This window comes from Halomonas sp. CSM-2, assembly GCF_002119345.1.
Classification (GTDB): Bacteria; Pseudomonadota; Gammaproteobacteria; order Pseudomonadales; family Halomonadaceae; genus Vreelandella; species Vreelandella janggokensis.
Genome location: NZ_NBYR01000001.1, coordinates 57,028 through 114,698, shown reverse-complemented (window position 1 = coordinate 114,698; position 57,671 = coordinate 57,028). Strand labels below are relative to the sequence as shown.

General features: G+C 58.7%; 45 protein-coding genes, 2 tRNA genes and 1 pseudogene (2 of these 48 only partly in view). 18 read left to right on the top strand and 30 right to left on the bottom strand.

Annotation, left to right across the window (positions count from 1 at the left end):
* Nucleotides 1-695, top strand: the 3' portion of a protein-coding gene (gene fnr / locus B7L15_RS00520; RefSeq protein ID WP_085917104.1) for a fumarate/nitrate reduction transcriptional regulator Fnr. The gene continues 43 nt to the left of window position 1, outside the view; only the last 695 of its 738 coding nucleotides appear in the window; its start codon lies off the left edge, out of view; it ends in the stop codon at nt 693-695.
* On the opposite strand, the gene ttcA is transcribed toward fnr, so the two are convergent.
* From ttcA to B7L15_RS00505, 3 genes are all read right to left on the bottom strand, one after another.
* Nucleotides 692-1,615, bottom strand: coding sequence for a tRNA 2-thiocytidine(32) synthetase TtcA (gene ttcA, locus B7L15_RS00515; RefSeq protein ID WP_085917103.1), 924 nt, complete (start codon nt 1,613-1,615; stop codon nt 692-694). The two genes, fnr and ttcA, sit on opposite strands and share 4 nt — an antisense overlap.
* 77 nt (nt 1,616-1,692) lie before the next feature.
* Nucleotides 1,693-2,334 (bottom strand): DNA polymerase III subunit epsilon, encoded by a 642-nt coding sequence (locus B7L15_RS00510; protein ID WP_233337279.1) that lies wholly within the window; start codon nt 2,332-2,334, stop codon nt 1,693-1,695.
* Nucleotides 2,331-4,160 (bottom strand): putative nucleotidyltransferase substrate binding domain-containing protein, encoded by a 1,830-nt coding sequence (locus tag B7L15_RS00505; RefSeq protein ID WP_085917102.1) that lies wholly within the window; start codon nt 4,158-4,160, stop codon nt 2,331-2,333. The genes B7L15_RS00510 and B7L15_RS00505 overlap by 4 nt, the downstream gene beginning before the upstream one ends.
* Before the next feature lie 593 nt (nt 4,161-4,753).
* Between B7L15_RS00505 and B7L15_RS00500 the strand changes: the two genes are divergently transcribed.
* The 4 genes from B7L15_RS00500 (at nt 4,754) to B7L15_RS00485 (ending at nt 11,486) form a co-directional block, all read left to right on the top strand.
* Nucleotides 4,754-5,014 carry a DUF4212 domain-containing protein gene (locus tag B7L15_RS00500; protein WP_066318397.1) on the top strand — a complete coding sequence of 87 codons (261 nt, stop codon included), beginning with the start codon at nt 4,754-4,756 and terminating at the stop codon, nt 5,012-5,014.
* Nucleotides 5,015-5,020: 6 nt separating this feature from the next.
* Nucleotides 5,021-6,817 carry a sodium:solute symporter family protein gene (locus tag B7L15_RS00495; protein WP_085917101.1) on the top strand — a complete coding sequence of 599 codons (1,797 nt, stop codon included), beginning with the start codon at nt 5,021-5,023 and terminating at the stop codon, nt 6,815-6,817.
* Between the two features lie 105 nt (nt 6,818-6,922).
* Nucleotides 6,923-7,438, top strand: a complete 516-nt coding sequence (locus tag B7L15_RS00490; protein WP_085917100.1) for a hypothetical protein — start codon at nt 6,923-6,925, stop codon at nt 7,436-7,438.
* 106 nt (nt 7,439-7,544) lie between these two features.
* Complete coding sequence (locus tag B7L15_RS00485; protein WP_085917099.1) at nt 7,545-11,486, top strand: hybrid sensor histidine kinase/response regulator; 3,942 nt, start codon at nt 7,545-7,547, stop codon at nt 11,484-11,486.
* Between the two features lie 93 nt (nt 11,487-11,579).
* Here B7L15_RS00485 and B7L15_RS00480 read toward each other — a convergent pair whose 3' ends face one another.
* The 3 genes from B7L15_RS00480 to B7L15_RS00465 all read right to left on the bottom strand — a co-directional run bounded on the left by B7L15_RS00480 (nt 11,580) and on the right by B7L15_RS00465 (nt 15,176).
* Nucleotides 11,580-12,242: a LuxR C-terminal-related transcriptional regulator gene (locus tag B7L15_RS00480; protein WP_066318388.1), complete on the bottom strand. Its 663-nt coding sequence runs from the start codon at nt 12,240-12,242 to the stop codon at nt 11,580-11,582.
* A 263-nt stretch (nt 12,243-12,505) separates the two neighbouring features.
* A complete protein-coding gene (gene acs, locus B7L15_RS00470; RefSeq protein WP_085917097.1) occupies nt 12,506-14,455 on the bottom strand; it encodes an acetate--CoA ligase in 1,950 nt (649 codons plus the stop codon).
* A gap of 181 nt (nt 14,456-14,636) precedes the next feature.
* Nucleotides 14,637-15,176, bottom strand: coding sequence for a SprT family zinc-dependent metalloprotease (locus tag B7L15_RS00465; RefSeq protein ID WP_085917278.1), 540 nt, complete (start codon nt 15,174-15,176; stop codon nt 14,637-14,639).
* 69 nt (nt 15,177-15,245) lie between these two features.
* Between B7L15_RS00465 and B7L15_RS00460 the strand changes: the two genes are divergently transcribed.
* On the top strand, nt 15,246-15,908 hold the full coding sequence (locus B7L15_RS00460) for a YecA/YgfB family protein (RefSeq protein WP_176243601.1): 663 nt from the start codon (nt 15,246-15,248) through the stop codon (nt 15,906-15,908).
* Between the two features lies 1 nt (nt 15,909).
* On the opposite strand, the gene B7L15_RS00455 is transcribed toward B7L15_RS00460, so the two are convergent.
* From B7L15_RS00455 to ampD, 7 genes are all read right to left on the bottom strand, one after another.
* Nucleotides 15,910-17,031, bottom strand: a complete 1,122-nt coding sequence (locus tag B7L15_RS00455; protein ID WP_085917095.1) for a phospholipase D-like domain-containing protein — start codon at nt 17,029-17,031, stop codon at nt 15,910-15,912.
* A 20-nt stretch (nt 17,032-17,051) separates the two neighbouring features.
* Complete coding sequence (locus tag B7L15_RS00450; RefSeq protein ID WP_085917094.1) at nt 17,052-17,759, bottom strand: class I SAM-dependent methyltransferase; 708 nt, start codon at nt 17,757-17,759, stop codon at nt 17,052-17,054.
* Nucleotides 17,756-18,454 (bottom strand): tRNA (adenosine(37)-N6)-threonylcarbamoyltransferase complex dimerization subunit type 1 TsaB, encoded by a 699-nt coding sequence (tsaB, locus tag B7L15_RS00445; RefSeq protein ID WP_085917093.1) that lies wholly within the window; start codon nt 18,452-18,454, stop codon nt 17,756-17,758. Before tsaB ends, B7L15_RS00450 begins: the two co-directional genes overlap by 4 nt.
* A 114-nt stretch (nt 18,455-18,568) precedes the next feature.
* On the bottom strand, nt 18,569-19,222 hold the full coding sequence (gene adk / locus B7L15_RS00440; RefSeq protein WP_085917092.1) for an adenylate kinase: 654 nt from the start codon (nt 19,220-19,222) through the stop codon (nt 18,569-18,571).
* A gap of 236 nt (nt 19,223-19,458) precedes the next feature.
* Nucleotides 19,459-21,489: a dihydrolipoyllysine-residue acetyltransferase gene (gene aceF, locus B7L15_RS00435; RefSeq protein WP_085917091.1), complete on the bottom strand. Its 2,031-nt coding sequence runs from the start codon at nt 21,487-21,489 to the stop codon at nt 19,459-19,461.
* A 58-nt stretch (nt 21,490-21,547) separates the two neighbouring features.
* A complete protein-coding gene (aceE, locus tag B7L15_RS00430; protein ID WP_085917090.1) occupies nt 21,548-24,220 on the bottom strand; it encodes a pyruvate dehydrogenase (acetyl-transferring), homodimeric type in 2,673 nt (890 codons plus the stop codon).
* A gap of 348 nt (nt 24,221-24,568) precedes the next feature.
* On the bottom strand, nt 24,569-25,171 hold the full coding sequence (ampD, locus tag B7L15_RS00425) for a 1,6-anhydro-N-acetylmuramyl-L-alanine amidase AmpD (RefSeq protein ID WP_233337433.1): 603 nt from the start codon (nt 25,169-25,171) through the stop codon (nt 24,569-24,571).
* 81 nt (nt 25,172-25,252) lie between these two features.
* Between ampD and nadC the strand changes: the two genes are divergently transcribed.
* Nucleotides 25,253-26,107, top strand: a complete 855-nt coding sequence (nadC, locus tag B7L15_RS00420; RefSeq protein ID WP_085917088.1) for a carboxylating nicotinate-nucleotide diphosphorylase — start codon at nt 25,253-25,255, stop codon at nt 26,105-26,107.
* A 10-nt stretch (nt 26,108-26,117) separates the two neighbouring features.
* On the opposite strand, the gene B7L15_RS00415 is transcribed toward nadC, so the two are convergent.
* Nucleotides 26,118-26,639: a GNAT family N-acetyltransferase gene (locus B7L15_RS00415; protein WP_085917087.1), complete on the bottom strand. Its 522-nt coding sequence runs from the start codon at nt 26,637-26,639 to the stop codon at nt 26,118-26,120.
* Between the two features lie 117 nt (nt 26,640-26,756).
* Between B7L15_RS00415 and tsaA the strand changes: the two genes are divergently transcribed.
* A complete protein-coding gene (gene tsaA / locus B7L15_RS00410) occupies nt 26,757-27,485 on the top strand; it encodes a tRNA (N6-threonylcarbamoyladenosine(37)-N6)-methyltransferase TrmO (protein ID WP_085917086.1) in 729 nt (242 codons plus the stop codon).
* A 3-nt stretch (nt 27,486-27,488) separates the two neighbouring features.
* Here tsaA and purC read toward each other — a convergent pair whose 3' ends face one another.
* The 3 genes from purC to dapA form a co-directional block, all read right to left on the bottom strand.
* Nucleotides 27,489-28,205 (bottom strand): phosphoribosylaminoimidazolesuccinocarboxamide synthase, encoded by a 717-nt coding sequence (purC, locus tag B7L15_RS00405; protein WP_085917085.1) that lies wholly within the window; start codon nt 28,203-28,205, stop codon nt 27,489-27,491.
* A gap of 32 nt (nt 28,206-28,237) precedes the next feature.
* The gene (locus B7L15_RS00400) at nt 28,238-29,233 is read right to left on the bottom strand and encodes an outer membrane protein assembly factor BamC (RefSeq protein ID WP_085917084.1); all 996 of its coding nucleotides are present in this window, start codon (nt 29,231-29,233) and stop codon (nt 28,238-28,240) included.
* A gap of 80 nt (nt 29,234-29,313) precedes the next feature.
* Nucleotides 29,314-30,198: a 4-hydroxy-tetrahydrodipicolinate synthase gene (gene dapA / locus B7L15_RS00395; protein WP_085917083.1), complete on the bottom strand. Its 885-nt coding sequence runs from the start codon at nt 30,196-30,198 to the stop codon at nt 29,314-29,316.
* Nucleotides 30,199-30,449: 251 nt separating this feature from the next.
* Here dapA and B7L15_RS00390 point away from each other — a divergent pair, with 251 nt between their 5' ends.
* On the top strand, nt 30,450-30,923 hold the full coding sequence (locus B7L15_RS00390) for a peroxiredoxin (RefSeq protein ID WP_085917082.1): 474 nt from the start codon (nt 30,450-30,452) through the stop codon (nt 30,921-30,923).
* Nucleotides 30,924-30,986: 63 nt separating this feature from the next.
* Here the strand turns inward: B7L15_RS00390 and B7L15_RS00385 are convergent, their stop codons facing one another.
* Together B7L15_RS00385 and B7L15_RS00380 are read right to left on the bottom strand one after the other, a co-directional pair.
* The gene (locus tag B7L15_RS00385) at nt 30,987-32,090 is read right to left on the bottom strand and encodes an AI-2E family transporter (RefSeq protein WP_085917081.1); all 1,104 of its coding nucleotides are present in this window, start codon (nt 32,088-32,090) and stop codon (nt 30,987-30,989) included.
* Entirely contained in the window at nt 32,087-32,350 is a 264-nt protein-coding gene (locus B7L15_RS00380) for a sulfurtransferase TusA family protein (protein WP_085917080.1), read from the bottom strand. The genes B7L15_RS00385 and B7L15_RS00380 overlap by 4 nt, the downstream gene beginning before the upstream one ends.
* 149 nt (nt 32,351-32,499) lie before the next feature.
* On the opposite strand from B7L15_RS00380, the gene B7L15_RS00375 reads away from it, so the two are divergent.
* Nucleotides 32,500-33,960 carry a M48 family metalloprotease gene (locus B7L15_RS00375; protein WP_085917079.1) on the top strand — a complete coding sequence of 487 codons (1,461 nt, stop codon included), beginning with the start codon at nt 32,500-32,502 and terminating at the stop codon, nt 33,958-33,960.
* Nucleotides 33,961-34,016: 56 nt separating this feature from the next.
* Here B7L15_RS00375 and nadA read toward each other — a convergent pair whose 3' ends face one another.
* The 8 genes from nadA to purL form a co-directional block, all read right to left on the bottom strand.
* On the bottom strand, nt 34,017-35,045 hold the full coding sequence (nadA, locus tag B7L15_RS00370) for a quinolinate synthase NadA (RefSeq protein WP_085917078.1): 1,029 nt from the start codon (nt 35,043-35,045) through the stop codon (nt 34,017-34,019).
* 246 nt (nt 35,046-35,291) lie between these two features.
* Nucleotides 35,292-35,367 (bottom strand) — tRNA-Lys (locus B7L15_RS00365).
* 40 nt (nt 35,368-35,407) lie between these two features.
* Nucleotides 35,408-35,483, bottom strand: a tRNA-Lys gene (locus B7L15_RS00360).
* A 103-nt stretch (nt 35,484-35,586) separates the two neighbouring features.
* The gene (gene rluB / locus B7L15_RS00355; protein ID WP_085917077.1) at nt 35,587-36,450 is read right to left on the bottom strand and encodes a 23S rRNA pseudouridine(2605) synthase RluB; all 864 of its coding nucleotides are present in this window, start codon (nt 36,448-36,450) and stop codon (nt 35,587-35,589) included.
* Nucleotides 36,437-37,264: an SMC-Scp complex subunit ScpB gene (scpB, locus tag B7L15_RS00350; RefSeq protein WP_085917076.1), complete on the bottom strand. Its 828-nt coding sequence runs from the start codon at nt 37,262-37,264 to the stop codon at nt 36,437-36,439. Before scpB ends, rluB begins: the two co-directional genes overlap by 14 nt.
* Complete coding sequence (locus B7L15_RS00345) at nt 37,261-38,223, bottom strand: segregation and condensation protein A (protein WP_085917075.1); 963 nt, start codon at nt 38,221-38,223, stop codon at nt 37,261-37,263. The genes scpB and B7L15_RS00345 overlap by 4 nt, the downstream gene beginning before the upstream one ends.
* A gap of 105 nt (nt 38,224-38,328) precedes the next feature.
* A complete protein-coding gene (locus B7L15_RS00340) occupies nt 38,329-40,137 on the bottom strand; it encodes a DEAD/DEAH box helicase (protein ID WP_441316937.1) in 1,809 nt (602 codons plus the stop codon).
* 21 nt (nt 40,138-40,158) lie between these two features.
* Nucleotides 40,159-44,100 carry a phosphoribosylformylglycinamidine synthase gene (gene purL, locus B7L15_RS00335; RefSeq protein ID WP_085917074.1) on the bottom strand — a complete coding sequence of 1,314 codons (3,942 nt, stop codon included), beginning with the start codon at nt 44,098-44,100 and terminating at the stop codon, nt 40,159-40,161.
* Nucleotides 44,101-44,284: 184 nt separating this feature from the next.
* On the opposite strand from purL, the gene mltF reads away from it, so the two are divergent.
* The gene (gene mltF / locus B7L15_RS00330) at nt 44,285-45,748 is read left to right on the top strand and encodes a membrane-bound lytic murein transglycosylase MltF (protein WP_085917073.1); all 1,464 of its coding nucleotides are present in this window, start codon (nt 44,285-44,287) and stop codon (nt 45,746-45,748) included.
* A 12-nt stretch (nt 45,749-45,760) separates the two neighbouring features.
* Nucleotides 45,761-47,722 (top strand): GGDEF domain-containing protein, encoded by a 1,962-nt coding sequence (locus tag B7L15_RS00325; RefSeq protein ID WP_085917072.1) that lies wholly within the window; start codon nt 45,761-45,763, stop codon nt 47,720-47,722.
* 1 nt (nt 47,723) lies between these two features.
* Here the strand turns inward: B7L15_RS00325 and tadA are convergent, their stop codons facing one another.
* Nucleotides 47,724-48,191, bottom strand: coding sequence for a tRNA adenosine(34) deaminase TadA (tadA, locus tag B7L15_RS00320; RefSeq protein ID WP_217807966.1), 468 nt, complete (start codon nt 48,189-48,191; stop codon nt 47,724-47,726).
* Nucleotides 48,192-48,277: 86 nt separating this feature from the next.
* Here tadA and B7L15_RS00315 point away from each other — a divergent pair, with 86 nt between their 5' ends.
* Nucleotides 48,278-49,099, top strand: coding sequence for an acyl-CoA thioesterase (locus tag B7L15_RS00315; RefSeq protein ID WP_085917071.1), 822 nt, complete (start codon nt 48,278-48,280; stop codon nt 49,097-49,099).
* A gap of 59 nt (nt 49,100-49,158) precedes the next feature.
* Here the strand turns inward: B7L15_RS00315 and B7L15_RS00310 are convergent.
* Nucleotides 49,159-50,429 (bottom strand): annotated as a pseudogene (locus B7L15_RS00310) (malic enzyme-like NAD(P)-binding protein).
* Nucleotides 50,430-50,776: 347 nt separating this feature from the next.
* Nucleotides 50,777-50,992, bottom strand: coding sequence for a 50S ribosomal protein L31 (gene rpmE, locus B7L15_RS00305; RefSeq protein ID WP_044630499.1), 216 nt, complete (start codon nt 50,990-50,992; stop codon nt 50,777-50,779).
* A gap of 19 nt (nt 50,993-51,011) precedes the next feature.
* Here rpmE and B7L15_RS00300 point away from each other — a divergent pair, with 19 nt between their 5' ends.
* The 5 genes from B7L15_RS00300 to hslU form a co-directional block, all read left to right on the top strand.
* Nucleotides 51,012-53,360 carry a primosomal protein N' gene (locus B7L15_RS00300; protein ID WP_085917275.1) on the top strand — a complete coding sequence of 783 codons (2,349 nt, stop codon included), beginning with the start codon at nt 51,012-51,014 and terminating at the stop codon, nt 53,358-53,360.
* Nucleotides 53,361-53,477: 117 nt separating this feature from the next.
* Nucleotides 53,478-55,163 (top strand): arginine--tRNA ligase, encoded by a 1,686-nt coding sequence (gene argS, locus B7L15_RS00295; protein ID WP_085917070.1) that lies wholly within the window; start codon nt 53,478-53,480, stop codon nt 55,161-55,163.
* A 3-nt stretch (nt 55,164-55,166) separates the two neighbouring features.
* Complete coding sequence (locus tag B7L15_RS00290) at nt 55,167-55,889, top strand: SPOR domain-containing protein (RefSeq protein WP_085917069.1); 723 nt, start codon at nt 55,167-55,169, stop codon at nt 55,887-55,889.
* A gap of 136 nt (nt 55,890-56,025) precedes the next feature.
* Nucleotides 56,026-56,559, top strand: a complete 534-nt coding sequence (gene hslV, locus B7L15_RS00285) for an ATP-dependent protease subunit HslV (protein ID WP_066318308.1) — start codon at nt 56,026-56,028, stop codon at nt 56,557-56,559.
* Between the two features lie 8 nt (nt 56,560-56,567).
* Nucleotides 56,568-57,671: the 5' portion of an ATP-dependent protease ATPase subunit HslU gene (gene hslU, locus B7L15_RS00280; RefSeq protein ID WP_085917068.1), read on the top strand. Its footprint extends 219 nt past the window's final position; only the first 1,104 of its 1,323 coding nucleotides appear in the window; the start codon lies at nt 56,568-56,570; its stop codon lies beyond the right edge, outside the window.

Here is a 57,671-nt window from a genome sequence, read left to right as displayed (position 1 = left end):
CACGCTGCCAGACCTGCAGCTTGAGTTCGCTGTGCCTGCCGCTGGCACTGGAGCTTGAGGATATCGATCAATTTGACGCGATCATTCGGCGACGCGCCCCCCTCAAGAAAGGAGAGCATCTGTTTTATCAGGGGGATGCCTTCAACAGTGTCTATGCGGTGCGCTCTGGTAGCCTCAAGCAGGTCACCAGCGAAGGTGGCGGGCATGACCAACTGACCAACTTTTACCTGCCCAGTGAATTGGTGGGGCTTGATGCTATCGATGAGCCGCACTACCCCGGCAGCGTAATCGCCTTGGAAACCACCACTGTGTGTGAGATTCCCTTTGACCGCCTTGACCAACTGTCTGAGAAACTGCCCGAGTTACGCGGCCAGATATATCGCAGTATGAGCAAAGAACTGCGCAATGACCGGCGAATGATGCGTCTGCTATCGGGCAAGACCGCTGATCAGCGATTGGCAACCTTCCTGGTCACGCTTTCCGATCGCTTCCGTCGCCGGGGTTACTCGCCCTATAGCTTCCGTCTTTCCATGCCCAGGGCTGATATCGGCAACTACCTGGGCCTTGCCGTTGAGACCGTCAGCCGGATTGTCAGTCGCTTCCAGTCCCAGGACGTGGTCGCCATTTCCGGTCGTGAGGTAAACATTCTCGACATGGCGAAGCTTCAACGACTCGCCGAAGAAGAGCCCGCTTAACCGACGTTGAGCGCCTGAATACGCCCCGCCCTCAATTCCGCCTGCTTGGCCTCCAGCCCGGCAAAGTCGAACAGGTCGCGGTCGGCCAGCTGTGAAGGCGCGACGTTGGTGACGGCCTTGAACATGCTTTCCAGGCGGCCAGGGTGTTTCTTGTTCCATTCGGCCAACATTTCCTTGACCACCTGGCGCTGCATATTGGGCTGGGAGCCGCACAGGTTGCAGGGGATAATGGGAAACGCCATCAAACGCGCGTACTCGGCAATATCCGCTTCTTTGCAGTAGGCCAGCGGCCGGATGACGATATTCTTGCCATCGTCGGAGAGCAGCTTGGGCGGCATTGATTTCAAACTGCCACCGAAAAACATGTTCAAAAACAGCGTTTCCAGGATATCTTCCCGGTGATGCCCCAGGGCAATCTTGGTCGCACCGATTTCCTCGGCAAAGCCATACAGCGACCCGCGCCGCAAGCGCGAACACAGCGCGCAGGTGGTTTTGCCTTCGGGGGTTTTCTCCTTCACCACCGAATAGGTATCACGTTCCAGAATGTGGTAGTCCACACCGCGTTGCTCGAGATAGGTCGGCAGCACATGCTCGGGAAACCCCGGCTGTTTCTGGTCCATGTTGACGGCTATCAGCGAGAAGTTGACCGGTGCGTTGCGCTGCAGGCTGAGCAGCATTTCCAGCATGGTATAGCTATCCTTGCCACCGCTCAGGCACACCATGACGCGGTCACCTTCGTCGATCATGCGATAGTCGATAATCGCATTGCCCGCTTCACGGCGGAGCCGCTTTTGCAGCTTATTGAACTCGCGTTTTTGTCTGACATCTTGGGACTCCGAAGTGTCAGCCGCTTCGGATAAGCTGGATGTCGCGTCGGCAGTCGCCAACGCTGGGTCAAAATGAACAGGATCATGTTGCATGGTAATAGCACTGCCGATGGTAAGAGAAGCAGCCGTTATTCTAGCAACTCACAGCGCAATGACCCAATCGCAGGCCGCTATGAAACAGTATCTACCTCGTTACGCTGCAGACGAAGGTACAAGAGCGCGCTGGCTGTGGCGTCTTCCAGTGCCCGCTGAGGCGTCTTACTGGGCACTTGCCAGCAGTCAAGCGCACGTGCCAGCTCGGCCGCGTGTTCCGCCTGGGGATGTAGACGACGCAGATGGCGCTGATGCAGCTTGGTAACATCCACCCGGGCATTGGGCAGGCCAAACCCCAAATGATGGCGAAGCGCCTGCTCAAGCGGGGCGAGACGCTGGTCGAGTTGCCAGCCAATGATTGGCCGATTACCGATAAACTCAACCAGCGAGCGCAGGCTTTCAATGTTCAACGGTTTGGTCGCCTCGACGCTATACAGCAGTTGATGGCGCCGCTCGGCGGCATCACTTCCGCACGCGTCTTCAATGAGCGCTGCCACCCAGGCACGACTGGTCAGCACCTGATGCTGGCGCAGTGTGACCGCTGCTACGCTCATGACGCCATGGTGAGCAAAGCATGCCAATGCCACCAGCTCATTGCCCAGGTAGGGCTGGAAGAGCCATGCGTAGGGAGAAGCTGCATAACGGCGGCGCTCGCTTCCTCTGCGCAGCATGCCGCCAAGCCAAGCGAAAGGGGCGTCCAGATAGTGTCGACTGATCACGAATACTCCAAATGGTAACGATGCGAGAGACGCTGCTTGAAATCCTTGACGATATGCAGCGCTTCGCGCAGTAAATCGCGCTCCAACGACGATAATTCCTGCACCACGACGCGGTTGGATCGCTCCTGTTGGTCACCGGAGCCGTCGTTGGTAATGTCGTCCAGTTGCTGTTTGAGCCGCAACTCGCTAAACAGCGCCAGGGCTTCGCCAAGGTCATCGGCAAAACGACGGTTGAGTCGCCCGTCCTCTGCCAGTGCATCCAGACGCTCAAATGTCGAGGTGGCATGAATACGCCGTTCAAGCGCCAGTGTGCGAACACCATGGACAATGGGAAAAATGCCGCCTTTCTTGATATCGATACCGTGCTGGGGCTTCTTTAGCGAACCGAACAGCGTCAGCGGCGTGGAAAAGCGCAGCGCGGTGCGGGCGAAGTAAGACAGCAGCAACTCATCCCGCGAGCAGCGCTCGAACAGCTCTTCGCGCACGCTTTCCAGCAGGCTCGGATTGCCCGCCACGCCGTGGGAGTCAAGCATGATGGCAAGTTTCATCAGACTGTCACCGTCCCGCGCGCTGGCCCAGCGCGCAATGCGCCCTTTCCATTCACTCACCGTGGCGACCCAGTCCGGGTTCGACACCATGATATTACCCGGGCACGGCGGATAACCCAGCTCGATCAGGGTCGAGGTAAGCCGTTGCATGTCGTCGTGCACCGCGGTCCAGTCTGCATCATCGGCCAGAATCAGCCCATTATCCTGATCGGTCTTGAGAATTTGTTCGCCGCGCCCCTCACTGCCCATGACCATCATGCAGCTGTCTTGGTGTTGCGCCGCATCAATCGTGAACTCCCAGGCCTTGCTCATGATGCGACCGTTCAGTGCCGCCAGCAGATCCATCGCAAAACGCAGCTTCACACCCTGGGCCATCAGCGCGCTGACCAATTCGGGCGTGCGGTGGCTGGCAGTTGCCAACTCGGTCAAGTCATGGGCCTGCTCAACCTGGAGACTGACCACATAACTGCGACTGGAGAAATAACTCAGCACATCGGTCAACTCGACGACGCCGACGACCTGTTTATCGTCTACCACCACGACACGCGTTACCTTGTGACGCGTCATGCTGACCAGCGCTTCAAACAAGTATTGATCGGACTTCACCGTCACCAGGGTATATTGGGCGATATCGGCAAGCGCCGTGGTCACCGGGCGCTGCGACAGCACAATGGCATTGAGCAGGTCGGTCTTGGTCACCATACCCGTCTGGCTGGAGGCATCGACCAGCAAACTGTCGGCATGGCTGTCGCTGAGCGTGCGCACGGCCTTGTCGATATCCGCGTTGGCAGGCAGAAGAAGCGGTGCGCGCATGCATTCGCTGACGCGGGCCAGCATGAAGCCCGCCATCGTCACGCCGCCTTCGGCGCGCTTTTCGGTCAACAGGCGAGCTTTATGGGCCAGTGACTGGCGGAAGAACTGGCTAAACTCGGGGTACTTCTGACACAGCGTCTTGAATAACGCTTTGGGCATCAGGTAACAAAGGCATTCCTGCTCCGCTTGAAAGCGGTAGCGGCTTTTACCGTTCAATATACTGATTGCGCCAAATAAGTCGCCTGCCGTGTAGTGCCCGATACGTGACATGGACGATGGCAAGGTAGGGTCCAGTTCAGCGACCTCCCCCCTGTGGATCAAATAGACGTACTCGCCAGCCTGGCCTGTCTCGACAATAATATCGTGGCGTTCAAAATAGGCGAGGTCCATGCCACGACGCACGTGATCCTTGCCCTCGTCATCCAGCAGTGAAAACGGGGGCTGGGAAAGGTCTACATCTACCATGGGCATGACCTCATTAGAATAATGCGGAGTCAGATAACCTGACGGTCTCAACTACATCTCACAACCACTCTTCTCAACCAGTCTCTCAACTACTACTTTGGGTTATTGCGCTAATGTCTAATGCGCTTTATTTACGTTGTCGGCATGTCACTGACAAAACAAATCGTCCCTTTTAGACTTATTAAAAAAGCGGGCTTTCCATCTTCTGAACATAGCAAACATCGCCCTATACTCCCCACCTAGACCATCGTCCCATGCAGCTAATAAAACTTTGCACGATAGCGTCAAAAACCCACAAAAAGGCTCATTTTCAACTGATTGGATACCTTTTGTTCACCACCAAAGTTTATTGATACCAAAGTCTGGGATTTAATTTTTGCATTTATTGCCCAGTATTGTCAGTGAGTCATGCAGGGTAATCGCACGTCGTTGCACCACTCAAAGTCCTTCTTAGCCAAGTGACGTGTTAACGAACAGCTGATTCATGACATCACAAAAAGCGAGTGGATCTAAAACGTGCGATTGACCTGATGGGTCAACCGCTATTCCGAGTGAACTTTCCAACCTAAAAAACACTAGTGGAGAGCAACACAATGGCAGACGACAAATCCAATGCTGCTGAATACTGGAAAGCCAACGTCCGTACCATTATTGGATGCTTGGCTGTCTGGGCATTCGTCTCATACGGCTGCGCTATTCTCTTTCGCCCGCTACTGGCCTCAATCCCTGTCGGTGGGACCGACCTGGGCTTCTGGTTTGCTCAGCAAGGGTCAATTCTCACCTTCATCGCCTTGATCTTTTTCTATGCCTGGAAAATGAACAAGCTCGACGAAAAATTTGGCCTAGGGGAGTAAGCCGGTATGAGCCAATTTGCAATCAACCTGCTCTTCGTAGGTGCCTCCTTTGCCTTGTATATAGGCATTGCGATCTGGGCACGTGCGGGATCGACAAAAGACTTCTATGTCGCTGGCGGCGGCGTCCACCCGATCACCAACGGGATGGCAACCGCCGCGGACTGGATGTCAGCGGCATCTTTCATTTCAATGGCGGGTCTTCTGGCCTCTGGTGGCTACGCCAACTCTACCTTCCTGATGGGCTGGACTGGCGGCTACGTCATTCTCGCCATGCTGCTTGCGCCCTACCTGCGTAAGTTCGGCAAGTTTACCGTTCCCGACTTTATCGGTGACCGCTTCTACAGCAACACGGCCCGTCTGGTAGCGGTTATCTGTTTGATCGTGGCTTCGGTGACTTACGTTATCGGTCAGATGACCGGTGCGGGTGTGGCGTTCTCTCGCTTCCTCGAAGTGCCCAACACCGCCGGCATCTGGATTGCGGCAGCGATCGTATTCCTGTACGCCGTTTTCGGTGGCATGAAGGGCATCACCTATACCCAGGTCGCGCAGTATGTCGTCCTGATCATTGCCTATACCATCCCGGCGGTATTCATTGCCATGCAGCTGACAGGCAACCCCATCCCGATGTTTGGCATGTTCAGCACGCATACTGAATCGGGTCTTCCGCTGCTGGAGAAACTCGATGACGTAGTGAACGCGCTGGGTTTCCGGGACTACACGGCTGACGTCGACAACAAGCTCAACATGGTGCTGTTTACCCTGTCGCTGATGGTCGGTACCGCGGGCCTGCCCCACGTCATCATTCGCTTCTTCACCGTACCGAAGGTCGCTGACGCACGCTGGTCAGCCGGCTGGGCGTTGGTGTTCATCGCGCTACTTTACCTCACCGCACCGGCGGTTGGTTCCATGGCGCGCTTGAACCTCGCCACGACGATCTACCCGGAAATGGCAGGGCAAGTAGAAGACTATGACGCCGCTGCGGAACAGGCACTTGTCTACGAGGATCGCCCTGGCTGGATCCGCACCTGGGAAGAAACCGGCCTCATCAACTTTGACGACAAGAACAATGATGGTCGCATTCAGGTCTACAACGACAGCAATGAAGAATATGCCGAAATTGCTGAGTCACGTGGCTGGGAAGGGAGCGAGCTGACCGTCAATAACGATATTCTTGTACTCGCCAACCCCGAAATTGCCAACCTGCCCGGCTGGGTCATTGGCTTGATTGCAGCAGGCGGTATCGCCGCGGCGCTGTCCACGGCAGCCGGTCTTCTGCTTGCGATCTCGTCGGCCATCAGCCACGATTTGATCAAGACCATGATCAATCCCAAAATCACCGAGAAAGGTGAAATGTTGGCCGCCCGTATTTCCATGGCGGGTGCCATCCTGGTAGCAACGTACCTTGGCCTTAACCCACCCGGGTTTGCCGCGCAAACAGTGGCTCTGGCCTTCGGTATCGCGGGTGCCTCGCTGTTCCCCGCGTTGATGATGGGTATCTTCTCCAAGAAGATGAACAACTCAGGCGCCGTTGCCGGTATGCTGGCTGGTCTGGGCTGTACCCTGCTGTACATCTTCACCTACCTGGGCTGGCTGTTCATCCCCGACACCAACATGCTGGCCAACACCCAGGAAAACTGGCTGTTCGGCATTTCGCCGCTGTCCTTCGGTGCGGTCGGCGCAATGATCAACTTCGCCGTGGCCTTCCTGGTCTGCAAGGTGACCAACGAGCCTCCGCAGGAGATTCAGGACCTGGTCGAAAGCGTTCGCTACCCGAAAGGCGCTGGCGTTGCCGTTGACCATTAAGTCATAATCATCCCTTACCTGCCGACCCAAGGGTCGCAGGCTGTGGAATCGACCCGCCATCGGGCTTCCTCCGGGAGGCCCGATGGCTTTTTAGAAGGACGTATTATGATTTGGCATCTGATTGCCGCCATATTTGCAGGCTTGGCAGCGGCAGGGGTTGGCTTATTACTGCGCACGCTCAGCGGTAAGCGATTACCCAAATGGATTGTGCCCGTTTGCGGGGGGCTGGGTATGATCAGCTACCAGATCCATATGGAATATTCGTGGTTTGAGCATAAGCAGCAGCAGCTTCCCGACACCGCTGAGGTGATTTCCAGCGATACAAGTCAACAGGTCTGGCGGCCGTGGACGTTCATCTTTCCAGTGACGACCAAGTTCAGCGTCGTCGACAGCGAGAACATTCAACTGGGTACCAGCGACGATGCGCGAGTGGCACAATTTATTCTTTATCAGTTCGAACGCCACTACACCGATGTGATTACCCACCATCCGTATGTACTCAATTGCGATAGCCGTGAACTGATTCCTCTCGAACCGGAAACCCGGGAGCCGCAAATCGATCGGATGCGTACGCTGCGCGATACTTCCCCGCTACTGAACAATGTATGCGATAACGCATAGTCATCCCTATCCCACGCCTGACGACAAATCTTATTTCGCCTAGAATGGTTCGCCTGACGAGTAGGTTCCAATGGCTTGAACGATAGGCATAAGGCGGGAGACAGCTATGTTTCATGGCGGACTGTTAGTCGCGGTATCACTTGTGTATATCGCGGTGCTATTCGCTATTGCCTGGTACGGCGACCGCCGCGCTCGCATGGTCGGATCAAGCCGCCGTCGCCCCATTATCTACAGCCTGGCACTGGCGATTTACTGCACCTCCTGGACCTTCTATGGGGCCGTGGGCCAGGCAGCGACCGCCGGATGGTCGTTTGCCAGTATTTTCGTGGGGCCCGTACTGACCTTTTTACTGTTCTGGCCCGTGCTTGCGAAAATGATTCGCGTGGCCAAGCATCAGAACGTCACCTCCATCGCCGATTTTATTGCCTCGCGCTACGGTAAAACGCAATCGCTGGCGGCGTTCGCAAGCCTTGTCGCCCTGGTCGGCACACTGCCCTACATAGCGCTGCAATTAAAGGCCGTCTCGACGACCTTCAGCGTGCTGACCGCCGAAGGCGACATGACCAACACGCCGCTGTTTGGCGATACCGCTTTTTATGTCGCCGTGGTGATGGCAATTTTTGCCATTCTGTTCGGGACGCGACATACCGACGCCACCGAGCACCACGAAGGCCTGATCCACGCTGTCGCCTTCGAGTCGATGGTTAAACTGCTCGCCTTCGTGGTACTTGGCGTGTTTGTCACCTGGGGCATGTTCGACGGATTGGGCGAGTTGATGGGCTACGCGGAGACCCAACTGGAACTTCAACGCCAACTGGCCAATCAGGATTTCGGTCAAAGCTTCTGGGCTCAGACACTGCTGGCGATGCTGGCAATACTCTGCCTACCCCGTCAGTTTCACGTTGCAGTGGTTGAAAACACCCATTCCGATGATGCGACAAAAGCACGCTGGCTGTTTCCGCTTTACCTGATCGTGATCGCGTTTTTTGTCGTACCGCTGGCGGCCGCTGGCTTGATGATGTTTTCCGGCTCATCGGTTGAGCCCGACACCTATGTGCTGGCGCTGTCCATGGCCTCCGGCCATGAGTGGCTCACCCTGCTGACGTTCATCGGTGGCTTTTCTGCCGCCACGGGTATGGTCATCGTTGCGGCCGTCGCCGTGTCGATCATGATCTCCAACGAGATCGTGATTCCGGCACTGTTCCGGTTGCGCTGGTTCGACACCAAGGCCCGCGATTATGGTCGGCTGGTGCTGCGTGCCCGGCGGCTGACCATCGTCGCCGTCTTGGCGATGGCTTACGGCTTCTATCAGATGATCGCCGAGTTCACATCGTTGGCGTCGATTGGCATGCTGTCCTTTGCGGCGGCAGCCCAGTTTGCCCCTGCGCTGATCGGCGGCCTGTACTGGAAGCGCGGTAACCGGCTGGGCGTCATCGTGGGCATGAATGCCGGCTTTGCCATTTGGGTCTACAGCCTGCTCATGCCCGCCATGATCAGTGCTGATGTGCTGCCGGCCGACTGGCTTGACGGTGGGCCCCTGGGGCTTGCATGGCTGTCGCCTACGGCGCTGTTTGGCCTGAACCTGGGCGACAGCTTCACCCATGGGGTGATGCTTTCCCTGGGGGTTAACCTGTTCAGCTATATATTCATCTCCCAGGTCACGTCCCAGCGCGTGGTCGAGCGTATTCAGGCGTCGCTATTCGTCGATAGTGTTGAAACCCGCCAAACCTCGATTAACCGCCCCTGGACCGGAGCGACCACGGTGGGCGACTTGAAGGTGCTCTGTGAACGTTTCCTGGGTGCTGACCAAGTGGACCGCGCTTTTGAAGACTACGCGCGACGCACGGGGAAACCGCTGGATGACAGTACTCGAGCCTCTATCGATGTTATCCAGTTCACGGAGCGCTTCCTGGCCTCAGTGCTTGGGGCGTCATCAGCGCGGATCGTGGTCAACTCCGCGCTGCAAGGCCGCGGCATCGGTATTTCCGACGTCATCTCGATTGTCGATGAAGCCTCCCAGGTGCTCGAATTCAACCGCGCGCTGTTGCAGGCCACCATCGAGAACATCAACCAGGGCATCAGCGTTGTCGATCAGAACCTGCGGCTAGTGGTATGGAATCAGCGCTACCTCGAGCTGTTTCGTTTCCCTGATCACCTCATCCGTGTAGGTGCGCCGATGGACCGCATTTTCCGCTATAACGCCCACAACGGCGAATACGGCCCCGGCGACCCTGAGGAACACGTCCAGCTGCTGCTCGACAACATCCGCGACGGTCAGCCCCACCGCTACGTCCGCTACCGCCAGGATGGCAGTGTGCTCGAAGTCCAGGGCAACCCGATGCCCGGCGGCGGTTTCGTCTATACCTATCAGGATATCACCCAGCAGAAACGCATCGAGGAAGCGCTGATCCGATCCGAGAACAATATCCGGATTTACACCGATAACGTTCCTGCCCTGATCGCCTATTTCGATAAAGAAGGACGTTACCTGTTCACCAACCGTGCTTATGAACAGGCCTTTGGTATTGATCGTAATGCCGTGATAGGCAAACGCTACGAAGACGTGCTGCCCACACGCCAGGCCCAGGAAAGAGCCCCCTGGGTGGCCCTTACCCTGGGCGGTGAACGAGTCAGCTTTGAAGTCGCCATGCAGATGAGCGACTCCATGCGCCACATGCTGGTGACCTATACCCCGCACTTCGGTGACAGCCAGTCCATCCTGGGCTTTTTCGCCCTTTACCAGGACATTACCGAACGCCGTCAGGCGGAAATCGCGCTCAAGGAAACCAACGAAACCCTGGAAGAGCGTGTCCGCGAACGCACCCAGGCGCTTTCCGAGGCCAATGCGGCGCTGCGACAGGAAAACCGCGTACGTGCCGAAGCCGAGCAGGCGCTACGCCAGGCAAAGCAGCTGGCCGAGGATGCCAACGCCTCGAAGACACGCTTCCTGGCCGCGGCCAGTCACGATCTGCTCCAGCCGCTGAATGCCGCGCGCCTGTTCACCTCGGCGCTGATGCAAAACGTCAGCGTGCCGGATACCCAGCGCACCATTGGCCATATCGATAATTCACTTCAAGCGGCGGAAGAACTTCTCAGCACACTCCTGGATATCTCCAAGCTTGACGCCGGGGCTCTGACACCGCGCCGCAGTCACTTTGCGCTGGCCGACATTTTTCGACCGTTGCGCGCCGAGTTTGAAGTGATGGCCGATGAGCGAGGGCTGGACCTGGTCGTGGTACCTACCCAGCAATGGGTCGACTCGGATCCGCAGATGCTGCGACGTATTGTGCAAAACTTCCTGTCCAACGCGATTCGCTATACCCAGGAAGGCCGTGTCTTGCTCGGCTGTCGCCGTCAGGGCGAGCGACTGGTGATTGAAGTCTGGGACAGCGGTCCAGGCATTCCCGACTCGAAGCTGAGCGAGATTTTCCAGGAGTTTCGTCGCCTGGACCAGGTGTCACGGCACAAAGAAAGTGAAAAAGGCCTTGGGCTTGGGCTTTCCATCGCCGATCGCATGAGTCGTGTGCTCGATCATCCGATCAAGGTCCGCTCATGGGAAGACACCGGCACTGCCTTCTCGGTCAGCGTTCCGCGCGTTGAAGCCAGCGAAACCCGCGTTGTCGACCAGGATCAGGGACCGCGTCGCACGGGTAACAAACTGGCGGGTACCCGCATCGTATGTATCGACAACGAAACGCTGATTCTCGAGGGCATGACCGCCATGCTCAGCGGCTGGGGGTGCGAGGTGTTCACCGCCACCAGTATCGGTGGCGCCAAATCGATCCTGCGCAACATGGACGGCGACCCGGATGCCATCCTGGCCGACTACCATCTGGACAACGAGGTCACTGGCCTGATGGCCCTGGAAGCCCTCAGCGAGCGCCTGACCAGCGCCGTCCCCGGCATCGTGATTACCGCTGACCGCACCGAAGCCGTGGCCGAGGAGGTCAAGCGCGCCGGGTATCAGTTGCTGCTCAAGCCCGTTAAACCGGCAGCCCTGCGTGCACTACTGACCCGCACACTTCAGGCCAGCCGGGCCAAACCGTGACCGTTGCAAGAACTTAAACGACGACGCCGCGCTCGTTATACAAACAGCGCGGCGTCGAATAAGGCGAACGGAGAAGGGTTACCCCAAGTGTCGTTATGACTCGACCTTGGGCGGCTCGACTTCCAGCTTCTGCGCTGCAATCACGGCTTGCGTGCGCGAGTGTACGCCCAGCTTGCGCAGAATAGCTGTCACATGCGCCTTGATGGTCGCCTCTGACACATTGAGCTCGTAGGCGATCTGCTTGTTCAGCAACCCTTCGGTGAGCATGTTGAGTACCCGGAACTGCTGCGGGGTCAGCGAGGCAATCGCTTCGGCAAAGCGCGATTCTTCTTCGCTGGTTTCTTCCAGAACGCCAGCCAATGCCTCGGGTAGCCACACCTCGCCCTGCAAAATCTCGCTGACTGCTTCAGCGATCAACTGCAGCGACGAGGACTTGGGAATAAAGCCTGATGCGCCATAATCGATGGCACGGCGCACGACGTAGGGCTCGTCGCTGCCGGAGACCACGGCCACCGGGATATCAGGCATTTGCCCACGTAGTTGGATAAGCCCCGAAAAACCGTGGGCGCCCGGCATGTGCAAATCCAGCAGAATGAGGTCAGCATCCGGGTGTCGGTTGACCACCTCCGTTGTCGCCTCCATGGTATCGGCTTCCACGATTTCTGCCTGCGGGGCCAGTTGGCGCAACGCCTGGGTGAGTGCTGCACGAAACAGCGGATGGTCGTCTGCGACGATAAACTTGTGGGCTACTGCCATGGATATTCCTCCGGTTCCTCAAGCAGCGGGGTTTGCTGCTGCCGCGACGCTAGGCTCATACGGTTAAAGCATGGTACCCCATGGGCTTCGCCATGCCCAAGCGTCATATGCACAATTTGTAATGGATTCTTCATCGCGCTGAACAAAGCAGTGCCGGCACGATGGCCGGCACTGATCGTCATGGCCCTTGGGAAGCAGGCCAACACTCAGCCTGTTCTTTATCACCTGCCCCATCGCGGCAACAACGGGGCCAAGTGAACGGGCTATTGATTTGCGCGATGTTCGATCAATTCATCCACTACCGAAGGATCGGCCAGCGTACTGGTATCCCCCAAACCGTCGCATTCATTGGCGGCAATCTTGCGCAGGATACGGCGCATGATTTTGCCCGAGCGGGTTTTGGGGAGGCCCGGCGCCCACTGGATGACGTCCGGTGAGGCAATGGGGCCGATATCCTTGCGCACCCACTGGGTCAGCTCTTTTTTAAGCTCCTCTGTCGGGTCAATCTCATCGTTCAGGGTCACGTAAATATAGATACCCTGACCCTTGATATCATGAGGGAAGCCGACCACCGCAGCTTCGGCAACGGCGGAATGAGCTACCAGCGACGATTCGATCTCGGCAGTCCCCATGCGGTGGCCCGAAACGTTAAGAACGTCGTCAACCCGGCCGGTGATCCAGTAATAGCCGTCTTCATCACGACGACAGCCGTCACCGGTAAAGTACATGTTGTCGTAGGTGGAGAAATAGGTCTGCACGAAGCGATCATGGTCGCCCCAGATTGACCGCGCCTGACCGGGCCAGGCATCCAGGATGACCAGATTGCCTTCGGTGGCGCCTTCGAGCAGGTTGCCCTCGTTATCCACCAGCGCGGGCTGTACGCCAAAGAACGGCTTGGTCGCTGACCCCGGCTTGAGCGGCGTCGCACCGGGAAGTGGCGAGATCATGATACCGCCGGTTTCGGTTTGCCACCAGGTGTCCACAATCGGGCATTTTTCGTTACCGATGACCCGGTAGAACCATTCCCAGGCTTCAGGATTGATGGGCTCACCCACCGAACCGAGCAGGCGAAGCGAATCGCGTCTGCTTGAGTCCATGACATTGTCGCCGTGGGCCATCAAGGCACGCACCGCGGTCGGTGCGGTGTACAGAATATTGACGTTATGCTTGTCGACGATGTCGCCCATACGTCCATGGGTCGGGTAGCTGGGCACGCCTTCAAACATCAGCGTGGTGGCGCCGTTGGCCAGCGGGCCATAGACGATATAGCTGTGACCGGTAACCCAGCCCACATCGGCGGTGCACCAATAGACTTCGCCGTCCTGATAGTCGAACACGTACTGGTGGGTCATCGCCGCAAAGGTCAGGTACCCGCCGGTGGTGTGCTTGAGCCCTTTGGGTGCGCCGGTGGAACCCGAGGTATAAAGAATGAACAGCGGGTCTTCCGCGCCCATCGCTTCGGGTTTGCATTCGGTTGACTGCTTGTCGACCAGGTCGCTAAACCACAGGTCGCGACCTTCTTTCCATTCGATCTCGTTGCCGGTGCGCTTGACCACCAGCACGTTCTGGCAGACGTCGGTGCCTTCCCGGGTCAGGGCGGCGTCGACGTTGTCTTTCAGCGGTACCTGCTTGCCACCGCGCACCGACTCATCGGCGGTAATCACCAGCTTGGAATCAGCCCCGATAACCCGCTGGGCCACTGCGTCGGGCGAGAAGCCGCCAAAGACGACCGAATGCACCGCACCGATACGCGCACAGGCCAGCATTGCCATGGCGGCTTCGGGAATCATCGGCATATACAGGGTGACCGTGTCGCCTTTACCGACCCCCAATTCCTTCAGGCCATTGGCCAACTGATTGGTGCGTTCGTAAAGCTCACGATAGCTGATGTGCTTGGAATCATTGGGATCATCGCCTTCCCAGATGATCGCGGTCTGATCACCACGTTTTTCTAGGTGTCTGTCCAGGCAGTTGGCGGCGACGTTTAGCTGGCCGTCTTCAAACCAGCGAATATCGACATTGTCACGCGCGAAGGAAGTGCTCTTGATCTTGGTCGGCGCCTTGATCCAGTCAAGCCGCTTGGCCTGCTCAGCCCAAAAGCCTTCCGGATCGTCTACCGACTGCTGGTACATAGCCTGGTAGGTGGCTTCGTCAGCCCACGCGTTGGCGGCGATATCCTCGCGCACCGGATAGACGTTCTGCTGTTCGCTCATGAAATTGCCTCTGTCCGTGGAAATGCACTCTCTGAAGGAATGTAGCCGATATTATTTTTTACGTTACCGGCACCACATAATGTCACCCTAGCATAAACCTCTCGGCCCGGCCTTCCCTTTAGACATTGGTATTAACGTTTTTAGCATTAATTACAATAACTTATATCAAACAATCAGGACGTCATCCAGCACAGTAGACCAAGGTCTCAGCACAATGACGACATCGATAGCGACGACCTTTTACGACCAAAGCATGACGCCGTGGCGTCAACTGGTAATCTCGGCAACCGCACCGGTAGCGATAAGGGGCCGGTTGCGCACGCGCCACATTAAAGCGATGCGTTACCTTGGGCGGCAATCCAAACAGGTCTTGCATCACGGTTTTCCACTCGCGCCCATGGGGCTTCAAGCGGGTTCCATCGGCGAGGTGAAACACCAGCCAGTGGGCCATTTCATGAGGGATAACCTCGTCAAAAAACGCGCAGCGGTTTTCATCCAGCAGCACCGGGTTGAACCTTAATCCGCCGCGGCCAAGGTGCGCCTGCCCGGCAGAAGCACCGCGCAGGTCAAACCATACCCCAGGACACGGGAGTTCTGGATAGACCTCGCGGCAGCGTTGCCAAGCATGCTCGACGCGCTCGCGGGCAGCCTGGTGCAATGCGTCTGTCGTCAGGGCCGCAAGCGTTGCATCGGGCCAGGGGGGGAGTGGCGTGGTCGTCATTAGTGATAAACTAGCCGTCATTGTGTCATTTTGACTGTTTGTTTCCGCTGCTCATTGATGAGGCTCCTTATGCCAGCGCGTCCCCATTCGCCCGAAGAGGCGACTCCGCCACAGCCGCTGCTTGACGATGAACAACTCGATAGACTGGACGACTTTCTCGCGTCGGACCGGGTCGATGAAGATGCTCTGGATTTGATTTCGGCGCATGGATTTCTCGTCGCGCTGGCCGTCGGCCCCAGCGAAGTGCCGCCTACCCAATGGATCGCCGAGCTGTTCCATGGCGAACCCCGCTACGTCGACGAGGCGCAGCGCGACGATATTATCCACCTGCTCACGCTGCTACGCGATAATGCCATGGCGGTTCTCGAGCAGGGCGGCTTGCCTGAACTGCCTTTCGAACTGACCCTTGCCGGTATGCCCGCCGAAGAGACGCCCATCGGTGATTGGTGCGCCGGGTTCATGGAAGGCGTTTTCTGCGATGAGAGCGCCTGGTTCCGGGATGACGAAGAAACCGCGGCCACCCTGCTGCTGCCTTTCATGCTGCTGTCGGGGCTGTTTGACGACGAGCCCGATATGGCCGACATGGCTGGCGACCTCGAGCGCCAGGAAGCCCTGGTGACCCAGTTACCGGAGCTGGTGCTCGACCTTTACCTACACTACCGCGTGCCACCGGAAACCACCAAGCCCAAGCCGCGCCGTAAAACGCCCGCCAAGGGCAAACAGCGGCGATAAGTCACTTGAGCCGGGTCACCAGGGCATCCAGCAGTCCATAGACCCATTCCTTGGCGCGCTGCTTCCAGGGCCGCGCCGCCCAGGCGGCAGCGTCCACCTCCTCGCTGGCGGCGAAGTGGCCCTCGAAAAGCTCGCGCACTTGTTGAGCAAGGCCTGGATCCTCCACCTCCTGGTTCGCTTCGAGGTTCCAGTGCAGATTCCAATGGTCGAAATTGCACGACCCGATACTGACCCACTCGTCGGCCAGCACGAATTTAGCGTGGATAAACGTCGGCTGGAACTCATAGATACGCACCCCGGCCTTGAGCATCGCCTGATAAAAGCGCTGCCCGGCATAGCGCACGCCGGGGTGATCGTGCTGGGCCCCTGGCAATAGCAGTCGAACATCGACACCGCGCCTGGCGGCGCGCACCAGCCGTCGGCGCAAGGGAAACGTGGGCACGAAATAGGGCGTACACAGCCACAGTTGTTGCGTCGCCTGCCCTACCCGTTGATGCAGCGAATGACGAATGGCCTGGTAGCGATAGCCCCTCGCCGACATGACTCGCCCACGCACGCCGTCGGCAAGATAAGGCGGTTTGCGCTGAACGGGCAGCGGCTGGCTGTGCGCCTGCGACTTATCGGGGCGCGTCAGCCGTGACCGCCACAAACGTCTGAACAGGCCTTCCCAGTCCGCCACCACCCGACCTTCAACCCGCACCGCAATTTCGTACCAGGCATCGAGAAACTCATCGACCGCGCCAAAGCCGCCGGTGAACGCCAGTTCTCCATCGACCACCACGATCTTTCGATGGTCGCGACTCAAGTTGCGTGCCAGGGAGTGAAAGCCGAGCGGGTTAAAAAAGCGCAGTTGGATGCCCGCGTTGACCAAGCGACGTCGGTCCTGGCTCGACAAGCCCATCGAGCCAAACCCATCCAGCAGCAGACACACCGTTACCCCACGACTGACCGCCTGGACGAGCGCCTCGCTAACCCGGTCTGCCAACCTGCCTGACTCCATCAGATAGAGCTCTACCAGCACATAATGCTGGGCATGATGAATAGCCTCGAGCATTGCAGGTAGAAACCGCGACGCTTCAGGAAGCAGGGTAAAGCGGTTGCCTTCGCACCAGATCGGCGACATTCCCCCCTCCTTGGTCCTCATTAGCGCGTCAGGGCGCGATGGACATACATATCGTAGCGACTGGTTTTGCCTTCCAGCGTGTGCTGGGGTGAAGGTCCGTCAATCGGCGGCGCCTTGCGTGGTCGCTTGACCACCACACGGTGAGTGGCCACATCCAAAGCCGCTTCCAGCAGGCGAGGCGCATCATCATCATCGCCCGCCAGCTCGCGAAACAGGCGCATCTCTTTTTTGACCAATGCGGATTTTTCACGGTGGGGAAACATGGGGTCCAAATGGACAACCTCGGGATTAAAGTCAGCGTCAGCCACCAGCGCGGCCAATGCCCCAGCGGCATCCCCATGGCGCAACGTCATACGCGCGGCAATGGGCGCGGTGTCGACCGAGTTGGCTGCACGGGCCAAACCATCGGCAAGCAGGGCGGCAATCGCCGGGACGCGCTCGATCATCAACACCGACGCCCCCAGGCTTGCCAGCACAAAGGCATCGCGGCCCAGACCGGCCGTGGCATCAACCACGTATGGGTCGCAACCCTTGTTCAGACCACAGGCCTTGGCCACCAACTGACCACGTCCGCCGCCAAATTGACGCCGATGAGCAGCCCGGCCCGCCACAAAATCAACACTGAGAGGTTTGCCGAACTGCCGCTCATCGCCGGTCAATACCAGTTGCCCATCACGGTAGGCAAGCATTAACCCGGCGGGCAGTTCACCGACATCGGGCAGTGTCATGCGGGCTTTTTCCACGCCACCTGGTTGCGCAGATAGACCGGCTGCACGGCGTGGGCTGGCTGCCCCAGACCAACCGCGAAGTCCCGGGCGGCCAGCCAGGCCATTTCCTCAGCACGCGGCTCCAGGTCGGTCAGGTGCTGCGTCATCGCCGCCTGCAAGGGTGCGCTGAACTGCTCCCAACGTGTAAAACCGGAACCGATACCGACCCAATCGGGTTCTTCGTCAGACAGAGTTACCGCATCAGGCGCCATGACCGCCTCGGCACTTTGAAGGCGCAAGCTGTCGTGCAAACAGTGCCACGTCGCCACATAAACTTCTCCCATACGGGCATCCAGCGCGGTGACAACATGGCGCAAGTGATAGCGTCGGTGGGCCTGGAGTGCCAGCGCTTCGAGCGTGGAGATACCCAGCAACGGTCGATCCAGCCCAAATGCCAGGCCTTGCGCTGCCCCCGCTGCGATACGCAGCCCGGTAAACGAACCGGGGCCGCGACCGTAGGCAATCGCATCCAGCTGGCTTGAGGTAACCTGGGCGTCGCCCAACACCTCATCGACCATCGGCAACAGCCGCCGGGTATGCGCACGCGGTGTCATTTCAAAGCGCGCAACACACTCGCTGTGGTCGGCGTCCTGACGCAGCAAGGCAGCGGAGCAGGCACTTGAAGAGGCATCGAGGGCGAGAAGATATAGCGACATAGCGATTCAGCACTCGTGAGAAGTAGAGAGGCATTATACCTTTGCCTTGCGCATACGACGATGACCCGCACTTGGCGGGCCATCACGTATTGGCTCGTGCTTGCCTGGGGCGCCCTAACTCAGCGCTTCGGTGACCTGACGCGTAATATCATCCACGCTTCCAACCCCTTCAACGCGGTGGTATTGCGGTGCCGCCTCGGGGTCTTCCTTAGCCCACTGCTGGTAATAATCGACCAGCGGTGCCGTTTGATCATGATAAACCGCCAGCCGATTACGTACAGTAGACTCCTGGTCGTCCTCGCGCTGAATCAGCGCCTCGCCGGTCACGTCATCCTTGCCCGGCTCTTTGGGAGGATTGTGCTCCACATGATAGACCCGCCCAGACTCAGGATGAACGCGCCGCCCCGCCAGGCGGTTAACAATTTCCTCATCGGGAACGGCAATTTCCAGCACGTGGTCAAGCTTGACGCCGCCTTCTTTCATGGCATCCGCCTGGGGAATGGTGCGTGGGAAGCCGTCGAACAGAAAGCCATTTTCGCAGTCGGGCTGGTTGATACGCTCTTTGACCAAGTCGATAATGATATCGTCGGACACCAGGCCACCGCTGTTCATGATCTCTTTGACCTTGAGGCCCAGCTCGCTGCCATCCTTGATCGCCGCGCGTAACATGTCGCCGGTGGAAATCTGGGGAATTTTATAACGCTCACAGATGAACTGAGCTTGAGTCCCCTTCCCCGCACCGGGGGCACCCAACAGGATTAAACGCATGGCTCTGCTCCTTGAATAATAGAAATGCAATAAATCAATCAGCCGACAATAACCGTGCCTCTAAGGCGACACAACTACCCAAAAGCCTGAAAGCATGGTTGTGAAGGCATTTTTTTAAATAAAATCAGCCAAGTGACGCCCAACCTGTACTTTGGTCGCCCTTGTGTTCAAACAAAGGAGGCCCAAACACGAGCGGCGCCCTGACGGACGCCGCTCGCAAGACCCTCCATTGCCACTTACAGCAGTAGACGGCGAATATCGGTCAGGACATCCGCAAGGAACGCGGTAAAGCGCGCTGCATCCGCACCGTTGATCGCACGGTGGTCGTATGACAGCGATAGCGGCATCATAAGCCTCGGCTGGAAGGCACTGCCATCCCATACCGGCTTCATCTGGGACTTGGAAACACCCAGAATGGCCACTTCCGGTGCATTGACGATAGGTGTGAACGCGGTACCGCCAATCGAGCCCAGGCTCGAAATGGTAAAGCACCCACCGGTCATCTCGTCACGCTTGAGCTTTTTGGACTGCGCTTTCTTGCCAAGCTCAGCCATCTCCTTGGCAATCTCAATCAGGGATTTCTGGTCGGCGTTACGCACCACCGGGACCATCAAGCCTTCTGGCGTGTCCACCGCCACCCCGATATGCACATAGTTCTTCCATACCAGCGTTTCGCCGTCACCTTTCAGGCTGACGTTGAACTGCGGGAATTTGCGCAGTGCGAAGGCACAAGCCTTGACCATGAACGGCAGCGGCGTCAGCTTCGCGCCCTGGGCCTCGGCTTCGGCTTTCATGGACTTGCGGAAGTTCTCAAGCTCGGTGATATCCGCTTCGTCGAACTGGGTAACGTGGGGCACGTTGAGCCAGCTGCGATGCAAATTGGTCGCGCCCATCTTGAGCAGACGACCCATCGGCTTCTCTTCCACCTCGCCAAACTGGCTGAAGTCAACTTCCGGGATCGGCGGTATACCTGCGCCACCGGTGGCAGCGGGCGCTGCACCCGCCTGCGCTTTGCCCTGATTGGCAATGGCCTGTTTCACATAGGCCTGAACATCTTCTTTCAACACACGGTCTTTCGGGCCACTGGGCTTGACCAGCCCCAGGTCAACACCCAGTTCGCGTGCCAGCATGCGCACGGCGGGGCCAGCATGAACCAACTTGCCATCACGTGGCTTGTGCGATGCCATCTGCGCTTCGGGGCTTGGGGTGCCAGCAGGCGACTCGGCAGATTTGGCACTGGATGGGCTGGCGCTCTGCGGCTGGGCTTTTTCAGGGGCGGCCTTTTTCGGGGCTGCCTGCTCGACACCCGCGACTTCAATATAGCCGATCACATCGCCTTCGGAGACCGTGTCGCCCTCTTTGACGGTCAGTTCAAGGAGCTTGCCTTTGTAGGGGCTAGGGACATCCATTGACGCCTTGTCGGATTCCAGCGTGATTAACGGGTCTTCTTCGTTGACCTCGTCTCCGGCCGCTACGCCAATTTCAATAATCGGTACGTCAGAGGAGCCGGACAGGTCCGGTACTCGAATCTCTTTGCGCGCCGGCTCACCGCTAGCAGCTTCTTCTGGCTCGTCATGCTGCTCAGCCGCCGCTTGTGGTTCGCTGCTGGCCTGGCTGGACGTCTGCTCGTCGGCCGTGTCTTCGGCGTCGTCGCCTTCACCGGCGATTTCCATTTGCCCAATGACATCGCCTTCAGAGACCGTATCACCTTCTTTCACGCTGAACGAAACGATCTTACCGGTATGAGGACTCGGCACGTCCATGGAGGCTTTATCGGACTCCAGAGTGATCAAGGTATCTTCGGCGTCAACTTCATCGCCTTCACCCACCGCGACTTCAATGATTTCGACGTTATCCGAGCCACCCAGATCGGGCACTTTGATATCCACGGTCTGCTTGCCGCCGGACGCCTTCTTGGCGGCAGGCTTCGAGGGTTCCGGCGCAGGTGCTTTGGAGGGGGCTTCGTCCTGCTGGCTGCCGGATGACTCAGCGGGAGAGGCGTCGCTTTCACCCCCGGCGTCGCCACCACCTTCGACTTCCAGCTCGACGATATCGTCACCTTCAGAGACGCTATCGCCCTCTTTGACCAGCACCTTTATGACCTTCCCCCCTTTCGGAGCCGGTACGTCCATGCTGGCTTTATCGGATTCGAGCGTGATCAGGGTGTCTTCTGCTTCAATGACATCGCCTTCCGACACCGCAATCTCGATGATTTCGACATCGGTATCACCACCGATATCGGGAACTTTGATGATTTCGCTACTCAAGGTCGCGCTCCTTTAAAATCGGATCGAGCCGGCGGGCATTTGCCCGCCGGGCAGCGGATCAGCTGGTCAGCGGGTTCGGCTTGTTGACATCGATGCCGTACTTCTTCAGGGCGTCACCGACAAGCTTGCGATCGATTTCACCACGGTCTGCCATTGCGCGCAGCGCCGCGACAGTCACGAAGTAACGATCCACCTCAAAGAAGTAACGCAGCTTTTCGCGGGTATCGGAACGACCAAAGCCATCGGTACCCAGTACAGTGTAATCGTTCGGCACCCAGGCACGCACCTGATCAGCGTATAGCTTCATGTAGTCGGTAGACGCAATCACCGGCCCTTCACGGCCCTCCAGACACTTGGTGACGTGAGGCTTGTTGGCCTCGGCATCAGGGCTCAGGAAGGCTTCCCGGTCCAGCAGCAGCGCTTCACGACGTAGTTCATTGAAGCTGGTCACGCTCCAGATATCAGCGCCAATCCCCCAGTCGTTTTCAAGCAGTGTGGCCGCTTCTTCGACTTCGCGCAGGATCGTACCCGAACCCATCAGCTGCACGCGGCCTTTTTTGCCCTTGGTTTCGCGTAGCAGGTACATGCCTTTGACGATGTCGTCGACAGGCACAGTTTCAAGCTCGGGGTGCTCGTAGTTCTCGTTCATGACCGTCAGGTAATAGAAGCAGTTCTCCTTGTCGGTGAACATGCGCTTCATGCCATCATGCAGAATCACCGCGACCTCATGGGCATAGGTCGGGTCGTAGCTGCGGCAGTTGGGAATGGTCGATGCCTGAATCAGGCTGTGGCCATCCTGGTGCTGCAAACCCTCACCGTTGAGCGTCGTGCGGCCTGCGGTACCGCCAACCATGAAGCCACGTGCCTGCAGGTCGCCTGCAGCCCAGGCCAGATCGCCGATACGCTGGAAGCCGAACATCGAGTAATAGACGTAGAACGGCAGCAGGGTGACGTTGTTGTTGCTGTAGGAGGTGGCCGCTGCAATCCACGCGGACATCGCGCCTGCTTCGGAAATACCCTCCTCGAGAATCTGGCCCTTCTGATCTTCACGGTAGAACATGATCTGGCCTTTATCGACCGGCTCATACTTCTGCCCTTCAGAGGTGTAGATCCCCAACTGACGGAACATGCCTTCCATGCCGAAGGTACGCGCCTCGTCAGGAATAATCGGCACCACTTTCTTGCCGATCTTCTTGTCCTTGACCAGCCCGTTCAGCACCCGCACAAACGCCATGGTGGTGGACACTTCACGGCCTTTGGAACCGCCCATTTGCGAGGCAAAGGCTTTATCTTCAAGGGTGGGAATTTCCAGCGCCTCGAAGTCGCTGCGACGGCTGGGCAAATAGCCACCCAGGCGCTCGCGCTGCAGGTGCAAGTACTTGAGCTCGGGGGAATCCTGCTCTGGCATGTAGTACGGCACGTCTTTGAGCTGCTCGTCGGTCAGCGGAATGCCGAAGCGGTCACGGAAAGTCTTCAGCGCCTCGTATTCCATGCTCTTGACCTGGTGGGCTTCGTTGGCGGCTTCGCCATCGCCACTACCCATGCCATAGCCTTTGACGGTATGCGCCAGGATGACCGTGGGCTTGCCGTTCGAGGTATTGACCGCCTCGTGGTAGGCCGCGTAGACCTTGAACGGGTCGTGACCACCGCGGTTGAGCTTCCAGATGTCCTCGTCGGAGAGGTCTTTGACCATCTCTTCGGTTTCCGGATACTTGCCGAAGAAGTGCTCGCGGGTATAGGCCCCGCCGTTGGCCTTGTAGTTCTGATACTCGCCGTCGACTGCTTCGTCCATGCGGTTTTGCAGAATGCCTTTCTTGTCCTTCTCGAACAGTGGATCCCAGTGGCGACCCCAGACAACCTTGATAACGTTCCAGCCCGCACCGCGGAATACACCCTCGAATTCGTCCATGACGCGGGAATTACCGCGCACAGGGCCATCCAGACGCTGGAGGTTACAGTTGATGACGAAAATCAGGTTGTCGAGGTTTTCACGACCGGCCAGTGAAATGGCGCCCAGAGATTCCGGCTCGTCGCACTCGCCGTCACCCAGGAAGCACCAGATCTTGCGGTCGTACATGTCTTTCAGCTCACGGTGATGCAGGTACTTCATCACGTGCGCCTGGTAGATCGCCTGGATCGGACCAAGGCCCATGGAAACCGTCGGGAATTGCCAGTAATCCGGCATCAGCCACGGGTGCGGGTAGGATGACAGGCCATCACCATCGACTTCCTGGCGGAAACGGTCCATCTGTTCTTCGCTCAGGCGGCCTTCCAGGTAGGAGCGCGCGTAGATACCCGGTGCCACGTGGCCCTGAATGTAGATCAGGTCGCCTTCGAAGTCGCCCTGAGGAGCACGGAAAAAGTGGTTAAAGCCCACGTCATACAGCGTGGCTGATGACATGAAGCTGGCAATGTGGCCGCCCAGACCGGGCTTGGCGCGGTTGTTGCGAATCACCTGGGCAATGGCATTATAGCGGATCAAGGAGCGGATACGCCGCTCCATGAACAGGTCGCCAGGCATCGGCGCTTCGCGGTGAACCGGAATCGTATTACGATGCGGGGTTGTCACCGAGAAGGGCACCCTCATGCCGTCCCGACGCAGGCGGTCCGCCAGGCGGGTCATCAGGTAGCGGGCACGATCTTCGCCCTCACGATCCAATACCGACTCCAGGGAATCAATCCATTCCGTGGTTTCGATCGGATCGAGATCTTCTCTTGTCTCCAGACTCATAGAGGTCTCTCCGAATGACGATAAATGACAATCAACCCCGCTGGCCCGTTGGGCCTGGGGCGGCTGTGGTGTGTCGCCACCACTGGCATGCTGACAGTCGACGCCTGAGCGTCGTCTGGTTTTTCTTCTACATTCAACGAGCTACATACATGGAAATGTAGTAAAGCTACATAATTGTTGTAAAAGTTAGCCTTTTGTATAGGCGAAGATACCGCAAAGTCGCCACGCTGCCAATTACAGTAACACCTAAAAGGCTATCGAAAACAAACTATTGCACCGCAACATAAGGCATTGTTAAGGCACTTGCCAAGACGACCCAGCCCCCCCTTATGTAGTCAAACTACCGTTTTAATTTCTTGACTCATCCCGACTTAAATCATCTTCCTGGGTCGCAACCAACTGACGCCAATAAGCCCAATCAAACGTTGGCCCGGGGTCGGTTTTACGCAACGGTGCCACCCGTGCATGACTGGTCACACGCTCCGGGGTAAGCGCAGGATAACGGCCCAACAACCACCGAGCAGCCTTGGCCAACGCCACATACTGGGCCTTGGTAAAGGGCGTCGTTTCATCACCTTCCAGTTCAATACCCACCGAAAAATCATTGAGCGCTTGCCGCCAGCGCTGTTGGCGCGAATCCCACCAACGGGAACGTCCTGCGTGCCAGGCCCGCTGATCGGTGTCGACAAACTGGACGCATTCGCCATCGCGGCGAATCAGCAGGTGGGCGGATACCCGTAAATGGGCAATGGCGGCAAAATAAGGATGTGCACCGGGGTCTAGCTGGTTGGTAAACAGTGCCTCAACGGCTGTTCCCTGAAACTGACCGGGAGGCAGGCTGATGGCATGAATCAGCAGTAGCGATACCTCGTCATCGGGGCGCTGGTCTGCATTTGGCGACGCCACCTGGCGTGCGACTTGCCATCGGCCAGGAGAAAATTGTCGGTCAATCACGCGAAGGACTCCTCTACGTTGGCGCTCTCTTTCACTATAATGCCGGTCATCGACGTTAACGCCCAGAGAATTGATGCCATGCATTACCAAACTGCCCTTGCCGAAGAAATCCGCTCCAGTGCTGCTCGTCTGCTCTCCGAAGACGTAGGCCCGGGCGATATCACCGCCGAGTTGATTCCGGACCACCAACTGGCGACGGCGGAGGTCATTACCCGCGTCCCGGCCGTGCTGTGCGGCGTTGCCTTTGTCGACGATATTTTCCGCCGCCTGGACAGCCGCGTTGCACTTTACTGGCAAGCCGCCGACGGTGACCGACTGGAGGCCGGGCAATGTTTTCTCACCCTGGAGGGCCCCGCACGTAGCCTGTTGACTGGCGAACGTGCCGCCCTCAACGTGCTGCAAACGCTGTCAGCCACGGCGACAACGACCCGCCGCTATGTCGACCTGATCGCCGACACCGGCGTGCGCTTGCTGGATACCCGCAAGACGCTGCCCGGCATGCGGCTGGCACAGAAATACGCCGTGATGTGTGGCGGCGGCCACAATCATCGCATTGGCCTGTGGGATGCGTTTCTGATCAAGGAAAATCATATCGCCGCCTGTGGCGGTATCCAGGCAGCGGTCGCCCAGGCGCGCAAACTGGCCGCCGAGCTTCCCGTTGAGGTTGAGGTCGAAAATTTCGCCGAGTTGGAACAGGCGCTGGCCGCGAAAGCAGATGTCATTATGCTGGATAACTTCAGCCTGGATGAACTGCGCACGGCCGTTGAACTGACGGCAGGCAGCGCCACGCTTGAAGCGTCAGGGAATGTTGATACCGAGACCCTGCGCGCGATTGCTGAGACCGGCGTCGACTGTATCTCCTGCGGCACCTTGACCAAGGACATCCAGGCCATTGACCTGTCGATGCGGATCACCCGCCAAACAAACCGTTAACCGGATGAAGTCAGGTCTCGACGGCGTTAAGCCGCTTCTGCAGACGAAAACGCTGAAGCGGCTCACCGCCACGCTCAACCCACTGCTCGCCAAGGTTTTCCCAACCGCGCCGCAGCAGCCGTTCATAGAGCGTCAGGCTTGCCTCGATCTGAATACGGGAAACACCCTGCTCCAACAGCCACCGTTCAGCGTGAATCAACAGCGTGGTGCCGATGCCGCGTCCGTTGAGCGATGGCCACACATAGAGGGTCTCAACCCGTCCGGCTGGCACATCAAGTTCAATAAACCCGACGCAGCGACCATCACAGCTGGCAACAAGCGTCGTATATAGCGCCTGGCGCGCTGACCAGGCGCTGGCCTCGCGGGGTAAGGCGCTCGCCCATGCGCGCCGCTGCGCCAGGCTGTAACGCGTTGCAGCCCCTTGCATGACGGCATGGTAAAACACCTCCGCTTGATCAGCGGCATCTCTGGCACGTGCCACGCGGTAGGTGATGCGGGCCGTCGAGGGCTGTGCAGTCTGTTCATCTGTCATGTTTCACCATGTGAGCGTTATCGCTTTCTTTTTTCAAGGCATGCTCAGCACCACTGTACTGAGAACACGGCTGTTTTATACTCAGCCCTCTGGTTTTCCCTTTGATAAGGCAGTGTGATGCATCATGCCCCTTCCAGCGAGTCCTTTACACTGACGCCTATCGGCTATGTGGTTAGCGACTACGCCGACAAGTTTGGCGTTCCCCGCCAGCCTGGCCTGGCGCCTGCAGCCAACGCCGAGTTGATACTTAGCCCGCCTTATGACGACCCGCTGGTCGTGCGCGGGCTCGACGCGTTCAGCCATGTGTGGATCAGCTTTGTGTTCCACCAGAGTCCTGAACGCTGGTCACCTCTCGTCAGACCGCCGCGGTTAGGTGGCAACCGAAAAGTGGGCGTGTTTGCCAGCCGCAGTACGCATCGCCCCAACAGGCTAGGTCTTTCGCTTGTCGAACTGGGGGGTATTGATACCCATCAGGGCGTGCGCCTGAAACTGTCAGGCTGCGACCTGGTCAACGGCACCCCCGTGGTGGATATTAAACCCTACCTCCCCTGGGCTGAATCCCCACCTAATGCGCAAGCAGGCTTTGCCCCCGCCCCACCCGAACAGTTGACGGTTCAGTTCAGCGCTACTGCCCTTGATCAGTTGGCACAGCGTGCTGATCGCGACTCATTAAGCGCGCTGATCGAGCAGGTCATTGGTCAGGATCCTCGACCGGCCTACCGGCACGGCCAAGCTTCCGAGCGGGTTTACGGTGTCCGGCTTCGCGATGTGGACGTCAAATTTTGTCCGCGCCAGAACGGCGAAGCCACCACACTGGAGGTGGTGGCTATCGACATTAGCGGCTAGACGTTAGCGGGGAAAGGTAACCCCGAGGCGGCGGCCAACTTCTTCGTAGGCTTCAATCACGCCGCCAAGGCCCTGGCGAAAACGATCCTTGTCGAGCTTCTCGCGGGTATTGGCGTCCCATAACCGGCATCCGTCCGGGGAGAACTCATCACCCAGCACCACTTGGCCGTTAAATACGCCAAACTCAAGCTTGTAATCCACCAGGAGCATATCGCCCTCCGCAAACAGCTGCTTGAGCACATGATTGACCTTGAAGGTGAGCGTTTTCATCTTGGCGAGCTGCTCTGGGGTCGCCCAGCCAAACGTTTCCGCCAGCGACTCGTTGATCATCGGGTCGCCCTTTTCGTCGTTTTTCAGGAACAGTTCGAACGTCGGCGGGTTCAGCGCGATACCTTCCTCAACGCCGAGTCGCTTGACCAGACCGCCCGCGGCAATATTGCGCACCACGCATTCCACCGGGATCATCTGCATCTTCTTGACCAGACTTTCTGTGTCAGAAAGCTGCTTCTCGAAATGCGTCGGAATGCCGGCATCTTCCAGCCGCTCCATGATGTAGGCATTGAAGAGGTTATTCACCATCCCCTTGCGCGCCAGCGACTCTTTCTTCTTGCCGTCAAAGGCGCTGGTGTCATCACGAAACTCAAGTACCAGCAGATCCGGATCATCGGTGGTGTAGACAGATTTTGCCTTACCGGCATAGAGTTCTTGGCGCTTTTCCATGGGAGCTCCGCAGAGAGACAAAGGTCATTGAATTAACGTAAATAGCTGGATACCCGCTCGAGCAGTTCGCGCTCGGCATTTTCGCTCAACGGCTGCTCACCGGTTGCCTTGGCGCGAAGCACGCTTTGGTCGCCGCGAGGCTCAACGATCAGGCGCACTTCTTGGGCCTGATCGCTGGTATCGGTGAATAACACCACCTGCAACAAACTCCGGTCCCGCTGTTCACGGGCCAGATAGCTTACAAGGAAGGCATAGTTATCAGCGTCGGCGGCCAGCAACTCACGCTCGTCAGTTTGATCGAAGTCCTGCGCCAGATAATGATGGATCTCAGCCCATACACGATCTGCCGCGTAAGGTATTGATACTTCCCACCCATCACCACGCTGACGAAGCGAGAGGGGGTCATTGTTTTCCAAACGCTGCGCGCTCCAGGATGATGCAGTCGCCGAAGCGGATTGAGAAGCGGAAGCGTTGGCGCTCAGATAGGTTTTTAGAGCCTCAAGGCAGCTTGTCATGCTTTGGCCGCCACGCTCGCAGCGGACTTCACTACTCCCCTCCCGGAGACCGCTTTGCAAACGAAACTCAGCCTGAGAGGTGACCAGAACACCATCGCTGGCACGGCTTTCCTGAACGTCCAGACCGCGCTGACGTGCGAAGCTTTCAAGCTGTGTCCAGACGCTCCCCGGATCAGCCGCAACGACTAACCAGCGCTGGTCTCCGATCTCACGGCCTTCAACATAATCTACTTCCGTACTTCCCCCAACCGTAAGAGGTTGAGGAGGACGCACTTCGGCCACCCCATCACGAGCACGCTGGCTGGCTGCTTCCGGCACCGGCAGTGCCTGACGATAACGCTGAGTATTGCGGGTTTCCGGCAATACCAACGGCGACGCAGGTTCTACGTCAGCATAATCCAAATTGCGATCATCATAAAAACCTTCATCCCGAGCGCAACCGGCAAGCGTCACGACACCTGCCAGCGCCAGCGGAATCCATTTCAGCGCGTGTTTTCCAAGCACAGAGCTCATCAAGCCACCTTAACAGTCAACAGATCGTTTACCTGACGCCATGCAACCCAGGATCGCCAAGTAGCAAAATTCTTTGCGGTTTATTCCTCGACAACCCCAGCAAGCTGAAGGGCCTCACTGACCGTGGCGTGATACTTGTCTGACAGCCATGTCAGCGGCAGGCGAATACCCGCGTCTGCGTAACCCATTCGGTTTAAGGCCCACTTTACCGGAATAGGATTAGACTCGATCCCCAGATTGGTATGCAGCGGCATCAAGCGTGTATTGATCTGGTGCGCCTTATCCGCATCCCCGGCGACCGCAGCGGCACAAAGCTCATGCATGGCCTTGGGCGCTACGTTCGCGGTCACCGAAATATCACCATGCCCACCCATCAGCATGAAATCACAGGCGGTGGCATCGTCACCCGAGTAAAGCATGAAGTCGCTGCCCTTGAGACGGGCGATAAGATCTTCCGCGCGCTCCAGGTTACCCGTGGCATCTTTCAAGCCGATGATGTTGTTAATGTCGGCCAACCTGACCACCGTTTCATTATAAAGGTCTGAGCAGGTGCGGCCCGGCACATTGTAGAGAATGACCGGCAATTTACTGCCTTCCGCTACCGCTTTGAAGTGCTGATACAAGCCTTCCTGAGTCGGCTTGTTATAGTAGGGGCATACGGACAGGCAATAGTCAGCACCGACTTCACTGGCATAACGCGCCAACTCGACGGCCTCAGAGGTCGCGTTCCCCCCTGTACCGGCAATGACCGGAATGCGTCCATCCACTTCCTCGACCACACTGCGTATCACGTCGAAGTGCTCGGCAAACGACATGGTCGTGGGCTCACCCGTAGTACCTGCGGCCACAATCCCGTCGGTGCCATTGTCGAGGTGGAAGTTCACCAGACGACGAAGCGCCTCCCAGTCGATGTCGCCATTGACTTTCATCGGCGTCGCCAGGGCGACGATGCTGCCTGTGATCATCCTTTTTTCCTCACCTGCAAGTGGTTAAATCGAGCGTCTGAATATCACGAGATAAGGAGCCGAGCTAGTGCTTTACGCAGCGTGCCATCATCTCAACAGGAATCCACGAAGGACAAATGGTACTCAGGCCGCTCGACCCTGTACAGCGGAAAGCGCGGCGAGTTTTGCCCCTGCGATACTTTCTTCTTTGACATGCGGCGCAAGCTTGCGTGTAATCGCCCTTGAAAACCACGCTACCTGAGGAACCTTTTATGCCACTCGACATAGGCCAAACAGTCCCCGATTTTTCGGCACCGGCAACGGGCGATACCACCCTGACATTATCCGAGCTTCGCGGCCAACAGGTGGTGGTGTACTTCTATCCAAAGGCCAGCACGCCGGGATGCACCACCGAAGGCGGCGACTTTCGCGACCGCAAAGCTGACTTTGACGCCGCAAACACGGTGATTGTGGGTGTTTCCCGGGACGGCATCCGTGCCCAGGAGAACTTCAAAGCCAAGCAGGACTTCAACTTTACGCTGGTGTCAGACAAGGACGAGACGGTCTGCAAACTGTTTGATGTCATCAAGCTTAAAAAGCTTTACGGCAAAGAGCACCTGGGCATCGAACGCAGCACCTTTCTAATCGACGCCGAGGGTAAGCTTGCCCAGGCCTGGCGGGGCGTCAAAGTACCCGGGCACGTTGACGAAGTGCTCGCGGCGGCCCAGGCGCTTGACGCGTCGTAAGCCCCTTCCCCATCCAACAGACGGTTGGATGGGGAGGTTGCCAAACCCGCCATTCCATTTGACTTACAGTGACTCTTCGCTGGCGAGCGCATGATGTTGCTCCTCGCGCCCTTTCATTCCCCTCGGCCATGCATGCACCAACGCCTTCAACAGCGTGGCGAGCGGAATGGCAAAAAACACGCCCCAGAACCCCCATATACCACCGAAGAACAACACGGCCACAATCACCGACACTGGGTGGATATTGTTGGTTTCCGAGAACAGTACCGGGGCGAGTACGTTGCCATCCAGCGCCTGGATAACCCCGTAAGCCACCAGTACGTAGACAAACGACTCGCTTAACCCGAAGTGAAATCCGGCGACTGCAGCGACCGGCAAGGTGACCACGGCCGCGCCGATATACGGCACCAGCACCGAAAAACCGACCAATACCGCCAGCAGCGCCGTATACGGCAGCTGGAAGAACGAAAACGTGATAAAGGAGACGGTGCCGACAATAATGATCTCGATGAACTTGCCGCGAATGTAATTGGCAATCTGGTCGTCCATTTCATGCCAGATACGCGCCATCAAGGCACGTTTTTGCGGCAGCAATGACAATGTGAAGCCAACCAGCGCCTCTCGGTCCTTGAGCATGAAAAAGACCAAAATGGGCACCACTACCAGATAGATAATCAGCGATAGAAGATTACCCAGAGAGGCCAGCGAAAGCGTCAGGGCACGCTGGCCCAACTGACTTATTTCGCGGCTGGCGACGCCAATCCAATTTTGCATTTGATCCGGGGTAATCAAGTTGGGGTAGCGCGATTGCAGTTCATCCAGCCAGTTTTGCCCGCTTGCAAACATGCGCGGCGTTTCCTGAACAAGACCAATCAACTGATCCCATATCAGCGGTAGCAAAATAAACGCCAGGGCTAATAGCACGCTGACAAAGCCTAGGAACACCACGATTACCGAGAGTAGATGAGGGATACCTCTCCGCGTTAATGCGCCCACCACGCCCTGGAGCAGGAAGGCAATGACCAACGCGGTAAAAAAAGGCGCCAACATACGGCCAAACCAGATCACCGCGGCAAATCCGGCGATGAGCACTACCAGCAGAATCAAGGCTTCTTCGTCTGAAAAATACCGTTCGACCCAGCTTTTCAAGATCGTACGCAGGCTCATGAGCGCTCGCCTTCTGCCTTGCGAAGCCAGTAATGATAGATATCGCCACACTGCTCACGGGCTTCCAGATGATGGGCGCTCTGCTCGGCAAAGGCTTCTATATCCCTCCACGAGCCTGCATCCGTGGCGCGCACTTCCAGTAACTGCCCAGGGGCAAGGCCTGCTAAGGCCTGCTTGGCCTTGAGCAGCGGCAGCGGGCAATGAAGCCCGCAGGCGTCGAGCACGCTATCAGGCTGTAAACGCGTTGTTCGCTCTACCATTTTTCTCCCCTCAAAAAAGACCCTGCACGTATCGATCATTGTTGCATAGACTGTGCAGTATTGACTGCGATTTGATTTAACGGCACTTCACAAGGTGAATCAATGTCGTAAGTAGTGACCTAGCGCTTTCCATCACCGATGAGGATGCCATGCCGCGCCTTTTTAACGCCTCAGCAGCCTGGACGCGTGCCTTAGCGTTCGCCTGCAGTACGACGTTGTTAATCCCCTCGCCTGCCGTCAGTGACGAGCAGACGCTACCCAGTCTGGGTAGCAGCTATTCGTCGGCTAGCGCCGAAGAACACCGGCTGGGCCGCGCTTGGCTGCGCCAGTTCCGCGCCCACGCCCCCCAATGGCAGGATCCCATTGCCCATGATTACTTGACCAGTCTGGTTGATCGCCTGGCCCCGCATAGCCAACTGGGCGACCTGGACGTGACCACCGTCATGGTCGACCATCGAACCCTCAATGCCTTTGCTGTCCCCGGTGGCGTGGTTGGGATTCACGCTGGCTTGTTCGCCTTTGCCGAAGACGAAGGGGCGTTTGCCTCAGTCATCGCCCACGAACTTGGCCACTTATCCCAACGCCACTATGCCCGTAGCAGCGAGCGCGCTGAACAGACCCAGCTACCGGCCATGGCCGGGATGCTGGCCGGTTTGCTGATCGCAGCGGGCGGCGGCGGTAATGCCGGCATCGCTACCGCCATGGGGTCTCAGGCCGCTCTCATTCAAGACCAACTCACCTACTCGCGCCGCTACGAGCAGGAAGCAGATCGCGTGGGCCTTCAGGCCATGGCCGATGCCGGCTATGACCCGGACGCCATGGCGCGCATGTTCCGTACTTTACAACGCATGTCCAGCCTTCAGGGTGGGACGCCACCGGAATTCCTGCTGACCCACCCGGTGTCAGAATCTCGCTTGAGCGATGCGCAGTCACGGGCCGCTCAGATGGACGTTGCCTCAAGCTACTCAAACGATACGCTCTACGACATGATTCGCGGCCGTGCTTTACTGCAGATTGATTCACAGTCGCCTCGGCAAGCCGTCTCCCGACTAGCTCAGGAAAATGCCAGCGAAACGGCACAGCGCTATGTAACGGCCTTGGTCGATGCTCAGTCCGGCCAAGTGGATACAGCGCTAAAAGCGCTTGATCGACTACGTGACGAACAGCCTGATCTTGCCATGTTACCGGCATCGGCGGCAGAGGTTGCCCTACAGGCGCAGCGCTACGATGAAGCGATCCAACGCAGCCAGCGGTTACTGCGTTTTATGCCTGACTACTTGCCTGCCCAGCTTATCTTAGCCGAGGCGCAACTTCAGCGGGATCCCAATGCCGCCTATGACATTCTGCGCGATGTAACCGCGCAACATCCTGAAAACCCGCAGGGCTTCAACCTGCTGGCAGAAGCTGCCGGGCGAAGCGGGCGCAACGGTTTGGGGCATCTGGCTCGGGCGGAATATCTTCAGCTTACCGGGCGCGTGGATAGCGGTATTCGCCAGTTGGATATAGCCAAAGACGCCGCTGAACGCGAAAACGATCAGCGGACATTGGCACGCATCGAACAGCGACGCGAGGATTTCATGGACTACCGCGAGGCCCTGGAAGAGTTTTAGGCGCCACCGATTCAGGCAGATCACGGACGCACGGCCAGACTGGGCGTGCGTGCTGGTTATGCGTTGAAGTTAAGCATCCGCTCCAGCGGCTTGAGCGCCAGCTGGCGCAACTCACTTCCGACCTGAATTTCGCCGCTACCTTCACGTAGCGCACCCGCCAGGTTGTCGAGGGCGTTCATGGCCATCCACGGGCAATGCGCGCAACTGCGGCAGGTCGCGCCGTTACCCGCTGTCGGGGCCTCGAATAACGTCTTATCAGGGACCGCTTGCTGCATCTTGAAGAAGATGCCGCGATCGGTTGCCACAATCAGCTGTTCGTTGGGCAGGGTTTTGGCCGCGTTGATAAGCTGCGATGTCGACCCAGCCACATCGGCCAACTGAACCACCGGCGCGGGCGACTCCGGGTGAACCAGCACGGCGGCATCCGGATATAGCCGCTTGAGATCTTCGACACCTTTCGCCTTGAATTCCTCGTGGACGATACAGGCACCGTCCCACATGAGCATATCGGCACCGGTTTTTTTCTGGATGTAGCCACCCAGGTGTTTATCGGGTGCCCAGAGGATTTTTTCGCCTTTGGCCTGAAGGTGCTCGATCACATCGACGGCGATCGATGAGGTGACCACCCAGTCGGCACGCGCCTTGACGGCAGCCGACGTATTGGCATAAACGACCACGGTGCGGTCAGGGTGGGCATCACAAAAAGCGCTGAATTCGTCGGCAGGGCAGCCTATATCCAGCGAACAGGTCGCCTCCAAGGTAGGCATCAGCACGCGTTTTTCAGGCGACAGAATCTTGGCGGTTTCGCCCATGAAGCGCACGCCGGCCACGACCAGGGTAGTGGCATCGTGGCGGGCACCGAAGCGCGCCATCTCCAGCGAATCGGCCACACAACCACCGGTTTCTTCCGCCAGTTGCTGAATGGCGTCATCGGTATAGTAGTGCGCTACCAGCACGGCGTTATGCTGGTTCAGCAACTGCTTGATTTCTTCCACGCGCGCCTGGTCTTCGGCGGGTATGCGGGTCGGGCAGTACGGGCTTGGGAGCGGAGCATCAAGCTCAGCTTGAGTAGTCATAATAGTCATCGTGTCTACCACTGTGACGAACAGGGAATCCCCCTGTTAAACACCAGTCACGGCGTATGCACTCCGCACGCGCCGCTCTCGTTGACAGAAACCGCTTGCGTCTTTCGCGTTGGGTTTCTGTCGGTCTCAACATCAATGTGACTATTTTGGCGGGAAATGGTTGCTGACAGCAAGTCCAATTGTCAGGCATCAGGTTGTGCACATAGCAAAACACCCCTGACAGCGAACTGTCAGGGGTGTCGAATCTGGTGGGTCGTGCAGGATTCGAACCTGCGACCAATTGATTAAAAGTCAACTGCTCTACCAACTGAGCTAACGACCCGCTGCTCACACGGCGGCGGCAAATCTAAATAAAGTTCGGCTGGTGGGTCGTGCAGGATTCGAACCTGCGACCAATTGATTAAAAGTCAACTGCTCTACCAACTGAGCTAACGACCCGCCCGAACGGATGCATATCTTACGGATAGCCCACGCTATCCGCAAGTCTTTTTTGAACTTTTGCCTTAACGACCGCGCGATTTGCTCATATTACAAACGGCCTTTAGCGCCGCTTGGGCTTGCGCATTGCCTGCACCGGGCGGCGCTTGTTTTTATCGCGGCTCCAACGGTTTTTTTCGTCCGGCGTCAGCTCGGGAACCTTGCGGGTTTCCAACTGGGCCAGTGCCGCCAGGTCATCCACTTCATCCTGAGAAAGCTCGACCCACTCTCCCGCCTTGGCGCGCTTATCAAGGAAAATATTGCCGTAACGAACCCGTTTCAAACGACTTACCGTCAACTCCTGAGACTCCCAGAGTCGACGAACCTCGCGGTTTCGGCCTTCCAGAATGACCACATGGAACCAGGTGTTGATACCTTCGCCGCCGAACTCCTGAACATCGGTGAACCGGGCGGGACCATCTTCCAGCATCACACCGTCTACCATGGCCATGATATGTTCACGCTTCACTTCACCCATCACGCGCACCGCATATTCACGCTCGACCTGCGTCGAGGGGTGCATCAAGCGGTTGGCCAGCTCGCCGTCAGTGGTGAAGAGCAAAAGCCCACTGGTGTTGATATCCAGGCGACCGATGGCAATCCAGCGCTCGCCTTTCAAGCGCGGCAGGCGATCGAACACGGTGCGACGGCCTTCGGGATCCTTGCGGGTACACAACTCGCCTTCCGGCTTGTTGTACATGATCACCCGGCGCGGTGTTTCGTCTTCCGCTCTCAGCGTCACCAGCCGGTCGTCAAGGCTGACCTTGTCGCGCGCTTCAACACGGTCGCCCAGTTTGGCGACCTGATTGTTGACCTTGACGCGGCCGTCGGCAATCACGGTTTCCATTTCACGCCGCGAGCCAAGACCGGCACGGGCGAGAACTTTTTGCAGCTTTTCGCTGGTAGGGGGGGTATTACTCTGACTCATGGTCGTCTGACCTCTCATCATGGGTCTGCGTGCGCGCCTCCTGGTCATCGGATCGCTGCGCACGTGCTGCCAGGCGTGCCTCTAAATCGGCAAAGCTCAGCGGCTGGGTTAACGCCGTCTCGGCGTGCGTCTCGGCGCTATCGGCCGTTTCGGGTGGCGCATCCTGCACGGTTTCGGGCGCGTCGTCCAGTGCTTCCTGCGTGTCAGAAGACGGCGAATCCGGCAACAGCGTTTGCCCGTCGTTCGTATCAGGCACATCAGCGGCGTCCTGGCCATCGGCTTCCCCGCTGACCAGCTCGTGCATCGGCGGCAGGGCATCCAGGGTTTTCAAGCCGAAATCATCCAGAAAACTGCGTGAAGTCGCGTAGACCGCCGGCCTTCCCGGCACGTCACGGTGCCCGACCACGCGTATCCAGCCACGCTCCATCAGCGTACGCATGATCGAGCTGCTCACGCTGACCCCGCGGACATCTTCAATGTCACTGCGGGTCACAGGCTGTCGATAGGCAATCAATGCCAGGGTTTCGAGCAGTGCCCGTGAGTAACGCTGGGGGCGCTCATCCCAGAGCCGCGACACCCACTGCGAAAGCCGCGGGCGAATCCGCAACTGATAACCCGATGCCGTTTCGATAAGCTCCAGGGCGCCGTGTTCATGACGCTCGCTCAACCGGACCAGCACTTCGCGAAGCTCGTATCGAGACGGGCACTCGCCATCCAGAAACAACGTTTCCATGCGCTCCAGCGGGAGTGGTTCCCCCGCCGCCAGTAACGCGGCTTCGAGTATTTCCTCCAACGGCGAATCAATCTCACTCATGGTGCTTCCCTGTCGGCAGGTGCTTCAAACGCGCTTTCTTCATCAGAATGTTCGCCAGCGTCATCGATTGCAAAGGCGTCTTCGGGGTCATGGCCGTCGCTAATGGCAGCGGGGCGCGCGCGCACATGGATTGGTGAGAGCGGGGCATTTTGCACGATATCGATCATGGCTTCCTTGGCGAGCTCCAGAATCGCCATGAACGTCACCACAACGCCTGCCCGCCCCTCTTCCAGGGTAAACAGCGCGGCAAAGGGCACGTAGTGCGGCTCGCCGCCCTCACCACCGAGCCGCTCCATGATGGCGAGCATCCGTTCACGGGTGGAGAGTACCTCACGGCTAATATGGTGCGCCTGGGCAAGCTCGGCGCGCTTGAGAATATCGGCCAGTGCGCCCAACAGTTCATCCAGCTCGACCGGCGGATGAATGACCCGCGCCTCCAGCGGCGGCAAACCTGCCTGCACGCTGAACCAGTCGCGGCCAACGCGTGGCAGCGTATCCAGCGACTCGGCGGCTTCCTTGAGGCGTTCATACTCTTGCAGGCGACGGATCAATTCTGCCCGCGGATCCTCTTCATCCTCGCCTTCCGCTTTGGGCGGCCGGGGCAGCAAGGTGCGCGACTTGATCTCGGCCAGCATCGCCGCCATCAGCAGGTACTCGCCCGCCAGCTCGATTTCCATGGCCTTCATCAGTTCCACGTATTCAATGTACTGATGCGTAATGGTGGCCACGTTAATCGTCAGAATATCCAGGTTCTGGCGGCGAATCAGGTAAAGCAGTAAGTCAAGCGGCCCTTCAAAGGCTTCCAAAAAGACGCGCAGCGCCTCCGGCGGGATATATAAATCCTCCGGCAATTGAGTGATCGGCTCGTTGAAGAGCCGCCCCAGCGCTTCGGCCACCGGCGCTGTGTCCGAGGTGTCCGTGCTTGAGGGGGCCTGTTTAGCGCTTGGCGTCTCGCTCACGCGGGTCGGTTCCTCAGTTAGATAGGCGATTTTTAAGGCTGTATGTATCTGCTAATGGATCAATATTCCAATATCGGCATTACTTAATAAAGTGACCCCGCCACCTTAACCTGCATCGCTGGCTTTGCGGTAGCGGCCCTGATAATCAAACAGCTTATCGCGAAGCTGCCAGTGACGCCCTACCTTGCGCCCGACCACGAAGTCGGGATGGCGCAGGCGGCGCTGTTCGCTGACAACCTCCTGCGGCGTGGCAGGTTGCCAGGGCATACCCGGCGCGCGCAAATGATCACGCAAAAATGCAACGTAAAAAGCACGCCGTTGCGCCGATGTTTCCAGAGCAAACCATTCCGCCAGGCTCGCGCCGTCTTCATCATGATAGGTGACCTTGAGTCGCGGCAGCCCGCGCCCGTTGGTGGCAGCTTCCAGTAACATGCCACTGACCCTTAGCACCCTGGCGTCTTTCAGCCTCAGGGCATCCTTGAGCTTGCTATCCGCGTCGACCAGCAGCGTTTGGCAGCCGTGGCAACGGCGCGCGGCGATATCGTTCTCGGCGCCGCATTCATCGCAGACTTTAAAGCGAAAGCGAAACTCGCATTGGCGACGCGTGCCGTTTTCGTCCTCGACAAGCCCCTGGCAGCGGCGGCCAAAATGCTCGATCACCAGTTCACCGTCACGCTTGCCCCAGTACAGGTTGGCATGACCACATTCAGGACAAGTTACCTGCACCGGCTCGCTATCGCTATCCGGCCTGGGTTCACCCACTTCCGGCGCGTAGAGGTCCCACGGGTTGCCTGCATAGTCGAGCACCAGGCAGTCCTGTTTGCCAGGCGACAAGCGCAGCCCCCGGCCCACCATCTGCTGATACAGGCTGACCGACTCGGTGGGCCGCAGTATTGCAATCAAATCCACGTGGGGAGCATCAAACCCAGTGGTCAGCACGGCCACGTTGACAAGGTATTTAAGTCTTTGGGCTTTGAAGGCGTCGATAATCGCCGTGCGGTCCTGCGATACAGTGGCGCCGGTAATCAGCGCCGCCTCCCCCGTCGGCAGATAGCCCATGATCTCTTCCGCATGGGCCACGGTCGCGGCAAAGATCATCACACCCTGGCGCCCCTCCGCCAACTCGACGACCTGGCGGATAATACCCGGCGTGGCACGATTGCCGGCCACCACCTGATTCAACGCCGCCTCCGTGTAAGCACCCGTCGCCGCCGGTGTCAGGCGGGAAAAATCATACCCTTCGACCGCCATATCACGCCGCTTGGGCTCGGCCAGATAGCCTTGCTTAACCATCAATCTGAGCGGCTGCTCGAACACGCAGTCGCGAAAGAAGCAGTCATCACTGCCTTTCACCATGCCGTGATAATGGTGGTGATAGATGAACCCCTGCCCCAGGCGATAAGGCGTTGCCGTAAGGCCTAGTATTTTAAGCTGTGGGTTTTGCTGCTGCAGGTGATCGATTACCTGACGATAGGTGGCGTCTTCATTGAGCGAAATACGGTGGCATTCATCAACCACCAGCAAGGTGAAGCGACCGTCGGCAAAACGATCCAGGTTTCGCACCACCGACTGCACCGAACCAAAGACCACCTGTCGCTCGGCCTCTTTACGCTTCAACCCGGCACTGAAAATATCGGCTTCCAGGCCGTAGGCCTGATACTTGGCGTGGTTCTGCTCGACCAGCTCGCGCACGTGTGCCAGCACCAGCACTCGCCCTCGCGCCAGACGGGCAAGCTCGGCAATCACCAACGATTTACCGCTTCCCGTGGGCAATACCACCACCGCCGGGGCGTGGGAAGCACGGAAATGTTCAACCACACGGCCAACCGCCTGGCTCTGATAGGGGCGCAGTTCAGGGGTCATCACGTCAGTCGCGAAAGGCGGCCCTGAGGCCGCCTTTTCAGGGTGTGTCATCCATCACCTGGCATTTGTGCGTCAGGCCTCGCCTAACCACGCTCGGGCATTGCGGAACAAGCGCAGCCATGCACCATCCTCGGTCCATTCGCTGGGGTGCCAGGAATTAGTCACCGCCCGCGCCACGCGTTCAGGGTGCGGCATCATGATCGTGACGCGCCCGTCAGGCGTGGTCAGCCCGGTAATTCCCGATGGTGACCCGTTAGGGTTCGCCGGGTAACGGGTCGTTGCCTGACCATAGTTATCGATGTAGCGCAGGGCGACCTGACTGCTCGACTGCATCCGGCGCAGGTGCGCACTGTCGCGGAACGCCGCCTGACCTTCACCGTGAGCAACAGCGATGGGCAACTGCGAGCCTTCCATGCCAGCCAACAGGATGGAGGGGCTCTTTTCCACCCGGACCATGGAAAGGCGAGCCTCGAACTGCTCGGATTCGTTGCGCACAAAAGCGGGCCAGTCTTCCGCGCCGGGGATCAATGACCGAAGCTGCGATAGCATCTGGCAGCCGTTGCATACCCCCAGCGAGAAACTGTCGTCACGCTTGAAGAATGTCGCAAACTGTTCCCGGACACGCTCGTTGAACAGCACTGACTTCGCCCAGCCACCGCCAGCGCCTAATACGTCGCCGTAGGAGAAACCACCGCAGGCGACCAGGCCTTTGAAATCATCGAGCGACACCCGCCCTTCAAGGATATCGCTCATATGGACGTCGACAGCGTCAAACCCGGCCTTGTCGAATGCCCAGGCCATTTCCACCTGGCCATTGACCCCCTGTTCACGCAGCACGGCCATGGCCGGTTTCGTAGTATTGATAAACGGGGCGCTGATATCATCATTGATATCGAAACTTGGTGAAGCGCTGAGACCAGGGTCGCGAACGTCGAGCAACTGATCGAATTCATTCTTGGCACATTCGGGGTTATCACGCAGCGCCTGCATGCGATAACTGGTTTCAGACCAGGTGCGCTGGGTGAGTTGGCGAGTGGTTTCGAGTAACGGCTCTTCGAACAGCGTCACGCGCACCTGATCGTCGTAGCGCGGGCGGGCAATCACGCCGCAGGTCTCAATACCGGCCACGGCGAACTGGGTCAGCACCTCTTCGGTATCCTGACGGTTGACCTGGATCACCGCCCCCAATTCTTCGGAAAACAGCGCGCCAAACGCTTCCACCGGCTCGTCGATCAGCCAGTCGAGCTTGATTTCAAGCCCGGAATGGGCGGCAAAGGCCATCTCCAGCAGCGTCACCAGCAAACCGCCGTCACTGCGGTCATGGTAGGCAAGCAGCTTGCCATCGCGGTTGAGCCCCTGAATGACTTCGAAGAACGCCTTGATGTCTTCGGCGTCATCCACATCCGGGCACTCATTGCCAACCTGACCGTATACCTGCGCAAGCGCCGAGCCGCCTATCCGATTCTGACCGTTGCCCAGATCGATCAATATCAGGTCGGATTCATCCTGCTCCAGATTGATCTGCGGCGTTAAGGTCGCCAGGGCATCGGTCACGGGTGCGAAGCCGGTAATCACCAGCGACAGCGGCGAGGTAATGGACTTCTCTTCCACCTCCCCCTTGGGATTTTCGGCCTGCCAGGCGGTACGCATCGACATGGAGTCCTTGCCTACCGGTATGGCAATGCCCAGCGCCGGGCAGAGTTCCATGCCGACCGCGTGCACGGCATCGTAAAGTGCCTGGTTCTCGCCAGGGTAGTCGGCAGCGCTCATCCAGTTGGCCGACAGCTTGACGTCGCCCAGCTTTGCTATTGGCGCCGCTGCCAGATTGGTAATCGCCTCGGCCACCGCCAGACGGGCGCTGGCGGCGGGGTCAATCAGGGCTACCGGCGGGCGTTCGCCCATGGCCATCGCCTCGCCCGCATGGGTGTCAAAACTCGCCGTCGTCACGGCGACATCCGCGACAGGTACCTGCCAGGGGCCGACCATCTGATCCCGGGCCACTTGCCCTGTAATGGAGCGATCACCGATGGTAATCAGGAAGCTTTTCGAGGCCACCGTGGGCAGACGCAGGACGCGGTCCAGCGCCTCGCGCAGGTCCAGATTGTCGAGCATCACGCCCGACAGCGTTGGTGACTGGCGATTGAACTCACGCAGCATTTTGGGCGGTTTGCCGAACAGGACACTCATCGGCAGGTCAACCGGCCGGGTCTCGAAATGACCGTCGCGCACTTCAAGGTGGTGCTGCTCAAGCGCTTCACCGACCACCGCATAGGGGCAACGCTCGCGGGCACACAGCGCCTCAAACGTCGCCAGGTCATCAGCCGCTACCGCCAGCACATAGCGCTCCTGGGCTTCATTGCACCAGATTTCCAGCGGGCTCATGCCCGGCTCGGCATTGGGCACCGCGCGCAAGTCAAACAGACCGCCCCGGCCACCGTCCTTGACCAGCTCTGGCAGGGCATTGGAAAGTCCGCCGGCACCGACATCGTGAACAAAACGGATGGGGTTATGATCGCCCATCGCCCAGCAGCGATCGAGAACCTCTTGTGCTCGGCGCTCGATTTCCGGATTTTCTCGCTGCACGGAGGCAAAATCCAGGTCGGCACTCGACACGCCGGAGGCCATACTGGAGGCAGCCCCGCCACCCAGGCCGATCAGCATCGCCGGGCCGCCCATGACGATGAGCTTGCCGCCGACAGGAATATCACCTTTCTGGACGTGCTGGGCACGAATATTGCCGTAGCCGCCGGCGATCATGATCGGCTTATGGAAACCGCGCCGTTCGATGCCGTCTTCGCTGAGCACGTCCTGCTCGTAGGTGCGGAAATAGCCGGTCAGGTTGGGTCGGCCAAATTCGTTGTTGAAGGCCGCACCGCCGATCGGGCCATCCAGCATGATCGAAAGCGCCGACTGCATGCGCTCGGGTTTGCCATAGTCGAAGGCTTCCCAGGGCTGAACAAACTCGGGAATACGCAGGTTGGAAACGGTAAAGCCGGATAGCCCCGCTTTGGGCTTACCGCCAATACCGGTCGCCCCTTCGTCGCGAATTTCACCGCCCGAGCCGGTCGCCGCACCGGGAAAAGGCGCAATGGCTGTCGGGTGGTTATGGGTTTCCACTTTCATCAGGATGTGGATAGGTTCCTGATGGGTGGCGTACAGAGCGCGCTCGTCGTCGTCCCCGGTCAAGGGAGTGGCAAAAAAGCGCCCGGCCTGGCTCCCTTTGATGACCGCCGCGTTATCGCTGTAGGCAGACAGGACGTTGTCCGGCGATGTGGCAAAGGTATTCTTGATCATCTTGAACAGCGAATGACTTTGCGGCTCGCCGTCAATCAGCCAGTCGGCATTAAAGATTTTATGGCGGCAGTGCTCGGAGTTCGCCTGGGCGAACATCATCAACTCGACATCGCTTGGATTGCGATCCAATTCATTGAAGGCATCGACAAGATAGTCAATCTCGTCATCGGCAAGTGCCAGCCCCAGCTCATGGTTGGCGGTGGCCAAGGCTTCACGGCCGCCGGTGATGATATCCACACTGCCCAGCGGGGCCGGGTCGTGGTGGGCAAACAGCTTGGCGGCATCCGTGGCATCGGTGAGTACGCTTTCGGTCATACGGTCATGCAGAAGGGCAGTCAGCGCGTTGAGTCCCTCCTCATCCGGCATGACGGTAACACTTATCCGATAATCGACACCGCGCTCTATGCGGCTGACCTGGTGCAAACCACAGTTATGCGCGATATCAGTGGCCTTGGACGACCAGGGAGACTGGGTCCCTATGCGCGGCACCACCAAAAAACGCTGTGCGCCCTTGGGTGGTTCAACCGCTGCTTCATGGCCGTAATCCAACAGCTGTACCAGCCGCTGGTAAGCGTCTGCCTCCAACGGCGCGTGATGGTCGATAAAGTGAACGTAGTCGGCGGATAGCGCCTCGACCTCGGGAACACGTTCACGCAGCACCGCTAATAGCCGAGCATGACGGAAGGCAGAAAGGGCGGGTGCGCCTCGCAGTTCGAGCATATCCAGAAGCCTCTAGAGCAGGGGGAATTCGAGCAGGGAAATCACCGGGCCGCCGAGCGGCCTTCTTTTATGACACTGATTACCCCCTATGATACTGGAAAGCGTCGGCCACACGAAATCAACAAGGTGACAGTCTGCTGATGGCTGGGTATCGTGGCAGCTTATCCTGCGCCGACAAGACACCATGCTGACGCTGATTTGCCGACATTTTATCGCTCGCTCAAGCTATTACTATGCACTAACAGCCATTGCGCTGCTGGTGATGATGCCGACCTTTTCATTTGTGCCGGACGGCGAACACCTGAACCAGATACGCCAGCGCGACTTCATCACCCTGCACACTCGAAATACGCCGACCACCTATTATGAAGGCCGTCATGGGCCAACTGGCTTCGAGTATGAACTCATGCGCCGTTTTGCCGATCGCCTGGGGGTTAGCCTGAATATCGATGCCAGCCACCACCCGGAGAGCGTGCTCACAGCGGTGCGTGAAAAAGGCGACCTGGGAGCGGCAGCGCTTCCCTTGCTCACCGACACGCCAGGCATTCACTACACCCGTCCGATCATCAACATGCAGCCACTCGTGGTCTACCGTCGCGGACTCAACGGCATCGATGAACCCGGCGACCTCGTCGGGCTCTCGCTGGGCACACTGAGCGGAGCGGGCACAAGCAAAGCATTACGCGAGTTGCAGGAAGATTATCCCGAATTAAGCTGGCGCGAGTCCCACGAGCTGGAAGTTGCCGAACTATTGGCCCAAATCGAAGATGGCCGTTTCGATGCGGCGGTGATTTTCGAACATCAGTTCCGCATTAACCGGCTGTTTTTTAAAGATGTCGAAGATGGCTTCCCGCTGGGTGACCCGGTCTCGATGGCATGGGCGGTTCCCAGCGGGCGGGGACTGGGGTTGCTTGAATCGGCTAACCGCTTTCTTGAAGACCTTCAACAGACAGGGACTCTCGACCAACTTGTTGCACGCTATTTCGGCCATGACGACTACCTAGAGTATGTCGGTACACGCACCTTTCTCTCCCATCTGGATGCCCGTCTTCCCCGCTTCACCGAGGATTTCAAGCAGGCCGCCGAGAATACCGGCTTCGACTGGAAACTGCTTGCCGCCATCGGTTACCAGGAGTCCCACTGGGACCCCGATGCCGTCTCCCCCACCGGCGTCCGCGGTCTGATGATGCTTACCCGCCCTACCGCCAAGGAAATGGATATTGAGAATCGCCGCGACCCAGCGCAAAGCATCGACGGCGGCTCGCGTTACCTGCGCAGCCTCATGGATCGCCTTCCTGACGACATCACAGGAGACGACCGCCTGTTTATGGCAATGGCGGCCTATAACGTCGGTCTGGGGCATCTTTACGATGCGCGCAAAATCGCGGAAATGCGCGACGGCGACCCGGACAGCTGGGCGGATGTGCGCAAGGCGCTCCCATTGCTGCAACAGCGCGAATGGCATAGCAAAACGCGCCACGGTTACGCACGCGGGGGAGAGCCCGTCATTTATGTGCGTAACATTCGCCGCTACTACGAAATGCTTGAGTACGTTGAACGCAGTCGCCAGCAGTTCTTTCAGCTAGAGCAAACGCCTGTCAACGCAGACCCACTGTTAATGTTCGAGTTGATACCGCCGCTTGATTAAGTCGAGACCGTAATGCCTCAAACGCTTCGCAGCCGCTTTGCGCTGACACTTGCTATCGTCGTAATGCTGGGGGCGACAACGCTGCTGTGGGTAACACCAGGGATGACGACCCTGGCACTGTGGTTGCTGGCACTTGCCAATCTAGCTGCCATGCGCGGAATCTGGCCATTGGCATGCCTGCTTGCTTTTGGCGTACTAGGGATGCTCGCACCGGGCATGCTCAGCTACCTGCTGCCCGAAGCCTGGCTACCCACCGCCAGTTGGCAACGACTGGCCGAGCACTTTTTACCGGATGCGACGACTGAAACACTCAGGGCGCCGCTACTCACGACGGTCGCCCTGCAACTGACTGCGCTCAGTCTAATTCTGCAGTTACGCGCGCGACTGGGCGCACCGTTATTAAGCGCTTCGGCCGCGCTTTTACTCGGCCTGCAAGGCATTGAACCCGCCCTGTATCCTGGCTTCTCCCCCCTGCTCGACTACGCAACGTCCTGGCCCGTGCTAATCCTCCACGCGGCCCTTTTGACCGCACAGGTGGTTCATGCCCTTCCCTATTGGCGAGGCAAGCGACGCTATTTGGCTGTAACGTTATGGTCAACGCTTGCCGTGGTCGGCTTTTCGTTGCTGCTTTGGCACCAGCTTCACCTGCACGCCGAACGCGCGCTCTACCAGCGCGCCGAGACCCGCGTACAAACCCTGGCAACACAGCTCAGCCGCGAAATTACCGCCCATCTCGACGCCATGCGCCGCTTTGCGCGCACCTGGGAGCTTCAGTCGACGCCCCCCAGTTATGCCCAATGGGTCCAGCAGGCAGAAGGCTATCAGAAAGACTTTGACTACCTGATCAACATGGCCTTCATCACACCTGACAGCGGTATTCGACAGGTATACCCCGCTACACCGCTCAACCTGAGCACCCTGGGGCTACGCCTTTTCGACGCACAGCCAGCAGGACGTCGCGCGCTGGAGCCGGCATTAAATGGCGAGCGCGAGGGCAGCACCGATATCATCCAGCTACTCCAAGGCGAACGCGGCATGATCCACTATTTGCCCGTCAAAAATGAGCAGCAAGCGCCCATAGGCGCGGCGGCCATGGTCATAAGCTTCCCCCAGTTGGCTGATACCCTCTTCAAGCAATTAACGGACGCTGAAGGTATTATCCAATGGCACAGCGACGAGCAGATACTCGCCGTCTACGGCGATACCAGACACCCGGGCCCATGGATTTACCACCACCAAGTGATGCTTGGCGATAAGGCGCTGACACTCTCGGATCGACCGCGACGCAACTACCTGCTGAGCCAGCTCCCCCGGCTGCCCACCTTGAGCCTCGTGCTGGGCCTGACATTTGCCTATCTCGTGTATCTGGTCATCTATAGCTTCAAGCGCCTGGGTTACCAACATCGCGCCATGCTGCAAAGCAATACTTCGTTGCAGCAGGAAATACGCACTCGCAGTCAGTTACAGCGCGAGATTGAATGGCTGGCTAGCCATGACGAGCTAACCGGCATCCCCAACCGGCGCCACTTTCTCGACCACGTCAGCGCACACCGGTCAAAGCGGCCACTCAGCCTGGCGCTGTTTGATATTGACCACTTCAAGCGCGTCAACGACCAATTGGGTCATCTGGTAGGCGACGACTACCTGGCACACATCGCGTTGCTGGGAGAGGCGCTTATGGAACAGCATGGCGGTATTTTTGCGCGTTACGGTGGCGAGGAATTTGTCGCCTTGCTGCCCGGCCTGAACATGGACGCCGCCCGAAAGCTGGCCGATACGCTGCGCTTGCAGGTTATCGATGCCTGCTTGACCCATGCCGATGGCAAGCCAATCACCCTGAGCGCTGGGGTCGTGAGTGTCACCGCCCCCCAACCATTCGACATGACGCGCTTGATGCAAACCGCCGACAAAGCCCTTTATCGTGCCAAGCGGGAAGGGCGTAACCAAATCGCCACCGGCGGCATTGACGACTAGGCTATCGGTCTGCCTCATTCCGCCTGGCGGCAAAAAAAGCTTTTAAGCACTTGCTTGCCTGCCCCGCCAATACCCCACCCCGAACATCGATGGCATGATTGAACCACGGCTGCGCCAGCAGATTGGCTTTAGACTCCACCATTCCCGTGCGCGGCTCGGCAGCTGCGTAGACCAGGCGGCGCAGGCGGGCGTGGATCATCGCCCCAACACACATCATGCAGGGCTCCAGCGTCACGAATAACGTACAACCGGACAAGCGATAGTTACCTACCTGCCGGGCCGCCGCGCGAAGAGCACGAACCTCTGCATGACCACTGGGGTCACAACTGGATACCGGGGCATTGCCAGCTTCACCGATAATCCTGCCATCAGCGTCAACCACCACGGCCCCCACCGGCACTTCGCCCATTTCAGCCGCCAGATGCGCCTGGTCCAACGCCCGGTGCATGTAAAATTCATCGCTGCGAATCACAGCAAACTCCGTTAAGGTAACAAAACGATCGTATGAACGGCGCCATTGAGCGCCGCCGAATGAGAGACTACAGGATACCCAGAATGGCAGACGCGCTGAATACGCTGGTCAACTTGCTTGAGCTTGAAGCCCTTGAAGACACCCTTTTTCGCGGCCAAAGTCAGGACTTGGGATTCCCCCAACTCTACGGCGGGCAGGTATTGGGACAGGCGCTCGCCGCCGCCAGTCGCACCGTGCCCGTCGAGCGTCGCCCGCATTCCCAGCACGGCTATTTCCTGCGCCCCGGAGACCCCCACCGGCCGGTGGTCTATCAGGTGGATACCATTCGTGACGGGGGCAGCTTCACCACACGCCGCGTGACAGCAATTCAAAAGGGCCGCCCGATCTTTTTCTGCAGTGCCTCGTTTCAGAGCAACGAAACAAGCTTCAGTCATCAGCGCGCAATGCCTGAGGTGCCGACTCCCGAATCATTGATAGACAGCGGTGATGTGAAGCATTCTCGCTTCCCTGGCCACCCGATCGAGTTTTTGCATCTCAAGGGGAATCCAGATCGGTCACACCCTGCCGGTCAGTGCCTGTGGTTTCGCCTGGCTGGCAGCCTGCCCGATGACGCGGCCCTTCACCGTCATTTGCTCTCCTACGCGTCCGACTTTAACCTGCTGACCACCAGCCTGACGCCCCACGGCATCCGCTATACCGATCCGCAGCTGCGCATTGCAAGCCTGGATCATGCCCTCTGGTTACACGAAGACACCCGCCTGGACGATTGGCTACTGTACGTTATCGATTCGCCGTGGGCAGGCAGCGCCCGCGGACTTGCGCGGGGGCATATCTACCAGCGCGACGGCCGCCTGGTTGCCTCTACCGCCCAGGAAGGCCTGACACGCTATTCCACCGCTGACTGAACGACCAACGCCCGCTGGATAGCGGGCGTCAGAATAAACAGTCGCGGATATTGCGGGCTCTATTCGCCGTAAACGTCATTAATTGACTGTAGTGGATAGTGCGCCGGATATGGCTTACGTGCCACGCCAGAATCCACCGCGGCCTGAGCCACCGCCGAAGAAACCCGCGCCAGCAACCTTACATCGACGGGCGTGGGAATGATGTACTCGCGGCCAAATTGCATCTCGGTGCGTTCATAGGCATCCAGCACCTCCTGGGGAACCGGCTCGCGAGCCAGGTCCTTGAGTGCATGAACCGCCGCCAGCTTCATGGCCTCATTGATGCGCGTCGCGCGCACGTCGAGGGCGCCGCGAAAGATAAACGGGAAGCCCAGGACATTATTCACCTGATTGGGGAAATCGGAGCGGCCGGTTGCCATGATCACATCCGGACGCGCCTCGCGAGCAACATCGGGATGAATCTCGGGATCAGGGTTAGTGCAGGCGAAAATCACCGGATCCGGCGCCATTGTTTTCACCTGCTCAGCCGACAACAAGCCAGGGCCTGACAAACCGATAAACACGTCGGCGCCATCGATGGCGTCATCCAGGGTGCGCATGTCCGTATCACGGGCAAACTCGGCCTTGTATTCATTTATGCCTTCGCGATCGCTGTGAATAACCCCGCGCCGGTCAAGCATGATCAGGTTTTCCTTACTCGCCCCACAGGATACCAGCAGTCGCATACAGGCAATGGCCGCCGCACCTGCGCCCATGCAAACGATCTTGACGTCTTCGATGGTTTTACCCGCGATATCCAGCGCGTTCAGCATGCCCGCGGCGGTGACAATCGCCGTGCCGTGCTGATCGTCATGAAACACGGGAATGCTGCAACGCTCAATCAGCGCCTTTTCGATCTCAAAACATTCAGGTGCCTTGATATCTTCCAGATTAATGCCCCCCAGGTATCGGCGATGCGGGCCACGGTGTCAGTAAACGCCTGCGGGCTTTCGGCATCCACCTCGATATCCACCGAGTTGATGCCGGCAAAACACTTGAACAGCACGCCCTTGCCTTCCATCACCGGCTTGCTCGCCATTGGCCCCAGATTGCCCAACCCAAGGATCGCACTGCCGTCGGAAATGACCGCGACCAGATTCCCTTTGCCGGTATATCGGTAGGCGTTTTCGGCTTCGCGAGCAATCTCCCTGACCGGCTCGGCCACCCCAGGACTATACGCCAGCGCTAAATCCCGTGCCGTCGCGGTGGGTTTGGTCAACTCCACCGACAGCTTGCCGGGAATCGGCTTCGCGTGATAATCCAAGGCGGCCTGCTTGTTTGCATCGGTCATGGTCAAGGGTCCAGTTACATAGAAAGGAGATAAGTGGTGCCAGAATATAGAAAAACCCCGGCCCGCTCAAGCAAGCGGTAAACCCGGCATAAAAACGGTCGTTTAATCGACGTTTACCCTCATTTCGTAACATTTCAAACATTTTTAGTGAAATTTACACGTAAACACTTCAACGGTAACGATTGTTTTTATTAATGCAATGCAGCATTTATGGAAAATTTTTCCATTCTATCCTGGCATTTGGCTATTACCTGTTGCCAACGCTCTCGTCACGCACAAAAAAACCCACGCCTTGGCGTGGGTTTTCGCAAGCCCTGGGGCTTTCGATATGGCAGGTCCGTAAAGGATCAGCCGCGCTTGATAGCAGCGCCGAAACGCTTGTTGAAGCGCTCTACACGGCCACCGGTGGTCGCTTGTTTCTGCTTACCGGTGTAGAAAGGGTGGCAGTTGGAGCACACGTCCAGGGAAAAATCCTGACCCGACGTGGAGCCCACCTGGAAGCTGGCACCGCAGGAACAGTTGGCGGTGACCGTGTTGTAATTCGGATGGATACCTTGTTTCATCTTGAGCCTCATCAGCGGTATGCCGCCACCTGATCTCGTGCCAGGCACCGCATACGGGTTTAAAAAAACGACTAACCGGTTAATCGCTCCTTCGTTTAAAGTCAGAGCGGCCACGTATTCTAGCAAAACTAATGCCGGAGGCCAATTGTCCGACGCTGTTTCCGCCCAGGTGCTCAAAATCGCCCTGCCGTCGCCATTGCGACGCCTGTTCGACTACTTGCCCAACCGCCAGACACCGCCTGGCGGTTGGCAGCCAGGATTGCGCGTCCGCGTCCCGTTCGGCCATCGCGATGTCGTCGGTGTGGTCGTTGAACTGGCGGACCACAGCGACCTGCCGCACACCCAACTGCGCAGCGTCAGCGAAACGTTGGACGATGCTCCCCTGCCCGCCGATTGGCTATGGCTTTGCCAGTTCACGGCACGCTACTACCAGCATAGCCTGGGCGACACCCTGGCCATGGCCATGCCTGCACGGATGCGCCAGGGCCACCCCATGGCCGGACGCACGCAAACACTTTGGCGGGCGTCGGGCCCGCCGGGCGATGACCGCTTGAGCCGCGCCCCGAAACAGGCGGCGTTACACGCGCTGTTGCAACAGCATCCCCACGGCTTGCCGGGACGCGCGGTCAATGCGCATGGATTTAGTCGCGACCAGTTGCTCGCGCTGGAAAAAAAGGGCCTGGCCGAAGCACAAGACATTACCCTCACCGCCCCCACGCCACCCGGCGGCAGCCTGCTGGCAAGCCCTGCGCTGCCGCTTAACCGGGAACAGGCGACGGCGCTGGCCGCCCTGCATGAAAAACTCGATGACTACCACCCTTGCTTACTGGAAGGCGTTACCGGCAGCGGCAAGACCGAAGTTTACCTGCAACTGATCGAGGCCGTGGCAGCCAAGGGAAAGCAGTCGCTGGTACTGGTCCCCGAAATAGGCCTGACCCCACAGACGCTGTCACGCTTCAAAAGCCGCTTCCGCGTGCCCGTCGTGGCATTGCACTCGGGACTTACCGACCCCGAGCGCCTGGACGTCTGGGAGGCGGCAGCCTCCGGGCGGGCCTTGATCATCATCGGCACCCGATCAGCGATTTTCACCCCACTCGCTAACCCCGGCGCGATTATCGTCGATGAAGAGCACGACGGTTCCTATAAGCAACAGGACGGTTTGCGCTATCACGCGCGGGACCTGGCCGTGGCCCGTGCCCACCACCATAAAATACCGCTGTTGCTGGGTAGTGCCACACCGTCTCTGGAAAGTCTACAGCAAGCATTAACCGGGGCCTACCGGCACTTGCGCTTGACCCAGCGGCCCAGCCGTCACCCGCCCGCCAAACTCGAACTGGTGGACATGCGTCACCAGCGGCGCCAGGGCGGCCTATTACCAGCCTCCCTCAGCGCCATCAAAAATACCCTGGCCGCTGGCAAACAGGTGCTGATTTTCATCAACCGGCGAGGCTTTGCGCCGACACTGGCCTGCCACAGCTGCGGCTGGCTCGCCGAATGCGGCCAGTGTGATGCCCGCATGACCCTGCACCGCCAGCCACCGCTGCTTGCCTGCCACCACTGCGACAGCCGCCGCGCCCTGCCAGACGCCTGCCCGGAATGCGACAGTGGCGATTTACGCGCCCTGGGCAGCGGCACGGAACGTACCGAGGAGACCCTGCAAAGCCTTTTCCCCAAGACCAAGGTGCAGCGCATCGATCGCGACAGCACGCGGAAAAAGGACAGTTTCGAGCAGATGCTCAAGGAGATTCAGCGTGGCGAACCCTGCCTGCTGGTGGGCACACAAATGCTCGCCAAGGGCCACCACCTCCCCCATGTGACGCTGGTGGTGGTGGTCAATGCCGATGGTGGACTCTACGCAGCAGATTTCCGCGCCCTGGAACACAGCGCCCAACTGCTCGAACAGGTTGCCGGTCGTGCTGGACGAGCGGCCCACCCAGGGCGCGTGCTGGTACAGACCCTGCATCCCGACGATCCGCAACTGGGCCAGCTTGCCGAACACGGCTATGGCACACTGGCGCGCAGCCTGCTGGAAGAGCGCCGCCTCGCCCAGTTGCCGCCGTTTTGCTTTATGGCACTACTGCGTATTGAAAGCCCCAAAGAGGAAGCAGCTCTTGGCCTGGCCCGGCAGGCCGCCCAGGCTCTGCGCCAATGGCTATCCAATAGCGACACACCCGCACGCTGCCTGGGACCGGTGCCCGCCCCCATGGAGCGCCGCCAGAACCGTTACCATCTGCAAGTCATGCTGACCGCGGATAAGCGCAGCCAGCTCCACGCCGCCGCCAGTTGGCTGACACAATGGCTTGAAGCCAACCGCGACGCACGCCGGGTTCGCTGGTCGATTGACATTGATCCACAAAGCTTGTCCTAGATGCCAGCCGACACACCGCTTTGAAACTGCGCCTCAATTGCCGATAATGGGGCACCTTGCCGCTGAATAGCGATGCGTGCATGCCCACGCCGCCACTGATAACACCCGGATACTTAAATGAAAGACACGATTAGTTCACTGCTCGACGGCGCGGTCTCCGCGCTCAAGCACCAAGGCGTGCTGCCCGCTGATCTAGCGCCCACCATCAAGGTGGACCCCACCAAGGACAAGGCTCACGGAGATTACGCCACTAATCTGGCGCTGATGCTGGCCAAGCCCGCCGGCATGAAACCCCGCGAGCTGGCTGACGCCCTGGTAGCGGCGCTGCCGCCGAGCGACGCCATCCAGAAAACCGAGATTGCTGGCCCTGGATTCATCAACTTCTTTGCTGCCTCGGACGCCGCCGCGCAAATTGTCGCCCAGGTGCTCGACAGCGGCGATGCCTTTGGTCGCAGCCTGATCGGCAGGGGTGAGAAAGTGCAGGTCGAGTTTGTCTCCGCCAACCCCACCGGGCCACTGCACGTGGGCCATGGCCGCGGCGCTGCGATCGGCGACTGCCTGTGTCGCCTGCTCGATGCCAGCGGCTATGACGTGACCCGCGAGTTCTATTACAACGATGCGGGCGCGCAAATTGCCAACCTGGCAGGTTCGGTACAGGCGCGCGCCAAAGGCCTGGGTCCTGACGACCCAAGTTGGCCGGAAGACGGCTATCGCGGTGAATACATCGTGGATGTTGCCAGGGACTTCATGGCGGGCAAAACGGTGAGCGCCGATGATCGCGAGGTCACCGCCAATGCCGACGCCGATGACCTTGACGCGATTCAAGCCTTTGCCGTGGCCTGGCTACGCCGGGAGCAGGACCTCGACCTGAAGGCGTTCGGCGTCGAGTTCGACGTGTACTTTCTGGAGTCTTCGCTATATGCCGACGGCAAGGTGGATGCCACGGTCGAACAGCTCATCGCCGCAGGCCACACCTATGAAGAAGACGGTGCCATGTGGCTGCGCACCACCGACTTCGGCGACGACAAGGACCGCGTGATGCGCAAGCGGGAAGGCGGCTATACCTACTTCCTGCCCGACGTGGCCTACCACCTCGACAAGTGGCAGCGAGGCTTCACGACGGTGATCAACGAGCAGGGGGCCGACCACCACTCGACCATCACCCGGGTACGCGCTGGTCTGCAGGCGCTGGATGTCGGCATCCCCAGGGGTTGGCCGGATTACGTGCTGCACCAGATGGTGATGGTGACCCGCTCCGGCGTTGAAGTAAAACTCTCCAAGCGCGCAGGAAGCTACGTCACTGTGCGCGACCTGATCGACGAAGTGGGCCGCGACGCGACGCGTTTCTTCCTGGCCGCCCGCCGGGCCGACTCGCAACTGACTTTTGATATTGACCTGGCACGCTCCCAGTCCAATGACAACCCGGTCTACTATATTCAGTACGCCCACGCCCGGGTGTGCAGCATGCTGCGCAAGGCCGAAGCGGCGGAGCAGCCTTTCGATCACGACCTTGCCATGGCCAATCTGGCCCTGCTGGACAGCGATCAGGAACGCGCCGTACTCAATCGCCTGGCCCGCTACCCGGAAGTCATCGAAAACGCCACCCACAACCGTGAACCCCAGCAGGTCGCCCAATACCTGCTTGACCTAGCAGGTGATTTCCACACCTGCTATAACGCCGTCAAGGTCATGGTTGAAGACGACACCCTTCGCAACACACGCCTGGCGCTGGGCCTTGCGACCCGCCAGGTGCTGCGTAACGGCCTGGATTTAATGGGGGTCAGCGCCCCCGAGGAGATGTAACCCATGGCGAGCCCGCGTAAAAAGCCCACCCGCCGCGGCGCTACCAGCCAGCGCAAATCGCCCCGCCCCTCAAGCGGTGGATTCCGTTTACCCGGCTGGCTATGGGGTCTGGCGGGCATGGCGGCCGGTTTCTTTCTGGCCCAACACCAGCATGGCACAGCCCCCTGGCAGGACACCGCGGATGACGCCACCCAAACGACGTCTGAATCAAGCGCTGAGGAGCGGAATGCACGTGAGGCCGCCCGGGAAACCGAAGACTCGACAGAGCCCTCCATGCCGACCTTCGAGTTTTACACCCTGCTACCTGAAACCGAGGTGATTGCCCCCGGCGTGGCCCCTCCTTCAAGCGTTGAGACGCCGACTGCCGCCGAAGCCGATAGCCCCAGCAGCGATGGCGACACCGTCGACGATCCCATCGCCCAGGTGATCGCGGCCAATATGCGCCCGGAAGAACAGGTCACCACCGCGCAGCAAACGGCCAATGAAGACGGTGCCCGCTACGTGTTGCAAGCGGCATCGTTTCGCGAGCTGGACGATGCCGAACAGTTGCGTCAACGGCTGCGTAACTTGAGCCTGCTGGCACAGATCAGCGAGATCCAGGCCGACGGCAGCACCTGGCATCGTGTGCAGGTGGGTCCTTACGAGGATACCCGCGAACTCAACCGCGCTCAGGACTTAATGGCCACCCAAGGCATTGAGCCGCTGCTGATTCAACTGCAAAACTGACAAACTCACTCCCCAATGACGTGCGGGCGGTTGATTTTTTATCGACCGCCCGCATTTTGTTGAGAACTGCTTAAAGAGGGTCGAGCACCGACCCGATCGTCATCGGGAGCAAGCCTCCCCCCAAGGAGTTACCTCCATGACCACCATCGTATCCGTGCGTCGCGGAAACCAAGTCGCCTTAGCGGGTGACGGCCAGGTATCACTGGGCAACACCGTGATGAAAGGCAATGCCAGCAAGGTACGCCGCCTCTACCGGGGCAAGGTACTGGCGGGCTTTGCGGGTGGCACCGCCGATGCTTTCACCCTGTTCGAACGCTTTGAAGCTCAGCTTGAAAAATACCAGGGGCACCTCACCAAGGCTGCCGTCGAGCTTGCCAAGGACTGGCGCACCGACCGCGCCCTGCGCCGCCTCGAAGCCCTGTTGGCCGTGGCCGACCACAGTGCTTCGCTGATCATTACCGGCAACGGTGACGTCGTCGAGCCCGAGCGCGGCATTATCGCCATTGGCTCAGGCGGCAACTATGCCCAGGCAAGCGCTCGGGCACTGCTGGAAAATACCGAACTGGGTGCCCGGGAGATCACTGAAAAATCCCTCGCTATCGCTGGTGACATCTGCGTGTTCACCAATCACCACATCACGCTTGAAGAGCTGAACACCAACGAACGTTGAGGCCCCTTATGACCCAGATGACACCCCGCGAAATCGTCCACGCCCTGGACCAATATATTATTGGACAACAGGATGCCAAACGCGCCGTTGCCATTGCGTTGCGCAACCGCTGGCGCCGCATGCAGCTCGACGATGAGCTGCGCCCGGAGGTTACGCCCAAGAACATCCTGATGATCGGCCCTACCGGCGTGGGTAAAACCGAGATTGCCCGTCGCCTGGCCAAACTGGCGCGCGCGCCGTTTATCAAGGTGGAGGCTACCAAGTTTACCGAGGTTGGCTATGTGGGTCGCGACGTCGAATCGATCATTCGCGACCTGATCGAAGCGGCCATCAAGATGGTCCGCGAACACGCCAAGGAAGAAGTCGCCCACCGGGCCGAGGATGCCGCCGAAGACCGCATTCTCGATGCGCTACTGCCCCCACCTCGCGGCCAGGAAGACAAGCCCCGCGAGGATAACGGCACCCGCCAGACGTTCCGCAAGAAGCTGCGTGAAGGAGAACTGGACGACAAAGAAATCGATATCGAGATTTCCGCCCAGGGTCAGGGGATCGACATCATGACGCCCCCCGGCATGGAAGAGATGACCAGCCAGTTGCAGAGCCTGTTTTCCAACATGGGCCAACAGAAGCGCGAGACACGCCGCGTCAAGGTCAGAGAAGCCTTCGGACTGTTGCGCGATGAAGAGGCCAGCAAGCTGGTCAACGAGGAAGAGATCAAGGCCCGCGCCGTGGAAGCGGTCGAGCAGCATGGTATCGTTTTCCTGGATGAAATCGACAAGGTCGCCAAGGGCAGTGGCCAGTCGAGTGGCGGCGACGTCTCCCGCGAGGGTGTGCAGCGCGACTTGCTACCGCTTATCGAAGGATCGACCGTCTCGACCAAGTACGGCATGGTCAAGACCGACCACATCCTGTTTATCGCCTCCGGTGCCTTCCATCTGTCGCGGCCATCGGATCTGATCCCCGAGTTGCAGGGCCGCCTGCCCATCCGCGTCGAGCTGGATGCGCTGACACCCGGTGACTTCAAACGCATCCTGACCGAGCCGTCTGCCTCGCTGACCAGGCAGTACACGGCCTTGCTGGCCACCGAAGGGCTGAACGTCGAGTTTACCCAG

Bases quoted from the DNA above. Each gene is read 5' to 3' on its own strand.
- B7L15_RS00455 (WP_085917095.1), bottom strand. From the start codon at position 17,031: ATGTCGCCGATCTGGTGCGAAGGCAACCGCTTTACCCTGCTTCCTGAA.
- B7L15_RS00465 (WP_085917278.1), bottom strand. From the start codon at position 15,176: ATGACGACCACGCCACTCCCCCCCTGGCCCGATGCAACGCTTGCGGCC.
- B7L15_RS00450 (WP_085917094.1), bottom strand. From the start codon at position 17,759: ATGACACTGCCCGATGTCGGTGAACTGCCCGCCGGGTTAATGCTTGCC.
- B7L15_RS00495 (WP_085917101.1), top strand. From the start codon at position 5,021: ATGAGCCAATTTGCAATCAACCTGCTCTTCGTAGGTGCCTCCTTTGCC.
- B7L15_RS00380 (WP_085917080.1), bottom strand. From the start codon at position 32,350: ATGGTAGAGCGAACAACGCGTTTACAGCCTGATAGCGTGCTCGACGCC.
- B7L15_RS00485 (WP_085917099.1), top strand. From the start codon at position 7,545: ATGTTTCATGGCGGACTGTTAGTCGCGGTATCACTTGTGTATATCGCG.
- B7L15_RS00505 (WP_085917102.1), bottom strand. From the start codon at position 4,160: ATGGTAGATGTAGACCTTTCCCAGCCCCCGTTTTCACTGCTGGATGAC.
- purL (WP_085917074.1), bottom strand. From the start codon at position 44,100: ATGCTCGAACTGCGAGGCGCACCCGCCCTTTCTGCCTTCCGTCATGCT.
- aceE (WP_085917090.1), bottom strand. From the start codon at position 24,220: ATGAGTCTGGAGACAAGAGAAGATCTCGATCCGATCGAAACCACGGAA.
- B7L15_RS00490 (WP_085917100.1), top strand. From the start codon at position 6,923: ATGATTTGGCATCTGATTGCCGCCATATTTGCAGGCTTGGCAGCGGCA.
- nadC (WP_085917088.1), top strand. From the start codon at position 25,253: ATGCATTACCAAACTGCCCTTGCCGAAGAAATCCGCTCCAGTGCTGCT.
- B7L15_RS00375 (WP_085917079.1), top strand. From the start codon at position 32,500: ATGCCGCGCCTTTTTAACGCCTCAGCAGCCTGGACGCGTGCCTTAGCG.
- rluB (WP_085917077.1), bottom strand. From the start codon at position 36,450: ATGAGTCAGAGTAATACCCCCCCTACCAGCGAAAAGCTGCAAAAAGTT.
- B7L15_RS00315 (WP_085917071.1), top strand. From the start codon at position 48,278: ATGGCAGACGCGCTGAATACGCTGGTCAACTTGCTTGAGCTTGAAGCC.
- B7L15_RS00500 (WP_066318397.1), top strand. From the start codon at position 4,754: ATGGCAGACGACAAATCCAATGCTGCTGAATACTGGAAAGCCAACGTC.
- mltF (WP_085917073.1), top strand. From the start codon at position 44,285: ATGCTGACGCTGATTTGCCGACATTTTATCGCTCGCTCAAGCTATTAC.
- dapA (WP_085917083.1), bottom strand. From the start codon at position 30,198: ATGATCACAGGCAGCATCGTCGCCCTGGCGACGCCGATGAAAGTCAAT.
- scpB (WP_085917076.1), bottom strand. From the start codon at position 37,264: ATGAGTGAGATTGATTCGCCGTTGGAGGAAATACTCGAAGCCGCGTTA.
- B7L15_RS00400 (WP_085917084.1), bottom strand. From the start codon at position 29,233: ATGAGCTCTGTGCTTGGAAAACACGCGCTGAAATGGATTCCGCTGGCG.
- tsaB (WP_085917093.1), bottom strand. From the start codon at position 18,454: ATGTCGCTATATCTTCTCGCCCTCGATGCCTCTTCAAGTGCCTGCTCC.
- B7L15_RS00325 (WP_085917072.1), top strand. From the start codon at position 45,761: ATGCCTCAAACGCTTCGCAGCCGCTTTGCGCTGACACTTGCTATCGTC.
- B7L15_RS00340 (WP_441316937.1), bottom strand. From the start codon at position 40,137: ATGACACACCCTGAAAAGGCGGCCTCAGGGCCGCCTTTCGCGACTGAC.
- B7L15_RS00415 (WP_085917087.1), bottom strand. From the start codon at position 26,639: ATGACAGATGAACAGACTGCACAGCCCTCGACGGCCCGCATCACCTAC.
- ttcA (WP_085917103.1), bottom strand. From the start codon at position 1,615: ATGCAACATGATCCTGTTCATTTTGACCCAGCGTTGGCGACTGCCGAC.
- B7L15_RS00290 (WP_085917069.1), top strand. From the start codon at position 55,167: ATGGCGAGCCCGCGTAAAAAGCCCACCCGCCGCGGCGCTACCAGCCAG.
- adk (WP_085917092.1), bottom strand. From the start codon at position 19,222: ATGCGTTTAATCCTGTTGGGTGCCCCCGGTGCGGGGAAGGGGACTCAA.
- purC (WP_085917085.1), bottom strand. From the start codon at position 28,205: ATGGAAAAGCGCCAAGAACTCTATGCCGGTAAGGCAAAATCTGTCTAC.
- hslV (WP_066318308.1), top strand. From the start codon at position 56,026: ATGACCACCATCGTATCCGTGCGTCGCGGAAACCAAGTCGCCTTAGCG.
- B7L15_RS00300 (WP_085917275.1), top strand. From the start codon at position 51,012: ATGCCGCCACCTGATCTCGTGCCAGGCACCGCATACGGGTTTAAAAAA.
- acs (WP_085917097.1), bottom strand. From the start codon at position 14,455: ATGAGCGAACAGCAGAACGTCTATCCGGTGCGCGAGGATATCGCCGCC.
- B7L15_RS00385 (WP_085917081.1), bottom strand. From the start codon at position 32,090: ATGAGCCTGCGTACGATCTTGAAAAGCTGGGTCGAACGGTATTTTTCA.
- tsaA (WP_085917086.1), top strand. From the start codon at position 26,757: ATGCATCATGCCCCTTCCAGCGAGTCCTTTACACTGACGCCTATCGGC.
- rpmE (WP_044630499.1), bottom strand. From the start codon at position 50,992: ATGAAACAAGGTATCCATCCGAATTACAACACGGTCACCGCCAACTGT.
- nadA (WP_085917078.1), bottom strand. From the start codon at position 35,045: ATGACTATTATGACTACTCAAGCTGAGCTTGATGCTCCGCTCCCAAGC.
- argS (WP_085917070.1), top strand. From the start codon at position 53,478: ATGAAAGACACGATTAGTTCACTGCTCGACGGCGCGGTCTCCGCGCTC.
- B7L15_RS00480 (WP_066318388.1), bottom strand. From the start codon at position 12,242: ATGGCAGTAGCCCACAAGTTTATCGTCGCAGACGACCATCCGCTGTTT.
- B7L15_RS00390 (WP_085917082.1), top strand. From the start codon at position 30,450: ATGCCACTCGACATAGGCCAAACAGTCCCCGATTTTTCGGCACCGGCA.
- B7L15_RS00460 (WP_176243601.1), top strand. From the start codon at position 15,246: ATGCCAGCGCGTCCCCATTCGCCCGAAGAGGCGACTCCGCCACAGCCG.